The 56,503-nt window shown below is 64.4% G+C and carries 55 protein-coding genes (1 of these 55 cut by a window edge); 26 read left to right on the forward strand and 29 right to left on the reverse strand.

What is annotated here, in order from left to right; translation table 11 throughout:
- Positions 1-87 precede the first annotated feature (87 nt).
- From B597_RS26870 to B597_RS26880, 3 genes are all read right to left on the reverse strand, one after another.
- Positions 88-1,101 carry an alpha/beta fold hydrolase gene (locus B597_RS26870; RefSeq protein WP_003295783.1) on the reverse strand — a complete coding sequence of 338 codons (1,014 nt, stop codon included), beginning with the start codon at positions 1,099-1,101 and terminating at the stop codon, positions 88-90.
- Positions 1,102-1,226: 125 nt separating this feature from the next.
- Positions 1,227-2,846, reverse strand: coding sequence for a methyl-accepting chemotaxis protein (locus tag B597_RS26875; RefSeq protein WP_024161664.1), 1,620 nt, complete (start codon positions 2,844-2,846; stop codon positions 1,227-1,229).
- Positions 2,847-3,101: 255 nt separating this feature from the next.
- Positions 3,102-3,527, reverse strand: coding sequence for a hypothetical protein (locus B597_RS26880; RefSeq protein ID WP_003295785.1), 426 nt, complete (start codon positions 3,525-3,527; stop codon positions 3,102-3,104).
- Between the two features lie 112 nt (positions 3,528-3,639).
- Between B597_RS26880 and B597_RS26885 the strand changes: the two genes are divergently transcribed.
- Complete coding sequence (locus tag B597_RS26885) at positions 3,640-4,491, forward strand: AraC family transcriptional regulator (protein ID WP_003295787.1); 852 nt, start codon at positions 3,640-3,642, stop codon at positions 4,489-4,491.
- Here B597_RS26885 and B597_RS26890 read toward each other — a convergent pair.
- From B597_RS26890 to B597_RS26900, 3 genes are all read right to left on the reverse strand, one after another.
- The gene (locus tag B597_RS26890; protein ID WP_003295788.1) at positions 4,477-5,064 is read right to left on the reverse strand and encodes a LysE family translocator; all 588 of its coding nucleotides are present in this window, start codon (positions 5,062-5,064) and stop codon (positions 4,477-4,479) included. The genes B597_RS26885 and B597_RS26890 overlap by 15 nt on opposite strands.
- Positions 5,065-5,147: 83 nt before the next feature.
- Complete coding sequence (locus tag B597_RS26895; protein ID WP_003295790.1) at positions 5,148-5,357, reverse strand: hypothetical protein; 210 nt, start codon at positions 5,355-5,357, stop codon at positions 5,148-5,150.
- Positions 5,358-5,394: 37 nt separating this feature from the next.
- Entirely contained in the window at positions 5,395-5,583 is a 189-nt protein-coding gene (locus B597_RS26900; RefSeq protein WP_003295792.1) for a hypothetical protein, read from the reverse strand.
- A 236-nt stretch (positions 5,584-5,819) separates the two neighbouring features.
- On the opposite strand from B597_RS26900, the gene B597_RS26905 reads away from it, so the two are divergent.
- Together B597_RS26905 and B597_RS26910 are read left to right on the forward strand one after the other, a co-directional pair.
- Complete coding sequence (locus B597_RS26905) at positions 5,820-6,218, forward strand: hypothetical protein (protein ID WP_003295793.1); 399 nt, start codon at positions 5,820-5,822, stop codon at positions 6,216-6,218.
- Positions 6,219-6,447: 229 nt separating this feature from the next.
- A complete protein-coding gene (locus tag B597_RS26910; RefSeq protein WP_003295795.1) occupies positions 6,448-7,713 on the forward strand; it encodes a DUF445 domain-containing protein in 1,266 nt (421 codons plus the stop codon).
- A 7-nt stretch (positions 7,714-7,720) separates the two neighbouring features.
- On the opposite strand, the gene B597_RS26915 is transcribed toward B597_RS26910, so the two are convergent.
- The 4 genes from B597_RS26915 to B597_RS26930 all read right to left on the reverse strand — a co-directional run bounded on the left by B597_RS26915 (position 7,721) and on the right by B597_RS26930 (position 10,667).
- Positions 7,721-8,374, reverse strand: coding sequence for an ABC transporter ATP-binding protein (locus B597_RS26915; RefSeq protein ID WP_003295797.1), 654 nt, complete (start codon positions 8,372-8,374; stop codon positions 7,721-7,723).
- Positions 8,367-9,128 (reverse strand): ABC transporter permease, encoded by a 762-nt coding sequence (locus B597_RS26920; RefSeq protein WP_003295798.1) that lies wholly within the window; start codon positions 9,126-9,128, stop codon positions 8,367-8,369. Before B597_RS26920 ends, B597_RS26915 begins: the two co-directional genes overlap by 8 nt.
- Complete coding sequence (locus B597_RS26925; RefSeq protein ID WP_024161665.1) at positions 9,125-10,114, reverse strand: ABC transporter substrate-binding protein; 990 nt, start codon at positions 10,112-10,114, stop codon at positions 9,125-9,127. The genes B597_RS26920 and B597_RS26925 overlap by 4 nt, the downstream gene beginning before the upstream one ends.
- Before the next feature lie 109 nt (positions 10,115-10,223).
- Positions 10,224-10,667 (reverse strand): HIT family protein, encoded by a 444-nt coding sequence (locus tag B597_RS26930; RefSeq protein WP_003295800.1) that lies wholly within the window; start codon positions 10,665-10,667, stop codon positions 10,224-10,226.
- Positions 10,668-10,911: 244 nt separating this feature from the next.
- Here B597_RS26930 and B597_RS26935 point away from each other — a divergent pair, with 244 nt between their 5' ends.
- From B597_RS26935 to B597_RS26945, 3 genes are all read left to right on the forward strand, one after another.
- On the forward strand, positions 10,912-11,466 hold the full coding sequence (locus tag B597_RS26935) for a COG3904 family protein (protein ID WP_003295801.1): 555 nt from the start codon (positions 10,912-10,914) through the stop codon (positions 11,464-11,466).
- Between the two features lie 299 nt (positions 11,467-11,765).
- Complete coding sequence (locus B597_RS26940; protein WP_003295802.1) at positions 11,766-12,188, forward strand: VOC family protein; 423 nt, start codon at positions 11,766-11,768, stop codon at positions 12,186-12,188.
- Positions 12,189-12,459: 271 nt separating this feature from the next.
- On the forward strand, positions 12,460-13,443 hold the full coding sequence (locus tag B597_RS26945) for a ribonuclease Z (RefSeq protein WP_003295804.1): 984 nt from the start codon (positions 12,460-12,462) through the stop codon (positions 13,441-13,443).
- A 127-nt stretch (positions 13,444-13,570) separates the two neighbouring features.
- Here the strand turns inward: B597_RS26945 and B597_RS26950 are convergent, their stop codons facing one another.
- Together B597_RS26950 and rlmE are read right to left on the reverse strand one after the other, a co-directional pair.
- Positions 13,571-14,215 carry an ion channel gene (locus B597_RS26950; RefSeq protein ID WP_003295805.1) on the reverse strand — a complete coding sequence of 215 codons (645 nt, stop codon included), beginning with the start codon at positions 14,213-14,215 and terminating at the stop codon, positions 13,571-13,573.
- A 123-nt stretch (positions 14,216-14,338) separates the two neighbouring features.
- Complete coding sequence (gene rlmE, locus B597_RS26955; protein ID WP_003295806.1) at positions 14,339-14,959, reverse strand: 23S rRNA (uridine(2552)-2'-O)-methyltransferase RlmE; 621 nt, start codon at positions 14,957-14,959, stop codon at positions 14,339-14,341.
- Positions 14,960-15,204: 245 nt separating this feature from the next.
- Between rlmE and B597_RS26960 the strand changes: the two genes are divergently transcribed.
- Positions 15,205-16,842: an NAD(P)/FAD-dependent oxidoreductase gene (locus tag B597_RS26960; protein ID WP_003295807.1), complete on the forward strand. Its 1,638-nt coding sequence runs from the start codon at positions 15,205-15,207 to the stop codon at positions 16,840-16,842.
- 11 nt (positions 16,843-16,853) lie between these two features.
- Positions 16,854-17,585, forward strand: a complete 732-nt coding sequence (locus B597_RS26965) for a TrmH family RNA methyltransferase (RefSeq protein WP_003295808.1) — start codon at positions 16,854-16,856, stop codon at positions 17,583-17,585.
- 147 nt (positions 17,586-17,732) lie between these two features.
- On the opposite strand, the gene rarD is transcribed toward B597_RS26965, so the two are convergent.
- The 5 genes from rarD to fadD2 form a co-directional block, all read right to left on the reverse strand.
- On the reverse strand, positions 17,733-18,626 hold the full coding sequence (gene rarD, locus B597_RS26970; protein WP_003295810.1) for an EamA family transporter RarD: 894 nt from the start codon (positions 18,624-18,626) through the stop codon (positions 17,733-17,735).
- Between the two features lie 59 nt (positions 18,627-18,685).
- On the reverse strand, positions 18,686-22,774 hold the full coding sequence (gene hrpA, locus B597_RS26975) for an ATP-dependent RNA helicase HrpA (protein WP_003295812.1): 4,089 nt from the start codon (positions 22,772-22,774) through the stop codon (positions 18,686-18,688).
- 180 nt (positions 22,775-22,954) lie between these two features.
- Complete coding sequence (locus B597_RS26980) at positions 22,955-24,640, reverse strand: methyl-accepting chemotaxis protein (protein ID WP_003295814.1); 1,686 nt, start codon at positions 24,638-24,640, stop codon at positions 22,955-22,957.
- Between the two features lie 436 nt (positions 24,641-25,076).
- Positions 25,077-26,768, reverse strand: a complete 1,692-nt coding sequence (gene fadD1 / locus B597_RS26985; protein WP_003295816.1) for a long-chain-fatty-acid--CoA ligase FadD1 — start codon at positions 26,766-26,768, stop codon at positions 25,077-25,079.
- 225 nt (positions 26,769-26,993) lie between these two features.
- Complete coding sequence (gene fadD2, locus B597_RS26990; protein WP_003295817.1) at positions 26,994-28,682, reverse strand: long-chain-fatty-acid--CoA ligase FadD2; 1,689 nt, start codon at positions 28,680-28,682, stop codon at positions 26,994-26,996.
- 276 nt (positions 28,683-28,958) lie between these two features.
- Here fadD2 and B597_RS26995 point away from each other — a divergent pair, with 276 nt between their 5' ends.
- Positions 28,959-29,429 (forward strand): MaoC family dehydratase, encoded by a 471-nt coding sequence (locus B597_RS26995; RefSeq protein ID WP_003295818.1) that lies wholly within the window; start codon positions 28,959-28,961, stop codon positions 29,427-29,429.
- Between the two features lie 111 nt (positions 29,430-29,540).
- Here B597_RS26995 and ccoM read toward each other — a convergent pair whose 3' ends face one another.
- From ccoM to B597_RS27010, 4 genes are all read right to left on the reverse strand, one after another.
- Positions 29,541-29,651 (reverse strand): cytochrome c oxidase subunit CcoM, encoded by a 111-nt coding sequence (gene ccoM / locus B597_RS47900; RefSeq protein ID WP_003295820.1) that lies wholly within the window; start codon positions 29,649-29,651, stop codon positions 29,541-29,543.
- A 249-nt stretch (positions 29,652-29,900) separates the two neighbouring features.
- Positions 29,901-30,062, reverse strand: a complete 162-nt coding sequence (locus tag B597_RS47265) for a hypothetical protein (RefSeq protein ID WP_003295822.1) — start codon at positions 30,060-30,062, stop codon at positions 29,901-29,903.
- Positions 30,059-30,691 carry an alpha-ketoglutarate-dependent dioxygenase AlkB family protein gene (locus B597_RS27005; protein WP_024161666.1) on the reverse strand — a complete coding sequence of 211 codons (633 nt, stop codon included), beginning with the start codon at positions 30,689-30,691 and terminating at the stop codon, positions 30,059-30,061. The genes B597_RS47265 and B597_RS27005 overlap by 4 nt, the downstream gene beginning before the upstream one ends.
- On the reverse strand, positions 30,678-30,974 hold the full coding sequence (locus B597_RS27010; protein ID WP_003295824.1) for a hypothetical protein: 297 nt from the start codon (positions 30,972-30,974) through the stop codon (positions 30,678-30,680). Before B597_RS27010 ends, B597_RS27005 begins: the two co-directional genes overlap by 14 nt.
- Before the next feature lie 142 nt (positions 30,975-31,116).
- Here B597_RS27010 and rapA point away from each other — a divergent pair, with 142 nt between their 5' ends.
- On the forward strand, positions 31,117-33,966 hold the full coding sequence (gene rapA / locus B597_RS27015; protein WP_024161667.1) for an RNA polymerase-associated protein RapA: 2,850 nt from the start codon (positions 31,117-31,119) through the stop codon (positions 33,964-33,966).
- A 615-nt stretch (positions 33,967-34,581) separates the two neighbouring features.
- On the opposite strand, the gene B597_RS27020 is transcribed toward rapA, so the two are convergent.
- From B597_RS27020 to B597_RS27040, 5 genes are all read right to left on the reverse strand, one after another.
- Positions 34,582-35,490 carry a CHAD domain-containing protein gene (locus B597_RS27020; RefSeq protein WP_003295829.1) on the reverse strand — a complete coding sequence of 303 codons (909 nt, stop codon included), beginning with the start codon at positions 35,488-35,490 and terminating at the stop codon, positions 34,582-34,584.
- Between the two features lie 118 nt (positions 35,491-35,608).
- Positions 35,609-36,874 (reverse strand): Hsp70 family protein, encoded by a 1,266-nt coding sequence (locus B597_RS27025; RefSeq protein WP_003295830.1) that lies wholly within the window; start codon positions 36,872-36,874, stop codon positions 35,609-35,611.
- A 140-nt stretch (positions 36,875-37,014) separates the two neighbouring features.
- A complete protein-coding gene (locus B597_RS27030) occupies positions 37,015-38,361 on the reverse strand; it encodes a spinster family MFS transporter (protein WP_024161668.1) in 1,347 nt (448 codons plus the stop codon).
- Between the two features lie 93 nt (positions 38,362-38,454).
- The gene (locus B597_RS27035) at positions 38,455-39,264 is read right to left on the reverse strand and encodes a hydroxypyruvate isomerase family protein (protein ID WP_003295833.1); all 810 of its coding nucleotides are present in this window, start codon (positions 39,262-39,264) and stop codon (positions 38,455-38,457) included.
- Complete coding sequence (locus B597_RS27040) at positions 39,261-40,148, reverse strand: NAD(P)-dependent oxidoreductase (RefSeq protein WP_024161669.1); 888 nt, start codon at positions 40,146-40,148, stop codon at positions 39,261-39,263. The genes B597_RS27035 and B597_RS27040 overlap by 4 nt, the downstream gene beginning before the upstream one ends.
- Positions 40,149-40,686: 538 nt before the next feature.
- Between B597_RS27040 and B597_RS27050 the strand changes: the two genes are divergently transcribed.
- From B597_RS27050 to B597_RS27080, 7 genes are all read left to right on the forward strand, one after another.
- Entirely contained in the window at positions 40,687-41,538 is an 852-nt protein-coding gene (locus B597_RS27050) for a putative selenate ABC transporter substrate-binding protein (RefSeq protein WP_003295836.1), read from the forward strand.
- A gap of 19 nt (positions 41,539-41,557) precedes the next feature.
- Positions 41,558-42,412, forward strand: coding sequence for a phosphonate ABC transporter ATP-binding protein (locus tag B597_RS27055; protein ID WP_024161671.1), 855 nt, complete (start codon positions 41,558-41,560; stop codon positions 42,410-42,412).
- Positions 42,406-43,239 (forward strand): PhnE/PtxC family ABC transporter permease, encoded by an 834-nt coding sequence (locus B597_RS27060; protein WP_003295837.1) that lies wholly within the window; start codon positions 42,406-42,408, stop codon positions 43,237-43,239. The genes B597_RS27055 and B597_RS27060 overlap by 7 nt, the downstream gene beginning before the upstream one ends.
- Positions 43,236-44,003: a phosphonate ABC transporter, permease protein PhnE gene (gene phnE, locus B597_RS27065; RefSeq protein ID WP_003295838.1), complete on the forward strand. Its 768-nt coding sequence runs from the start codon at positions 43,236-43,238 to the stop codon at positions 44,001-44,003. Before B597_RS27060 ends, phnE begins: the two co-directional genes overlap by 4 nt.
- Positions 44,004-44,087: 84 nt before the next feature.
- A complete protein-coding gene (locus B597_RS27070; protein WP_003295839.1) occupies positions 44,088-45,392 on the forward strand; it encodes a CHASE2 domain-containing protein in 1,305 nt (434 codons plus the stop codon).
- On the forward strand, positions 45,377-45,742 hold the full coding sequence (locus tag B597_RS27075) for a hypothetical protein (protein WP_003295841.1): 366 nt from the start codon (positions 45,377-45,379) through the stop codon (positions 45,740-45,742). The genes B597_RS27070 and B597_RS27075 overlap by 16 nt, the downstream gene beginning before the upstream one ends.
- A gap of 4 nt (positions 45,743-45,746) precedes the next feature.
- Positions 45,747-47,312 (forward strand): M48 family metallopeptidase, encoded by a 1,566-nt coding sequence (locus B597_RS27080; protein ID WP_003295842.1) that lies wholly within the window; start codon positions 45,747-45,749, stop codon positions 47,310-47,312.
- A gap of 64 nt (positions 47,313-47,376) precedes the next feature.
- Here the strand turns inward: B597_RS27080 and B597_RS27085 are convergent, their stop codons facing one another.
- The gene (locus tag B597_RS27085; protein ID WP_003295843.1) at positions 47,377-47,694 is read right to left on the reverse strand and encodes a DUF2288 domain-containing protein; all 318 of its coding nucleotides are present in this window, start codon (positions 47,692-47,694) and stop codon (positions 47,377-47,379) included.
- 200 nt (positions 47,695-47,894) lie between these two features.
- Here B597_RS27085 and B597_RS27090 point away from each other — a divergent pair, with 200 nt between their 5' ends.
- The 9 genes from B597_RS27090 (at position 47,895) to B597_RS27130 (ending at position 55,741) form a co-directional block, all read left to right on the forward strand.
- Positions 47,895-49,013: a branched-chain amino acid ABC transporter substrate-binding protein gene (locus B597_RS27090; RefSeq protein WP_003295845.1), complete on the forward strand. Its 1,119-nt coding sequence runs from the start codon at positions 47,895-47,897 to the stop codon at positions 49,011-49,013.
- Between the two features lie 253 nt (positions 49,014-49,266).
- Entirely contained in the window at positions 49,267-50,190 is a 924-nt protein-coding gene (livH, locus tag B597_RS27095; protein WP_003295846.1) for a high-affinity branched-chain amino acid ABC transporter permease LivH, read from the forward strand.
- Complete coding sequence (locus B597_RS27100; RefSeq protein WP_003295848.1) at positions 50,187-51,443, forward strand: high-affinity branched-chain amino acid ABC transporter permease LivM; 1,257 nt, start codon at positions 50,187-50,189, stop codon at positions 51,441-51,443. The genes livH and B597_RS27100 overlap by 4 nt, the downstream gene beginning before the upstream one ends.
- On the forward strand, positions 51,440-52,207 hold the full coding sequence (gene livG, locus B597_RS27105; protein ID WP_003295849.1) for a high-affinity branched-chain amino acid ABC transporter ATP-binding protein LivG: 768 nt from the start codon (positions 51,440-51,442) through the stop codon (positions 52,205-52,207). The genes B597_RS27100 and livG overlap by 4 nt, the downstream gene beginning before the upstream one ends.
- A gap of 2 nt (positions 52,208-52,209) precedes the next feature.
- Positions 52,210-52,911: an ABC transporter ATP-binding protein gene (locus B597_RS27110; RefSeq protein WP_003295851.1), complete on the forward strand. Its 702-nt coding sequence runs from the start codon at positions 52,210-52,212 to the stop codon at positions 52,909-52,911.
- 196 nt (positions 52,912-53,107) lie between these two features.
- Positions 53,108-53,914: a dienelactone hydrolase family protein gene (locus B597_RS27115; protein WP_003295853.1), complete on the forward strand. Its 807-nt coding sequence runs from the start codon at positions 53,108-53,110 to the stop codon at positions 53,912-53,914.
- A 98-nt stretch (positions 53,915-54,012) separates the two neighbouring features.
- Entirely contained in the window at positions 54,013-54,450 is a 438-nt protein-coding gene (locus tag B597_RS27120; protein WP_003295855.1) for a hypothetical protein, read from the forward strand.
- Positions 54,447-54,848: an META domain-containing protein gene (locus B597_RS27125; protein ID WP_003295856.1), complete on the forward strand. Its 402-nt coding sequence runs from the start codon at positions 54,447-54,449 to the stop codon at positions 54,846-54,848. The genes B597_RS27120 and B597_RS27125 overlap by 4 nt, the downstream gene beginning before the upstream one ends.
- Before the next feature lie 386 nt (positions 54,849-55,234).
- A complete protein-coding gene (locus tag B597_RS27130) occupies positions 55,235-55,741 on the forward strand; it encodes a MarR family winged helix-turn-helix transcriptional regulator (protein ID WP_226924944.1) in 507 nt (168 codons plus the stop codon).
- 3 nt (positions 55,742-55,744) lie between these two features.
- Here the strand turns inward: B597_RS27130 and B597_RS47515 are convergent, their stop codons facing one another.
- Positions 55,745-56,155, reverse strand: coding sequence for a hypothetical protein (locus B597_RS47515; protein ID WP_226924945.1), 411 nt, complete (start codon positions 56,153-56,155; stop codon positions 55,745-55,747).
- A gap of 298 nt (positions 56,156-56,453) precedes the next feature.
- Positions 56,454-56,503: the 3' end of a DUF6701 domain-containing protein gene (locus B597_RS27140; RefSeq protein WP_024161673.1), read on the reverse strand. It continues 3,217 nt past the right edge of the window; only the last 50 of its 3,267 coding nucleotides appear in the window; the start codon falls outside the window, past its right edge; the stop codon is at positions 56,454-56,456.

A 56,503-nucleotide genomic window follows, 5' to 3' on the forward strand; every position in this document is an offset into this window, starting at 1 on the left:
AATCCACTGCGGAGGAATTACCGGTGGGCTAAAGCCCACCCTACGTGACTGCCCTGAGCAGAAGAAGCCGAGCGCGGCTGACAGGCCTCAGCGCCGCGCCTTCAAGCCGTCGAGCAAGGCCCGGTGAAACTCATCCGGCGCCTCGACCTGGGGTGAATGCCCCAGATCGGGGAAGGCCACCAGCCTGGCGTCGGGAATCATTGCGGCAGCCCGGCGACCCAGCTCGGGGTAATTGCCCAGGCGCTTGGCGACATCCTCCGGCGCACGGTTGGCGCCCGGCGCGGTGCGATCCAGCCCGCCGATCAGCAGCAGAGTCGGCGCCTCGATTCGCGAAAACTCGTGAATGACCGGCTGCGTGAAGACCATTTCCGAGGTCTGCGCCTGGTTCCAGGCGACCTGCTCCTTGCCGTCTCCGGCGTACATCCCGGCGAGCATTTCCACCCAGCGGTCGTACTCCGGCTTCCAGTCGCCGTTGTAGTAGAACTTCTGCTGGTAGGCCTTGATGCTGTCGAAATCGGTCTTGAGCTCCGACTGGTAGAGCTGATCGATGGGAGCGTACGGTACGCCTTCAGCCTGCCAGTCCTCCAGCCCGATCGGGTTGACCAGCACCAGCCGCTCGACCCGCTGCGGGTAGTTCAGCGCCAGCCGCGCCGCCAGCATGCCGCCCATGGAATGGCCGATCAGGGTGACCCGCCCCATGTTCTTCTGCTCCAGCAGCGCTTGAGTGTTGTGCGCCAATTGGGCAAAGCTGAACTGATAACCCTCGGGCTTGCTCGAGCTGCAGAAGCCGACCTGATCGGGTGCGATGACGCGGTAACCGGCCTTGCTGAGCACCTCGATGGTGCGCTCCCAGGTCGCGCCACAGAAGTTCTTGCCATGCAGCAACAGCGCCGTGCGGCCGTTCGCCTTGCCCTGCGGCTCGACGTCCATGAAGGCCATTTGCAACGCCTTGCCCTGGGACTCGAAACGGTAGTGCTCAAGTGGATGCGGATAGCTGAAGCCTTCCAGCTGCGGGCCGTAGGCCGTTCGGCTTTCGGCCGGCAGCGGCAGGCTCAGGGTTAGACCGGCGGCAAGCGCCAGGGCGGACACGGCTGTTTTCACGCGCGATTCCTCTTGTCGGTACGGATCGGGGAAACCCGTACATAGGAATGCATCCGTCCAGCCAGGTTCGCGGCCGGATTGCGACATTGCATGTCCCGACCGCCTCAGCCTGCGGTCGCGCCGCCTCAGAGGCGAAAGCGTCCGACCAGTTGGTTGAGCTGAGTCGCCAGACGCGCCAGTTCGTCGCTGGCCGCCAAGGTCTGCTGCGCGCCGCTGGCGCTCTGCTCGGAAATATCGCGGATGGTCACCAGGTTGCGATCCACTTCCCGGGCGACCTGGGCCTGTTCTTCGGCGGCACTGGCGATGACCAGATTCATCTCGTTGATCTGTCCGACCCGCTCGGCAATCAGCCCCAGCGCCTGATCCGCCTCGTCCGCCATGCTCTGGCTGCGCGAGGCGAATTCGCTGCTCTGCTGCATGTCGCGCACCGACTGCTCGGTAGCACTCTGGATCGCCCCGATCATCCGCTCGATCTCCTGGGTCGAACTCTGGGTACGCTGCGCCAGGCCGCGTACCTCGTCGGCGACCACCGCAAAACCGCGTCCGGCCTCCCCGGCGCGGGCGGCCTCGATGGCGGCATTGAGCGCCAGCAGATTGGTCTGCTCGGCGATCGCCCGAATCACGTCGATCACCTTGCCGATGCCCGCAGCCTCCTCGGCCAGCCGGGTCACGGTGCCGGCGCTCTGCTGCAGCCGTTCGCTCAACTGGTCGATGGTCTGGCGCGTGGCGGTAACCTGCCGGCGGCCGTCGTCGGCAACCGTCTCGGCATCGCGCGACGCATCGGAGGTACGGTTGGCGTTGCCCGCCACCTCGTCCACGGCAGCCGACATTTCGGTGACCGCCGTGGCCGCCATCTGCACTTCTTCGTTCTGCTGATGGATGCCTTGGGCGGTGTGCTGGGTAACCGTGTGCAGCTCCTCGGCGGCCGACGCCAGGCGCGTGGCCGAGCCCTGGATGTCCTGCAGTGTATCGCGCAGGTTGCGCTGCATCTGCCGGATCGACTGCTGCACCTCGGTGATCTCGTCCCGTCCGCGGCATTCGATGATGCGGCTGAGGTCGCCAGCAGCCACCGATGCAGCCGCCTGTTTCAGCTCCTCCAGCGGCCGGCTGATGCTGCGCAGCATGACCATCGCGAACAGTCCGCCGCCCACCAGCAGCGCCGCCAGCAGGCCGAGATTCAGTATGCGATTGCGCTGGTAGAGCGCCTGCGCCTGGTCGTATTCGGCCTTGGCCTCGCCCAGCTGCAGCTCGATCAGCTGGCTGAAGCCAGCCGACAGCGGATCGATCAGCGGGTACAGGTCGTTGATGACGAAGGCAGCCAGGCGTTTCTCGCTATGACGATCCAGCGTACGCTCCAGGCCATCCAGCGGACCATCGGCCTTGGCCATCAACCCCTCGACATTCGCCGCGATCTGCCGCTCGCTGTCGGTCATGCTGGTGCCGGTGTAGGCGGCCCAGATGCGCCTAATCTCGGCCCGGGCTGCAATTACATCGTCACGCGCCTGGCCGTAGCTGAGCATGCCGCTACGCGCCTTGTGGGTGGCGTCGACGATGTTCACCGCGTACAGGTCGGCGATCAGCTTCAGATCGCGCAACGGCACTACGCGATCCAGGTACACCGTGTTCAGGCCCGCAACGCTGCGCTGCTGGGCATACAGGCTGGTCACGCCGATGGCCACGCAGGCCGCCAGCATCGCGCCGACCAGAAGCAGAAGCCGGGTTCGGATAGTCAGTTGCTGCATCATTCGTATGTTCCCTATGACAGGCCGGATTCGAAGGTCGGCAGAGGGGTGACTGAAAAGGCGAATCGCTCGACGGCTTCGTCCGGCCGCCCGTTGCGGGTCCGTATCCAGCCAATCGAGATGAGTGAAGGGGCGCCTTGTTCTTGAATCCCCAGGGAGGGAGAAGCGCTTGTACAGCCGCACCGGATGGCACTGGCAAGCGCTTTCCTATCGGCCGGCGAGCCTGATTCTTGAATACGCTGCGCGCCGCGCTGGCGGTCAGGGCACCGCCGGCACGATGTCGAAGCCGATGCGATTGTCGCTGATGACGCGAAACTTCAGCGTCTGCCCAGCCTGCACCTGCGCCAGTTTCTCGCGACGCAGGCTGAGCTTGCCGCACAGCGTGTCGTCCAGCGGGTCGGTGCCGATGCTGACGATACGCGCCCCGGCCGGGACCTGAAAACGCACCACCTCGCCGACATGGATGCGCGCCGCCAGCTCACGATCGATCAGCACCGCGATGTAGCAGCCGCCGCCACGCAAGCCGAAATCCCGCGTCACCACCACCTCGCCGGCATTCGCCAGCGGCTGCTGATAGGCCAGCACCCGCTCGGCCGGCACGGGTTCGATATCTTCCGCATCGGGTTGCCAGGAGGAACAGCCGGCCAGCGAAAGCAGTGCAGTGAAAGCGAGGGTCAGGCGCATGGAAACTCCTTGGCTGAGCATGAAATGGCGAACCGTGGCCGTCGAGCATGCCAGAGTGCCGAATGATTGCTAGAGTCTGACCACGTTTCATATCCATCACCGCAGGTAACACGTGAACGACCCGGACGACAGCCAGCCGCGCTTCTGGCGCGATGCCGCCCTGCCCTTTATCGAAGCGCGAGCCGTCGCCGATGGCCGCAAGGTCTGCTATGCGCCGCACTGCCACGAGACCTTTTCCATCGGCGCGATCACGGCAGGCGCCAGCACCTACATCAACGGTACGGCACGCCAGCGGATCGCCCAGGGTGCGGTGGTGATCATCAACCCGCAAACGGTGCATGCCTGCAACCCCATCGACGGCCAGCCCTGGTCGTACCTCATGTTCTATGTCGATACGCACTGGCTGGGCACGCTGCAGCATGAGCTGGGAGCCAACCGCGACGGCCGGTTCATCCCCTATGCGCCGATCCAGAGCGTCGAGCGGGGGTTGTTCAACGGCCTGGTCCGGCTGTACGCGACCTTGCTCGATCCGCAGACCGATACGCTGCAACGGCAAAGCGTGGCAGTCGAATACTTCACGCGGCTGCAGCAGACACTCGCCCCGACTGACGCCACCCTCGGCGCCGAGCCGATCGAGCAGCTGCAACGCGCGGCCGCCTACATCGCCGAACACTGCACCCAGGCGCTGCGTCTGGAGGACATCTGCCAAGCCGCCGGGCTTTCGCCGTCCTATCTGATCCGCACCTTCAAGCAGCACTACGGCATGACCCCGCACGCCTATCTGCTCAACCGGCGCATCCAGCGCAGCCAGCACTGGCTACGCCAGGGTCATGACCTCGCGGAGGTGGCGCTGGCCGCAGGGTTTGCCGACCAGGCGCACTTCCAGCGCACCTTCAAGCGCCAGTTGGCGGCGACGCCCGGGCAGTACCGGGATCGTGTCGCGACAGGCTCAGCCCGCCACTAGATAGAACGCGCTACCCGCCAACAGCAACGCCATCGTTCGATTCAGCCAACGCACCCGCGCTGGCTCCTGCAGATAGCGACTGAGAAAGACGCCCGCGACGACCCAGCAGGCGATCGCCCCATAACAGATGACGAAATACAGACCGGCAAACAGCCAGACGCGCAGGACATCGCCATTCGCCGCGAACAGCCCCATGCCCGCCACGGAGGCCAGCCAGGCCTTCGGATTGAGCCATTGCATCAGCGCGCCGTTGAGCAGCGATGGGCCATTGCCGGCCGCTGCAGGTCCCAGGCGGCCGTCATCGGTCGCCAGCCGCCAGGCCATGTAGAGCAGGAAGGCCACACCGCCCCACTGGATACCACGCAGCAGAACCGGCGCGCGCTCGATCAGTTGGTAAAGCCCAAGGCCGATCAGCAGCAGCAAGAGGGTGAAACCGACCGTTGCACCGGTGATGTGCCGGGCACTGGCGCGAAAGCCGAAACGGGCGCCACAGTTCAGCGCCACCAGGTTGACCGGGCCGGGGGTGATCGACGAGGCCAGGGCGAACGCGGACATCGAGAGGTAGGGATCCATGAGAACTCTGCTTGCCAGTGAAAGATGGCGAGCAGGCTACGGGTCTGCCAGGCTGCGTTATTGAAGGAAATTGCCCTCGCTCGCTACAGGTGATGGCTTCCCGGATAGGGACGCGCCTCCTCCAGTTCGCCATCACGGCCGAATACTTCCACCGAGGCGGCACGGCCGTCCATGTAGGCATCCAGCGCGCTATACATCTCGTCCTTGGTGAGCGTGCGCAACACGGTTTTCTGGGTCTGCTGGTCTTCCAGTTCCCAACCCACGGCGGTGGGCCTGACTTGGTAGATGTTCATGCTGATTCCTCTGGGGCAGCGATTGCTGGGTGGCGGGTCAGCTCGGCTCGTCGGAGCCGTCTTCCCCTTGGATATCCGGATCGTCCGGCAGCGTTTCAGGCTCGTCAGGATCGTCCTGCGGCGAGGGCGGGTCGTCGTAATCCGGATCTTCGCCGGCATTCTTTTCGCCGCCATCGGTCATCGTCACGTCAGGCTCGTCGCCTGCCTGCTGGTCATCTGCTTTCATGCTTGCCTCGGCTGTCGCGGGTGAGTGACTGATACCGATTGGAGGGGACAAACCACGCCGCGTTCGAAGCGCGGGGCACCGGTGGTCCGAAGATTGCCCCGGCGCCCTGGCCGCGCCGACGGAATGCACCATTGGCCGCCTCGCTCGTTTCGGCCGGCGCGGCTACGCAACCGATTGCACTGCCCGGGCGGCTCCACCACACTGGCCCCTCACACCCAACCGCAGTCGGAGATTCCATGCAGACACTCACCCCACAATCCCGCGCGGCCATTCTCGAAAACCCGGACGCTCTGGAATGCACCCTGTACCGCCCCGACGAATACGACGCGGAAGCGGAAGAGCAGGATCTTGGAGACGCGCGCATCGTCATTGTCGGCCCCTTCGAGGCCCCGGCCGAATGGGATGCCAAGGACCGTGACGACTACTTCGACGGCACCGCACCGGAAGCCTTCGTCACCGCCCGCATCGCCTGCCAGGCGGCGCCGGATTCCGGCGTCTACTTCACGGCCGTGCCGGGCGACTACGCCGCCGTCACGGAAGGTCCGGGCAAGGTGTCGATGTTCTATGTCTGGGACTGCCTGAACGATGCCGAAGGCCAGTACGTGCTGATCCGCGAGGAAGAGGACGAAGTCTGATCCACCGCCGGCGATTCACCGGGCGAGCCGGTGGATGCAAAGCGGCTTCCACCCTACGGCTTCATGACTGGCCGTAGGGTGGGCCTCGGCCCACCAAGGGTCACAACGCCAACGGTGGGCTGAAGCCCACCCTGCAGCGCTTTGATGCAAGCGCTGACCTCATGGCCTTGCTTCGCTGTCTATCCCCGTAGAACACTCCATTCGCTCTCCATCGACGACGAGGACCTGCATGCGATCCTTGATCAGCGCCTGGCAGTCACCGGTTTCGCGAATGAAGCTGGTCGCCGGCCTCCTGTTGCTACTGGCCGCCCTGCTCTACATCGTGGCGACGCGCTACGAAGCCAGCCATCCGGCGTGGGGCTATGTCGCCTCCTTCGCCGAAGCCGCCATGGTCGGCGCGATCGCCGACTGGTTCGCCGTCACCGCCCTGTTCCGCCACCCGCTCGGATTGCCGATTCCGCATACGGCGATCATCCCGCGCAGCAAGGCGCGTATTGGCCGGAACCTGTCGAGCTTCATCACCACCCATTTCCTCGCCACGCCGCTGGTGCTGGCCAGGCTGCAGGAGCTGGACATCGCCTCGCGCCTGGCCGGCTGGCTGCGCCATCCGAGCAATGCCGAAGCGGTCGGTCGCCAGCTCACCGGCGTCGCCCGCTTCGGCATCGCCGCGCTGCATGACCCGCGAGTGCGCGCCTTCGCCGAGGCCAGGGTGATCGACCGCTTGCGCAAGTTCGACCTCGCCCCGCCGCTGGCTCAGGCGCTGCGCGTGCTGACCGACCAGGGCCGGCATCAGGCGATGCTCGACGAACTGCTGCTGCGGCTCGACTCGATCATGCAGGACGAGCAGACCCGCGTGCTGGTCGCCGATGCCATCAGCCGGGAAATCCGCACCCTGCGCTACCTGGGACTGAGCCGGCCGGTCAGTGGCTGGTCGGCGAGCAAGTTCGTCGACGGCCTGTCCGCACTGATCGCCGAGATCGCCGCCGACCCCGAGCATCTGATCCGCCAGCGCTTCGACGAGCACGTCAGTGAATACATCGAGCGCCTGGAGCAGGACCCGCATTACGCCCTGGAGGTCGGGCGCATCCTCGCGCAGCTGCTGGAGCACCCGGCCACCAGCGCCTATTTCGGCAATCTCTGGCAGGAACTGACGGCCTGGCTGGAGAACGATCTGGCCAGCGACGACTCACGCATCGGCCGGCGCATCGTCAGCCTCTGCCGCGGCCTCGGCGATGGCCTGGCCGCGGACGTGTCGATGCGCAACTGGATCAACGAGCAGTTACTGGCCGCCGTTCCCGGCCTGCTGGAGCGTTACCGCGGGCAGATCGGCGCCTATATCGCGCAGCGAGTGGAAAACTGGGAAAGCCGCGAGCTGGTCGAGCAACTGGAGCAGAGCGTCGGCAAGGACCTGCAATATATCCGCATCAACGGCACCCTGGTCGGTGGGCTGGTCGGCCTCGCGCTGCATGCACTGACGCAACTGGCGGCGGGCTGAGAACGCCTCAGGCGCCGCGCAATCGCGCGCTGATCCGGCTGGCGTTGGCCGGCCCGGCGAGCGGCTCGTCGCCACGCAGCGTGGCCGGCCTGCCGCCCAGGTACCACAGGCGGTTGGCCAGATCGTCGGCATCGCGCGGGTCGTGGGTCACGCAGATCATCGCCATCCTGGGGTGGCGATCGAGCAGGCGCGCGATCAGTCCGCGCAGCTCGCCGGCGCGCTCGGCATCCAGCGACGCGAAGGGTTCGTCCAGCAGCAGCAGTTCGGGCTCGATCGCCAGGCTGCGGGCCAGCGCCGCGCGGCGGGCCATGCCCAGCGAGAGTTGATCCGGCAGGCAGTCGCCCGCATCGCCCAGGCCGACCTCGGCCAACAGCCGCTCGCTGTCCGCTGCACTGGCACCGACCAGCGCCAGGTTCTGTCGCAACGTACGCCAGGGCAGCAGCCGATGCTCCTGAAACAGATAGCCGACCCGCAGCCCGGCACGTCGCTGCAGCATGGGGCTCAGGCGCGGATCGAGCCCGGCAATGGCATTGAGCAGCGTGGTCTTGCCGACGCCGGAAGGGCCCAGCAGGCAGATGCGATCACCCGCGCGCACCTGCGCCTCGATCACCCCCAGCACCGGATGGCCGGCGGTGGGTCCGTTCAGTTGCAGTTCAAGCATGGCGCACACCTGCTTCGCGCCAGTAGGACGCACGTCGCTCCAATGGCTGCAGCAGCGCCAGTTCGATCAGCTGGACCACGGCGATGAAGGCCAGGCTGTAGGCGAGGATGCTTGCCACGTCGAACACCTGGAAGGCCATGTGCAGCTGGAAGCCGATGCCATCCGAGCGCCCGAGCAGTTCGACCACCAGCACGATCTTCCAGATCAGCGCCAGCCCGCCACGGGTTGCCGCCATCAGGTAGGGAAACAGCTGTGGCAACCAGACATCGGCAACCCGCTGCCAGCGAGTGAAGCCATAGACCCGGGCCATTTGCTCCAGCTTGGGATCGAGGCTGCGCGCGCCCTCGCGCACGGTGACCGCCACGTTGGGCACCTTGTTGATGACCACCGCCAGCACCGCCGCGGCCTCGACCAGGCCGAACCAGACGTAGAGCAGGATAATGGTGACCAGCGCCGGCAGGTTGAGAAACAGTACCAGCAAGGGGTCGAGCAGCGCGTTGGCCAGCCGTGAACGGCCCATCCATGTGCCAAGCAGCGTGCCCAGCGTCATGGCCAGGAGGAAAGCGATCAGCACGCGGCGCAGCGTCACCAGCAGGTGTTCGGGCAGCACGCCGCTCTGCACGGCCTGCCAGAAGGTCGCCAGCACCGTGGCCGGGCTCGGTAGCAGCGGTGTCTGCAGCGCCAGCGCGATCACCGCCCAGAGCGCCAGCAACAGCGGCAGGGCGATCCAGCAGGCCCAGCGCGAGCCGTTCATGGGGCGCTCTGGAACAGCGCGACCGGCATCAGCTTCGCCGGATCGGCGCCAGTCAGCCCGAGCAGCCGCTGCAGATCGACGATGCGTGCCTCATCCATGGGCCGCGGAATACCCTCGACGAAGCTGTCGCGCAACGCGGCGAACACCGCATCATCATCGGCACGCATCAACGGGCGGATCGCCTGCCAGTGCGCAGGGTCACTGGCGAGTTCGGCCTTGGTCTGGCTCAGCGCCGTGGCGAAGCGCTGCAGCAGTTCTTCGTTCGCCCGGGCCCAGTCCTCGGGGAACAGGTAACCGAGCACTGGCAGTTGCGGATCGAGCGCGAGAGAGTCCATCAGATCGGCCAGACCGAAGGCCGCCCGTACACCACCCTCGCCGCGCAGACGCGCGGAGAAATGCCAGAAGGTCAGCAGCGCATCCAGCTGGCCCCGGCGCAGCGCCTGGCCGAGCAGCGGTGGCGCGGCATATTGCACGCTCGCCTGCTTCGCCAGCTCGATACCTTGCCTGGCGGCGGCGCGTTGCAGCAGCAGCCAGCCGAGCCCGTCCGGGCCGCCAGCCACGCCGATACGCTTGCCGCGCAGGTCGCCCAATGTGTGGATGTCGCTGCCGACGGGCACCAGCACTTCGCCGATCTGCGAAGAAAATGGCAGGTAGCGATAGGCGACCCCGGCCTGGTAACGCGCCTGTGCCCAGAGCAGGTCGCTCACCGCACCGTCGACGCTGGCGCTGGACAGCGCGAGCCGTGATGCCGGCACGTCGGCGGCCAGCCGCACCTTCAGTTCGAAGCCGTTGGCATGATCGAGCCGCTGGCGCTTGAGATGGTCGAGTTCCCAGTGCGGCGTGCCGAACTGCAGGACGCTCAGGGTCAGTACCGGCAGCTCCTGCGCCTGTGCGCACAAAGGCAGCAGCAACAGCGCACAGGTACGCCAGCAGGCCAGGCGAATGCGCTGGAAGGCGCGGGAGAGGAAAGGCATCGAAGGCATCATGCCTGCAGGGTACGAAGCCCCCTGCCGGGCACGAATTGTACTTTGGTACCTGTTCGCTGCTGCGTTGGTCGCGGCGAGCCGGACCCGGCTGCAGCGCCTGACAGACGACTCAGGCCTGCTCGGCGAGGCGTTGCAGCAACCGCGCCTGGAGCTTTTCCAGCTCGGCCGGTTCGGCCTTGCCTGCGGCATGGATACCCAGCCCTTCGCCGGCGTAGCGCGGAACGATGTGCATATGGATATGGAACACCGTTTGTCCGGCCGCCGCGCCATTGAACTGGGCGACCTGCACACCGTCAGGCTGCAGTTCGGCGACGATCGCCCGGGCGAGCAGTTGCACCACGCGCATGACACTGGCCAGCGCATCGCTGTCCACGTCGAGGATATTGCAGGCCGCCGAACGCTTGGGAATCACCAGCGTGTGGCCGAAGGACTGCGGGAACAGGTCGAGGAACGCGAGCACGTCGTCATCCTCGTAGAGCTTGTAGCAGGGTGCATCGCCACGAATGATCTGGGCGAAGATGTTCTGCGGATCGTAGGGCGTGGTCAGGGACACCTGGGATTCTCCGGCGAGTGGAAAAGGCAGACATTAGCATTCTCCGAGCGCCTGCGACTGCGGCCGATCGCGCGCTCGTCGGGGCTTCCGCTCACCGCCCTGCCCGGCGGCGGCGATCCAGGCGCGGCCCGCCGCCGGCATGGCAGGAAACGCCCGCAGCGCCGCAGCGGAGAAGGTTGCAGTAGGCGAAAGCCGGCGCTGCAGGTATCTTCGCCCACCGCCCCAGCACAGGACCACCCGCTCGATGCATCGCCTCGTCACGCTCTGCGCACTGGCGCTATTCAGCTGCACCGCTCACGCCAGGGTCGAGGTGTTGCCCCTGCAGCACGAAGGCCAGGGCCCGGTGCTGGTCGCGCGGGTAACCGAGCAGATCGCACCCGGCGATTACGAAGCCTTGCTCAAGGGCCTCATGGCGCACCCGGGCCGGCACGCCCGTAAACTGCTGATCCTCGACAACATCGGTGGCAGCGCGGCAGAAGCCATGCGCATGGGCTATCTGCTGCGCGAAACGGGCTTCGACGCCCTGGTACCCGCCGCCGCGGTCTGCCAGGGCAGTTGCATCTACCTGCTCGCAGCCGGCCGCCAGCGCACGGTGCGCGGTCATGTCGGCCTGCACCGGCCGTACCGCGCCGATGGCGACTCGGTGCTGTCCAGCGGGCAGCGGCCGCGGCATGCGCCGCAGGCCTACTTGCGCGACATGGGTGTAAATCCACGGTTGGCCGACGACATGCAACTGATCGACCCGTGGCGCATGCGCGTGCTGACGCCACCGGAACTGGCCCGCTACCGCCTGCAGTAGCGCAGGGTGGAAAACGGCGAAGCCTTTTCCACGCCTCTGTTCCAGACCGCCCCGGTCTTTCCAGCCCCCCTCGCAAACACTTCCAGTGCCACCTCGGCGGCTATTTCAGGCCACCTCGTTCCCATAAGAAACGAGCAACAGCCGCACCCCACTTCCAGCGGAAAACCTCCCTGCCGATTCACCATCCGTCCGTTAGACCAATGATCGGCATCTACGAAAATTCCTTGCGCCGCGTCTAGGCTGATTGCCTGCGAGCGTGCGAGCGGATCACCCGACAACCGCCAACTACGGAGACTTCCATGAAAATTTCCACCTACCTCACCTTCGACGGCACCGCCCGTGATGCCTTCAGCTTCTATCAGCAGGTCCTGGGCGGCACGCTGGAGATGATGACCTTCGCCCAGGCGCCGGATGCCGAGCAGTTTCCAGCCGAGTATCACGAGCGGATCATGCACGCCTGTCTCAATCTGGGCGAGGGTGTGCTGATGGCATCCGATACGCTGCCCGGCGATACCTGCGGCGGCGAGCCCTACGCGGGTATCAAGGGCTGCTCGATTTCCCTCAACCCGGCCAGCGTGGCCGAAGGTGAGCGGCTGTTCGCTGAATTGGCGGCAGGCGGCACGGTGATCATGCCGCTGGAAAAGACCTTCTGGGCCGAGCGCTTCGGCATGCTCACCGACCGCTTCGGCGTGTCCTGGATGGTCAACTGCGAACAGGGCTGAAGCCTGCGCCATGTCGGCGCCCTGCCGTCTGCACGGGCAAGTCCGAAGACGACGGCACCGATTGCCAGTAGCTGCCTGCCAGACCGGAAGTCCCGGCTAGCGCTTCGAAAGCCTGGCGGACGCAGCCTAGCTGCGGGACCGAGCCCGGCGATCCCTTCTGCTGCATGGAAACCTCTGATAGCGCCGCTCGCGGCTGACTGCCGCGGGCGCTCGAGCGCTCGTCAGGACGCCAATGCCTGCATACTAGTGCTCCGACCTGGAGAGCCTTCCCGTGGATCTGCTATTTCTCGGTACCTCATCCGGTACGCCCACCCGCGCTCGCAATGTCAGCGCCCTGGCCTTGCTGGAGGACACCGGCAAGGGCTGGTACCTGATCGACTGTGGCGAAGGCACCCAGCACCGGCTGCTGCGCACGCCGCTGTCGCTGCATGACCTGCGCGCCATCTGCATCACCCATGTGCATGGCGACCACTGCTACGGATTGCCCGGCCTGCTTGCCAGCGCCGGGATGATGGGGCGCAAGGCCGCGCTGACGATCATCGCGCCGCAGGGCATCGAAACCTGGGTGCGCGCCACGCTGGAGATGAGCCAGAGCTGGCTGGGCTACGCCCTCGAATTCCACGCGGCCGAATCGCTGGGCGAGTGGCGCAACCTGAACATGCGCATCGAGGCCACCGCCCTGTCCCACCGGGTGCCCTGCTATGGCTACAGCCTCACCGAGGCCCGCCCCGATCCACGCCTGGACATCGGCCGACTCGAGCGCGACGGTGTCCCCCGCGGGCCGCTCTGGGGCCAGCTGGCACGCGGCTTCGACATCGAGCATGAAGGTCGCATGCTGCGTAGCGACGACTACCTGAGCTTCACCCGCGCCCCGCGGCGTATCGTCATCGGTGGTGACAACGACCGCCCCGAACTGCTCGCCAATGCTTGCCAGGGCGCTCAGGTGCTGGTGCACGAAGCGACCTATACCGAGGCGGTAGCCAACGATGCGCGCAACGACTTCGGCCACAGCACGGCGGCGTCGGTGGCGCGCTTCGCGCAAACGGTCGGACTGTCGAATCTGGTGCTGACCCACTTCAGCGCGCGCTATCAGAAGAACGCCGGGCGTGGTCACTCGATCGACGACCTGCGCGCCGAAGCCAACGCACTCTACTCTGGCCACCTGCTGCTCGCCGAAGACTTCATGCGCCTGCACTTGGGCAAGGATGGCCAGCTGACGCCCGTCGAGCCACCTCGCCCGCGCCCGTCGCGCTGAGCGCGGTAAAGATCGCCACACACGTCGGCGGCCATGTCGACAGGCGCTGCTGCCCGACGTCGGCCACGTGTCGCATCGCGAGCAGCCGGATCTAGTGCTGGAGCGGGTTGGACGGTTTTTGGGGTCATTAACGGCGGATGGTCAGCCCGATAACCCGCGAGACGACCAGGGCGATGTACATCAGCCCTGCAATTTCCTCGAGCATGACCAGCGCCCGCGCTACAGGCCGCAGCGGAAGGATGTCACCGAGGCCAACACCGGAGAGTACGGTGACGCTGAGGAACAGCAGCTCCATCCACGAGCGAGGCTCATCCGGCTGCAGGTTGGCGACGAAACTGCCCGGGGCAACGAGCTGGCAGGCCGCATAGGCGTAGGCGAACGCCCACGCCAGCAACGTGAAGGTGGCACCGACGGCAAACAGTTCGTCCGTCGTCGTGCGCTGGTCTTCCATCATGTAGCCGATCAGGCCTGCCGCCGCGTAGAAGTAGAACATCGACTCGGTCACGACCAACGCCAGGCGCAGGCCGGGCACGGCTGTCAGTTCGACGGCAAGCGTCAACCCGAGGATTGCAGCGGCCATCAGGAACGCCAGCGAATGCAGCGTCGGGCTCCGGTTGACGATGCGCAACGCCAGGACCAGCACCACAACGCCGAATGCACCAAAGGCAGCGCGGCCGAGCTGGGTGTTTTCCATGAAGGGGTACAGCAGGATACCGAGCAGCTGGACGAACAGCAGCGCCGCCGAGGGATAACGCACGAGGTAGGTCAGCATTGATTGCCCATCGATGTATCAGCCAGCTCGGGTGTAGCGGGAGCGGAACGTGCGGCAGGGCACTGATAGTGCCCTAGGCTCTGTACGAAAAGTGCCTGCGCTCGGTGATGCTTCGTACAGAACCTAGCCCTTGAAGCCCTTGGCCACCAGATAGACCTCGCGCGAACGCGGGCGCGATGCTTCCGGCTTGCGGATCGACACCTTCTCGAACGAGCTGCGTACGTCCTTGAGGAACTCGTCCGAGCCTTCGCCCTGGAAGACCTTGACCACGTAGTTGCCACCGGGCTTGAGCACCTGGCGAACCATGTCGAGGGTGAGTTCGACCAGGTACATCGAAGCGGCCTGGTCGGCGGCCGCGACGCCACTGATGTTCGGCGCGATGTCGGAGACGATCAGATCGGGCTGCCGGCCGTCGAGCATGCCGAGGATCTGCTGGAAGACGGCATCTTCGGTGAAGTCGCCCTGCACGAAATCGACGTTGTCCAGCCCGCCCATCGGCAGGATGTCGGTGGCCAGCACCCTGCCCTTCTCGCCGACGATGCCGCCGGCCACCTGCGACCAGCCGCCAGGTGCGGAGCCGAGGTCCATGACCAGCATGCCGGGGCGTATCAGCTTGTCCTTCTCGTTCAGCTCGATCAGCTTGTAGCTGGAGCGCGAGCGCAAGCCGTCCTTCTGGGCGCGTTTGACGAAGGGATCGTTGACGTGTTCATCCAGCCAACGACGGCTGCTTTTGGATCGTTTCATGATAGAGCCAACCACGGAGAATCAAGGTGAGGCGCGGACCAACAGGCGGGGCAAGGCGCAACCGCTGGACGCAAAGTGGCGCGATTATAAGCCGATAATGCTGATCCGCGGGCGCTGGTCGCAGCATGCAGGCCCTGGAAGACCCTCGGCGCAGCCTGACAGATGCGCGTGGCGACGGGTACAATCCGCGCCCCAACCCGCCCCTTCTTCTTCCTCTGCCGGAGTCACCGGCCAGGATTACCGCCATGATTCGCATCAACGAACTGTCCCTGCCCCTCGATCATTCCGCCGATGAGTTGCGCCAGGCCATCGTCAAACGCCTGAACATCAGCGACGCCGATCTGCTGAATTTCACCGTGTTCAAGCGCAGCTACGATGCGCGCAAGAAGAACAGCGTCATCCTGTTCATCTACATCGTCGACGTTGAGGTCTGTGACGAGGCGGCAGTCCTGACGCGTTTCGCCGACGACAACCACGTGCGTCCGGCGCCGGATACCCGCTACTACCCAGTCGGCCAGGCACCGGCCAATCTGACCGAGCGGCCAGTGGTGGTGGGCTTCGGCCCCTGCGGACTGTTCGCCGCGCTGCTGCTGGCGCAGATGGGCTTCAAGCCCATCGTGCTGGAGCGCGGCAAGGATGTGCGCCGCCGGACCAAGGACACCTGGGCGCTGTGGCGCAAGAAGACCCTGACGCCGGAGTCCAACGTGCAGTTCGGCGAGGGCGGGGCCGGGCTGTTCTCCGACGGCAAGCTCTACAGCCAGATCAAGGACCCGAAGTTCTACGCGCGCAAGGTGATGCACGAGTTCGTCCGCGCCGGTGCGCCGGAAGAGATCATGTACGTCAGCAAGCCGCACATCGGCACCTTCCGCCTCACCGGCGTGGTTGCGGCGATGCGCGAGGAAATCATCGCCCTCGGCGGCGAAGTGCGCTTCGAGAGCAAGGTGACCGATCTCGTGATCGACGATGGCCAGCTCGAAGGCGTGGTGCTGGCCAGTGGCGAGACGCTGCGCAGTCGCCACGTGGTGCTGGCGCTGGGCCACAGCTCGCGCGATACCTTCCGCATGCTGCATCGCCAGGGCGTGTTCATCGAGGCCAAGCCGTTTGCCATCGGTTTCCGCATCGAGCACCCGCAGGGCATGATCGATCAGGCTCGTCTGGGCAAGTACGCCGGCCACCCGGAGCTGGGTGCTGCGGACTACAAGCTGGTGTATCACGCCAGGAACGGCCGCGCCGTCTACAGCTTCTGCATGTGCCCGGGCGGCACCGTGGTGGCCGCCACCTCCGAGCCGGGGCGTGTGGTGACCAACGGCATGAGCCAGTATTCGCGCAACGAGCGCAATGCCAATGCCGGCATCGTCGTCGGCATCAACCCCGAGCAGGATTTCCCCGGCGACGCGCTGGCCGGTGTGGAGCTGCAGGAGCGACTGGAGTCGCGCGCCTACGAGCTGGGTGGCAGCGACTACTGCGCGCCCGGGCAACTGGTGGGCGACTTCATTCGCGGCGTGCCGTCGACCGAGTTCGGCGAGGTCGAGCCGTCCTACAAGCCGGGCGTGCGCCTGGGCGACCTGGCGCCGTCGCTGCCCGATTATGCAATCGAGGCGATCCGCGAAGCACTGCCGGCGTTCGGCAAGCAGATCCGCGGCTTCGATCGCGCTGACGCCGTGCTCACCGGTATCGAAACCCGTACCTCGTCGCCGGTGCGCATCACCCGTGACAATGAGACGTTGCAAAGCCTCAACCTGCGCGGTCTGTATCCGGCCGGTGAAGGCGCCGGTTACGCCGGCGGCATCCTCTCGGCGGGCGTGGACGGCATCAAGGTCGCCGAGGCCCTGGCCAAGTCGATGCTGGCTGACCTGGGCCTGTCCGACGTGCAGAGCAGCTGAGCACCACCCTGATGAAACTCGACGACATCAAGAAGCTGCACCAGAAGAAATACCGTGGCGAGTTCGGACACTTCCTGGTGGAGGGCGAACATCTGGTGCTGGAGCTGCAGAAAGCGGCCGTGCGCAACCCGCAGCTGGAGCGCAGCGAGCTTTATGTGACCAGTGCCTACGAGCACTGGCAAAGCCCGTTCAGGACGCACCTGATCAGCGACCGCCAGATGGCGCAGATCGCCGACACCAAGACCCCGCAAGGCATCGTTGCACTGGTGCCGATGCCGGCGACAGGCGCGACGGTTGCTGCACCCGTCGCGGGCGAACGCGCGATCTACCTGCATGAAATCCAGGACCCGGGCAACCTCGGAACCATCCTGCGCACGCTGGCCTGGTTCGGCAATTTTCGCTGCCTGCTGAGCCCCGGCAGCGTCGACCCGTACAACCCCAAGGTCGTGCGTTCGAGCATGGGCGCCATCTTTCATGCACCGATGGAACTGGATGTGGCGCTGGATTCGTTGCACAGCCGCTTCGAGCACATCGCCTGCCTGGATATGAGCGGCGAGCCGGTGCAATCGGCGAATTTCCGAACCTTCGATTGCTACCTGTTCGGCAACGAGGCCCGCGGCGTGCCCCGTGAGCAACTGAGTGCCATGAAGGCCGAGCCCTTCACGATTCCCGGTTGCGGCGCCATCGAATCGCTGAACCTGGCCGCGACGGTCAACATGTGCGCCTACGAACTGAGCCGGTAGCCGTCGTTTGAAGTGACTGCGCTACGCGGCCTGCTCAGCGGTTGCCAAAGTCCGTGCACCGCGTCCGGTACCGCCGTGCGGTTGCCACCCTGCCAGCTGACGCTTGCCCGGCTGCTTCCCGGCACCCGCTCAAGCGCTTGCGAAGCGCTACCCCCGCCCCCGTCGCAACGTCCGCAGCCCTTCAAGGACAAGCACCGCGATCGCTCCCCAGATCGCGCCATAGGTCAGCCATTGATCCGGTGCGATGCTTTCGCCGAGCACGAGCGCCACCACGACCAGCAACACCGGCTCGACATAGCTCAGCAGGCCGAACAGGGTCAGGCTGAGGTGTTTGCTGGCATTGATCATCAGGCCCAGCGCGAGCGCACTGAGCGCGCCCAGGCCGGCGATCAGGAGCAGCAGCCTGGGGCTGACGGCGAGCATCTGCAGGGTGTCGCTGTCGGAAAAGGCAAACAGCGCGGCGATGGGCAGGCTGATGACGAGGTCGAGCCAGAGGCCACCGAGGTTGGCCGTGCCGAGCCAGCGGCGCAGGACGAAGTAGCCGGGATAGCCAAGGGCCACGGCCAGCACCGGCCAGGACAGCGACGAAGCCAGCAGCAGCTGGTTGCCGACGCCGACGGCGGCGAGCAGGCAGGCCAGGCGCTGCAGGCGGCTGATCGCCTCACCGAAGACCAGGCGACCGGTTAGCACCAGCGTCAGTGGCAGCAGAAAGTAGCCGAGCGAGACGTCCAGCCCATGGCCGTTGATCGGCGCCCACATGAACAGCCAGAGTTGCATCCCGACCAGTGCCGAGGACAGCGGCAGCGCGAGCCACAGCCGCGGCTCGGCAGGTACGCGTGCCAGAATCTGCCGGACCTCACCCCAGCGGCCAATGGCCATCAGCAGCAACGCCAGGCACGGCGCGGTGAGCAGGATGCGCCAGCCATAGATCTGCTGGCCGTCCAATGGAGCGAGCAGCGAGGTGTAGTAGTACAGCGTGGCGAAGAGCGTCGAGGCTCCGAGCGAGCCTGCCACGCCTGTCAGACGGTTCCGGCTGTCCATAGGCTTCCCGCAAATCAGACCGTAATGACCGTACGGATACCGAGACCGCGCCCCCGCTATCAGGGCTCGACCTGGCTCCACTGTTTGTTCAGGCGTTTGTCCGATACCGCCATCTTCGTTCCCAACTGCTGGGCCCACAGCGAGACGCGATACTCCTCGAGCATCCAGCGATAAAGCGCCAGCTCGGAATCGCGCTTGCCTTCCTGCAGATGCTTCTTCAGACGCGCCTGGTATTGCTCCCAGTAGCCAGCCAGCTCTCCGGACCAGACCCGATCACGCTGCAGCTGCGCGCCGATCTTCTCGAAACGCTGCTCGACCGTTTTCAGGTAACGGGGGTATTCCTTCAGCCACTCGGCGGGCGTCTCGCGGACGAAGCCGGGATAGATCAGGTTGGCGAGCTGCGCCTTGATGTCGTTGAGCGCAACGGCCTGGGCCAGGTCGATCCTGCCCTTGAAGCGCTTCTGCAGGCCATGCCAGTGCTTGAGGATTTCCAGCGTCAGGCGCGCCAGGCGTTCGGCATGCGCGGTCCAGTCGCCGCGCTTGCGCTCGGCCAGCGAGGCCAGGGCGGCGCCGTCGCGCGGCAGCTGGGCTTCGCCGTCGAGGATGCAGCTGTCCAGGCTGGCCAGCAGGATGTCCTCGACCAGCGCATCGACCTTGCCCATGTCGCGATAGAGCAGGCCCAGTTCGGTGAGACCCGGCAACTTGTTGCGCAGGTACTTGGCCGGCTCCGCCAGCTGTTGCAGCAAGAGGCGCTGCAGGGCGCGGCGATGCTGCCACTCGGCCTCGGCCTGGGTCGGGAAGCGCCCTTCCTTGACCACGCCAGCCTCTTCCACCAGTGCCGGATAGACGGTCATCGACAGCCCGGCCATCTTCGCCTGGGCCTTTTCTGCGACCTGGGCAAAACCCTTGGCTTCGACCGGCTTCTGTTCGGCCTTCTGCTGCGGCGGCGCCAGGGCGGCCTGGCTGGCCTCGGCGAAGCGCGCGGTGAGTTCAGCCAGATCACGCCCTTCACCGAGGAACTTGCCACGGGCATCGACCACTTCGATGTTCATCTTCAGGTGGTTTTCCAGACCGGCAGCCGCCTCGGCCCAGGCCTCCTCCGGCACCCGCGCGCCAGTCATGCGCAACAGTTCGCGACCCAGCGCCTCCGGCAGCGCGCCTTCAGCGAAAGCGATCTTGGCCAGCGCGGCGCCGACGAAATCCGGCACCGGCACGAAGTTCTTGCGCAGCGCCTTGGGCAGGTTGCGCACCAGCGCCACGGCCTTGGTTTCCAACAGCCCGGGCACCAGCCAGTCGAGCCGCTCGCTGCGCAATTGCGGTAACAGCGGCGCTGGTACGCGCAAGGTCACGCCGTCGCGCGGATGGTTGGGCTCGAAATGATATTCCAGCGGCAACTGCAGCTCGCCAATGCGCAGGTAATCCGGGTACTGCGCGGCGGTGACCTCGCTGGCCTCGCGGGCGAGCACGTCTTCCTCGCGCATGATCAAGAGCTGCGGGTTCTTCGCACTTTCGCGCTTGTACCAGTTCTCGAAGCTGGCGGTCTGGTAGATGTCCGCCGGCAGACGCGCGTCGTAGTAATCGAACAGGGTTTCCTCGTCGGCGAGAATGTCGCGGCGCCGCGCCTTGGCTTCCAGTTCGTCGAGGCGTTCGAGCAGCTCGCGATTGGCGCTGAGCGCGCGGGCGCGGCTGTGCATCTCGCCGCGCACCAGCCCTTCGCGGATGAACAGTTCACGCGCCGCTGGCGGGTCGATGGGCCCGTAATGCACCGGCCGGCGGCCGACGACGATCATGCCGTAAAGCGTTACCTGCTCGTAGGCCACCACCTGGCCGCGCTTCTTCTCCCAGTGCGGCTCGAAGTGATTCTTCTTGATCAGATGCCCGGCCAGCGGCTCGATCCAGTCGGGCTCGATCCTGGCGACCATGCGCGCGAACAGCTTGGTGGTTTCCACGAGTTCCGCGGCCATCAGCCAGTTGGGCTTCTTGCGGCCGATCACGCTCGACGGATGCACCCAGAAGCGCCGCTGGCGCGCACCGAGGAAGTCGCCTTCCTCGGTCTTGTTGCCGATCTGGCTGAGCAGGCCGGCGAGGATCGCCTTGTGCACTGCGGCATAGCTCTTGGCTTTCTGCGCGGCTTCGCTGGCCTCGGCCTGTTGCGCGAGCTTGGCGTTGAGTTTCTTGTCCGTGGTTGGCGCCAGGTTGGCGGCGGCGGGCTCTTCGTAGGAGCGAGCTTGCTCGCGAAGCTTTCCAGTGGAGACCTGTTCGCGAGCGAGCTCGCTCCTACTGGTGTTTCCGCCGTCTTTGCGGTCGGTGTTGAGCTTGAGCTCGCGCACGATCAGCGTCAGCTGGCGATGCGCATCCCTCCACTCGCGCAGACGCAGATAGTTGAGGAAGTTCTTCCGGCACCAGCTGCGCAATGGGTTGGAGCCCAGCTCTTGGCGCTTTTCCTCGAAGCCGCGCCAGAGGTTGATCAGTGCGGCGAAGTCCGAATCCGGGTCCTTCCACTGCGCATGGGCCTGGTCGGCGGCCTGCTGGCGGTCGGCCGGACGCTCGCGCACGTCCTGCACCGAGAGTGCGCTGGCGACGATCAGCACTTCGGCCAGGCTGCCCTGCTGCGCGGCCTCGAGCAGCATGCGGCCCAGCCGCGGATCGATCGGCAGTCGCGCCAGCTGGCGGCCGAGCGGGGTCAGCTGGTTCTCGCGATTGACCGCCGAGAGCTCCTGCAACAGGTTGAAGCCATCACTGATGGCCTTGCCATCCGGCGGCTCGATGAAGGGGAAGTCCTGAATGTCGCCCAGACGCAGGTGCAGCATCTGCAGGATCACCGCGGCGAGGTTGGTGCGCAGGATCTCCGGATCGGTGAATTCCGGCCGACCGAGGAAATCTTCCTCGCTGTACAGGCGGATGCAGATGCCCGGCTCGACCCGCCCGCAGCGGCCCTTGCGCTGGTTGGCGCTGGCCTGGGACACCGCCTCGATGGGCAGGCGCTGGACCTTGGAGCGGTAGCTGTAACGGCTGATGCGCGCGGTCCCGGAATCGATCACGTAACGGATGCCCGGCACGGTGAGCGAGGTTTCGGCGACGTTGGTGGCCAGCACGATCTTGCGCCCCGGCCGTGGCTGGAAGATCTTCTGCTGCTCGGCTGGCGTCAGCCGCGCATACAGCGGCAGCACCTCGGTGAACTTCAGGTTGGCCTTGCGCAGCACTTCGGCGGCATCGCGGATCTCGCGCTCGCCAGGCAGGAACACCAGCACGTCGCCGGGGCGCTGGCCGACGCTTTTTTCGTGGGCGGCGATCTCGTCCAGCGCGGCGAGAATGCCCTGGTCGACGGTCAGGTCGTCCTCGATGCGATTGCCATCCTCGTCGATCTCGGCCGCCAGCGGGCGATACCAGATTTCCACCGGGTAGGTACGACCGGACACTTCGACGATGGGCGCGCCGTCGAAATGCTCGCTGAAGCGCTCCAGATCGATGGTCGCCGAAGTGATGATAACCTTCAGGTCCGGCCGGCGTGGCAGCAGGGTCTTGAGGAAACCCAGCAGGAAGTCGATGTTAAGCGAACGCTCGTGGGCCTCGTCGACGATGATGGTGTCGTATTTTTCCAGGAAGCGATCATGCTGCGTCTCGGCCAGCAGGATGCCGTCGGTCATCAGCTTGATCAGCGAGCTTTCCTTGCTCTGATCCTCGAAACGCACCTGATAGCCCACCAGCTCGCCCAGCGGCGTGGCCAGCTCTTCGGCGACCCGCGTGGCGACACTGCGCGCGGCCAGGCGGCGCGGCTGGGTATGGCCGATCAGCCCGTGCACACCACGGCCGATTTCCAGGCAGATTTTCGGCAACTGGGTGGTCTTGCCCGAGCCGGTCTCACCGGCGATCACCAGAACCTGATGCTTTTCCAGCGCAGCCTTGATTTCGTCGCGCTTGGCGGCGATGGGCAGCGCGTCGTCGTAACGGATGGCCGGGACGCTCTGGCGGCGCGCCTCGACCTTGGCAGCCGATGCCTGGAAGCGTTCGAGCCACTGGGCGAGCCTGGCCTCGTCGGGTTTCTTCCTCAGCTCATGCAGCTGCCGGCGCAGGCGGTGGCGGTCAGCGAACAGGGCCTGGTCGAGATTCTTCAGCAGGGTATCGATAGCGGGCATTGCGTCGGTCATGGACAGCCGTGGGGCAATTCGTGAAGGGCGCGATTGTCGCAGATTTGCCCGGCCGCCGCGGCATCGGCCTTCGCAACAGCGCCATGCGCGTCCATCGGACTGCACCACAGGATGGGTTTCGATGCAGGCCGGCGCTGACCGCGGCGACAGGCGTTGTACCGGCCGCCGATGGTCGCCGCATCAGATGCGGAACTGGCCCACCAGCTTCTGCAGGCGCTCGGCCAGCCCGTTCAGCTCGCGCGAGGTTTGCGCGCCCTGTGCCGCATCGCTGGCCACGCCATCTACTGCATCGGCAATGTGGTGCACGCTGCGGTTGATCTCCTCGGCCACGGCCGTCTGCTCCTCGGCAGCCGCGGCGATCTGCGCGTTCATCGAGTTGATGGTGCCGATCAGGGTGGAAATGGCGTCCAGCGATTTGCCCGCCTGGTTGGCCTGCTCACGCGTGCTTTCGCCCTTCGCTCCTGCGCTCAGCATGCTGGCCACGGTGCTCGAGGTTGCGCTCTGCAGGCGATCGATCATGCTCTGGATCTCGCCGGTGCTTTGCTGGGTACGGCTGGCCAGTGCCCGCACCTCGTCGGCGACCACGGCGAAACCACGCCCGGCCTCACCGGCGCGCGCCGCCTCGATGGCCGCATTGAGTGCCAGCAGATTGGTCTGCTCGGCGATGGCGCGAATCACGTCGAGTACGCCAACGATCCCTTTGACGTCCTGCTGCAGGCCGTCCAGCGACTCGCCGCTGCCGCGCAGTTCGCCGACCAGCTCATGGATCTGGCGGATGCTCTGATCCACCACCTGCTTGGCTACCACGCCCTGCTGGTCAGTCTGCTGTGCCGCCTCGGCCGCACGTTGGGCGCTCATGGCCACTTCGTGAGCGGCAGCGGACATTTCGTTGATCGCGGTGGCAACCTGATCGGTCTCGCTGCGCTGGTCGCCCATGGCCTGTTCGGCACGTTGCGCCTGGCTGGCCACGGCGCCGACCAGTCCAGTGAGCTGGGTGGTGGTACCGGCCACCTGCTGCACCAGCGAGTGGATCTTCTCGACGAAACGGTTGAACGAACTGGCCAGCTCGCCCAGCTCGTCCCTGCTGGTGATCGGCAGGCGCTGGGTCAGATCACCTGCGCCCTGAGCCATGTCGTCCAGATTGTGCTTGATCAGCAGCAGCGGACGCAGCAAGGCGTTGCTCATCAGCCCCGCCGCCAGTGCAATCAGCACCAGCAGGGCCAGCGCCGACCCGAGCATGATCGCAATCAGGCTATCGATGCGTCCCTGGAATTCCTCGCGGATGGCCTGAACGTCACGCTCGACGCCATCCAGATTGAGTGACGTCCCGAACACCATCTTCCACTTGGGCAGGAACTCGGCATAGCCGACCTTGGCTACCAGCTCGCTGCTGTCACCGAGAACGAAGCTGTAATCGACGTAGTGACTGCCGTCCTGGCCGGCCCTGACCAGCTCGCGGATGGCATAGACACCGTTGGGATCACGGTAGTCATGGAAGCTCTGACCGATCTTGTCTCTGGTGCTGCCCTGCAGGATGCGCACGGATTGAGTGTCGTAGCCCCAGAAGTAGCCATCCTTGCCATAGGACATCCGCTCGAGAATGGCGACCGCCTCGTCCCGTGCCCTCAGATCGCCGTCGGCGGAACGCGCGTAGATCGGCGCGATGGCGTTGCCCGCCAGCTCGACGTAATGCTTGAGCTCGGCGCGGTGGGCCCGGATCAGGTTCTGTCGGGTCTGCGCTTCCTGCTCTTCGGCAAGACTTTGCAGGGTGTAAGCAGTTACCCCGCTCAACAGGATGGCCAGAAGCAGTATCGGCCCCAACGCAAGCATCAGGAGTTTGGATCGCAGACGCAGATCAGGAAACATGTGTTTGCACCAAGGGAAGGACAGACTGAAGGTGAACGAGCCCTGACGCCTTTACAGCGTCAATTTATCGTTACAGGTGTTTCGGCTTTCCTCTGGTTTTCTTTACTGCTGTTGGTCGATTGCTCGCAGCATCAACAGGTATCAAGGCGGCGCAGACACGGAGCGGCTGTGCCCGGCTGCTCACTTTCTCTATGGTGGACGGACGGAAATGGCCCCGACGGAACAAAGACATCCGGCCTCAAGCGAACAGATCAACCTACCGGGAGCACACCGCGCCCTCGAACTGCCGCCCTGCAAACCGCATGGCCGATGCCTCGCCACCGCCGGAACGCAAACGCCCCGGCGGTTGCCGGGGCGTTTGTTGTGGCTGCCGAGCAGGCAGGCCATTTGGCGCAGCGCCTGCAAGCAGGGCTTCTACATCGCAAATATGCGCGACCTATTGTTTGTGACCGAGCTTGCGCAGTTCCTCGTCGCGCAGCTCGCGGCGCAGGATCTTGCCGACGTTGGTGGTCGGCAGGCTGTCGCGGAACTCCACGGCTTTCGGCCGTTTGTAACCGGTCAGGTTGTCATGCATATGCTGCATCACCTGCTCTCTGGTCAGGCTCTCGCCCGGCTTGACCACCACGAACAGCTTGATCGCCTCGCCGGACTTCTCGTCAGGGATACCGATGGCAGCACATTGCAAGACGCCCGGCAGGCTGGCCAGCACGTCTTCCAGCTCGTTGGGATAGACGTTGAAGCCGGACACCAGAATCATGTCCTTCTTGCGGTCGACGATGCGGATGTAGCCATCCGCCTGGACCACGCCGATGTCGCCGGTCTTGAACCAGCCTTCGGCGTCGATCACCTCGGCAGTGGCCTCCGGCCGCTGCCAATAGCCCTTCATGACCTGTGGACCCTTGATGCACAGTTCGCCGATCTCGCCCTGCGCCAGATCCTGGCCGTCGTCGTTGATGACCTTGAACTGCGTCGACGGAACCGGGATGCCGATGGTACCGAGCTGGATGTGCTCGATCGGATTGACCGAAGCCACCGGGCTGGTTTCGGTCAATCCGTAGCCTTCGCAGATCGCGCAGCCGGTGACCTGCTTCCAGCGCTCCGCCGTGGCCAGTTGCAGCGCCATGCCGCCGGACAGGGTGACCTTGAGCGCCGAGAAATCCAGCTTGCGGAAGTCCTCGCTGTTGCACAGCGCGACGAACAGGGTGTTGAGCCCGACGAAGCCGCTGAAGCGATACCTGGACAGGTCCTTGATCATCGCCGGCAGGTCACGCGGATTGGAGATCAGGATGTTGTGGTTGCCACTGAGCATCATCGCCATGCAATGAAAGGTGAAGGCGTAGATGTGGTAGAGCGGCAAGGGCGCGATCAGCACCTCGCTGCCATCATTGAGGTTCGAGCCCATCAGCGCCTTGCACTGCAGCATGTTGGCGACGATGTTGCGGTGGGTCAGCATGGCGCCCTTGGCGACGCCGGTGGTACCGCCGGTGTACTGCAGCACGGCGACTTCATCGCTGCCGGGCGACGCCTCACGTACAGCCTTGCCACGGCCCAGCGCGAGGGCATCGTTGAGCTTGACCGCTTTCGGCAGGTTGTACGCCGGCACCATCTTCTTCACATGCTTGACCACGGCATTGACCAGCATCCGCTTGAGCGGCGGCAGCATGTCGGCGACTTCGGTGATGATCACGTGCCTGATGCCGGTCCTGGGCAGCACTTCCTCGGCCAGGTGCGCCATGTTGGCCAGGCAGACCAGCGCCTTGGCGCCAGCGTCGTTGAACTGGTGCTCCATCTCCCGCGCGGTATATAGCGGGTTGGTATTGACCACGATGAGCCCGGCGCGCATGGCACCGAACACCACGATGGGGTACTGAATCAGGTTGGGCAGTTGCACGGCGATGCGATCGCCGGGTTGAAGATCGGTGTTCTGCTGCAAGTAGGCGGCGAAGTCGCCGGACAGCTTGTACAGCTCACCGTAGGTCAGGGTCTTGCCGAGGCTGCTGAAGGCCGGCTTGTCCGCGAAGCGCTCGCAGGACTGCTTGAGCACAGCTTGAATGTTCTGGTACTCGTCGGGATCGATCTCGCTGGAAACCCCAACCGGATACTTATCCTTCCAGAAGTTATCGGTCATGAAACCCCACTCCTAAGCGACAGCTTTATCTCTGCGCGATGGCAGCTGTTTTGTTGTGATTTGTTAACTTTTGTACCGCTATTCGGGTAAAAAGCGTTCCCGAGGTTAGCAGCTTTGCTGCGGAGCGAATAGAGTCCAACACGTCGTAATACGACACAAAGTGACCGAAACCAATTCTTCGGTCACTGCTCGATATCCTTGCACCCGGCTACCCCGGGCGCCGCCTCAAGCCATGTCGCGCAGCTCGCGACGCAGGATCTTGCCCACCGGGGTCATCGGCAGCGATTCCCGGAATACATAGTGTCTCGGCATCTTGTAGCCGGTGAAATTCTCCTTGCAATAGGCTTGCAGCTCGGCCTGGGTCAGCGTGGCGTCGCTCGGCACCACGAACAGCTTGACCGCCTCACCGGACTTCTCGTCCGCCACGCCGATCGCCGCGCAGCTGGCGACCTTGGGATGCGCCATCACCACGTCTTCGATTTCGTTCGGGTAGACGTTGAAGCCGGAAACGATGATCAGGTCCTTCTTGCGGTCGACGATACGAACGAACCCATCTTCGTCGATCACCGCGATGTCGCCTGTCTTCAACCAGCCCTCCTCGTCCAGCACCTCAGCCGTGGCCTCGGGCCGCTGCCAGTATCCCTTCATCACCTGCGGACCTTTTACGCACAGCTCGCCACGCTCGCCGAGCGGCAGCGCATTGCCCTCATCGTCGATGACCTTCACCACGGTACCGGGGACCGGAAGCCCTACGGTGCCGAGACGCGAATGCTCACCGTGGGGATTGGCGCAGACGACAGGCGACGTCTCGGTCAGGCCGTAGCCCTCGACGACCGTACAGCCGGTCATGCTCTTCCAACGCTCGGCAACCGCCGAAACCAGTGCGGTGCCTCCCGAATTGGTGCCCTTGAGACGGGAGAAATCGATCCTATTGAACTGCGGATGCGCCATCAGCGCCACGAACAGCGTGTTGAGGCCGAGGAAGCCGGAAAACTGCCAGCGCTGCAGCTCCTTCACGAAGCCGTCGATGTCGCGCGGATTGGTGATCAGCACGTTGTGATTGCCGGTGACCATCATGCACATGCAGTTAACCGTGAACGCGTAGATGTGATAGAGCGGCAACGGCGCAATCATCACTTCCTGCCCCTCGCGAATCACCGGGTGCCCGTGCTCGTCGAGCTGCTGCATGTTGGCCCGCACCTGCTGCATGTTCGCCACCAGGTTGCCGTGGGTCAGCATCGCGCCCTTGGCGACGCCGGTGGTGCCGCCGGTGTACTGCAACACGGCGACGTGATCGAGCTCCAGCGCCACAGGCTTGTGATTATGGCGAGTCCCGTCACGCAGCACTGACTTGAAGGAAACGGCATGGGGCAGGTTGTAATCGGGCACCATCTTCTTCAGGTGCTTGACCGCCGCATTGACCAGCGCACCCTTCAGCGACGGCAACATGTCACCGATCCGTACTTCGATCAGATGCTCGATTGTCGTATCGGGCAGCACCTCCTCGACGTGATTGCCGAACGTATTGAGGTAAACCAGCGCCCGCGCGCCGGAATCCTGGAACTGGTGGCGCATTTCCCGCGCGGTGTAGAGCGGGTTGGTATTGACCACGACGAGCCCGGCGCGCAATGCGCCGAAGACGGCAATGGGGTATTGCAGCAGGTTGGGCATCTGGATCGCAATGCGGTCACCCGGCTGCAGATCGGTGCGGGCCTGGAGCCAGCCGGCGAAGGCGGCCGAATAACGATCCAGGTCGGAATAGTTGAGCGTGACGCCCATGTTGCTGAACGCCGGTCGGTCCGCGTGGGTCTTGCAGGCGCGCTCGAACACCTCCACGACAGAGCGATAGGTGTCCAGATCGATATCATTCGGCACGCCCGCAGGGCGTTTGTCATTCCAGAATTCAGGCTGCATTGTTATTGGCCTCGTTACCTGAGAGTGTCTGGCCCACGCTAGGGGCTGTCGCGAACTTAGCAGTTCGGTATCACCGCGCAACAGCCCGGGCTGCATAAATCAACGACGTGAATCTTTCATCACGGCAATGACTGGCACGGGTCAGGACAAGTGCCGGGCATGGCTCTAGAATGCACCGCCAGCGCGCAAGCAAGCCACCTTGGCGGATCGCGCCCAACCTGATTCGATCGGTCGGTCGCAAAATGCAGCGCGCCGCCCCAGCCCTGAGGACAGTCCATGAGCACCATCAGCAATACGCCCTACGCGGAACTGGAAGTCGGCCAGCAAGCGAGCTTCGAAAAACATGTCGAGGAAAGAGACATCCAGCTGTTCGCCGCCATGTCCGGCGATCGGAACCCGGTCCATCTGGATGCCGAATTCGCTGCTGGCACCCTGTTCAAGGAGCGTATCGCCCACGGCATGTTCAGCGGCGCCCTGATCAGCGCTGCCGTGGCTTGCACCATGCCCGGCCCAGGCACCATCTACCTCGGGCAGACGATGAAATTCACCCGCCCGGTGAAGATCAACGACAGGCTCACGGTGCGCCTGGAAATTCTCGAGAAGCTGCCGAAGAATCGCGTACGCATCGCTACCCGCGTATTCAACCAGAACGACGAACTGGTGGTTGACGGCGAAGCGGAAGTGCTCGCACCACGCAAGCAGGAAACCGTCGAACTGAAGGAACTGCCGCCGATCAGCATCGGCTGACCGTCATAACCCGCGTCGCCAGACGCGGGTTTTCCAGGCATGAAAAAAGAGCAAAAAAAAGGCGACCAGGGGTCGCCTAAATGCCTTGCGTGCTCTTTGAACCTGACGAACTCAGCGCTTCTTGTGCGAGTCCCGCCAGATGAAATATCCGAAGCCTCCGAGGAAGGCGACCATCAGGCCGACCGTGACCACCCCTGCGAGCACCACATCATCGACAAACATGAGACCTACCTCCGAAACCTGATTCGCTGTTCGATGGGTGCAAGGTAAACCTGGAACTGCGGGAAAAAATTGACCCGAGTCAATGGCCGCAAGATGCAGACGGCAGGCGCGCAAAACGACTGATCCAGATCAAGAAAACAGGGGTAACGGAGGGTAATTCGGCCCGAAGCGGCGCGCAGGAATGCGAACGCTGCAGCAGGCGCAGTCGTTCAATAGCGAATGGATATGAAGGGAGGCCGCAGGAGTCGACTAACGCTTCTTCGAGGGGCGCTTGCTCTTCTTCTTCGGTTTGCCAAGCGGCAGGACATGTTCGAAGGTCTTGCGCATATCCTCGAGTCGCTTGTCGTTGAGATCATGGATGCGCCGGGCACGCTCGGCGCTGAAGTCGATCAGTTTCTCGTCACTGCTCATGAGGTCGTTCTCGGCCGGATCAGGCGAAAGGTCAGGTTGAGGCGCGGCCGCAGTACCTTGCTGGTACGCGCGATCTGATGCTGCCAATGATGCTGTGTTGCGCCGCCCATGACCAGCAGCGAGCCATGTGCCAACACCAGCGAGTGGCCGATCCGGCTGCTGCCCTTGCGGTGCAGATCGAAACGTCGCTCGGCGCCCAGGCTGAGCGACGCGACGATAGGGTCAACGCCCAGTTCGGCTTCGTCGTCGCTATGCCAGCCCATGGCATCACGCCCATCGCGGTACAGGTTGAGCAACACGCCGTTGAAGCGGTACCCGGTGTCGTTCTCCAGGCGTTGGCGAATCTGGCGCAGCAGCGGCGTCCAGGCCAGTGGTTCGTGCCGCAGGCCGGAATAACGATAATCCGCTTCCGGCTCTCCGTACCAGGCCAGCAACCGCGGCACCGCGACCTGGCGTCCGTAGATGCGTATTTCGGGTTGCGACCAGGGCGTGGCGTCGGTCAGCTCCTGCAGCCAGGCGTCGGCGGTGTCGCGATCGATCCAGCACGCCCGGTAGTCCAGCTGCGCATCCGGCAGATCGATCACAGGCTCGAGACCCAGGGCCGCGGCAAACGTATCAGACCTCGACATCGACCCACAGCCCCTGGCGGGGCAGCTCTTCAAGGTCCGCCTGATCCTGCTCGTCGGTCTCGCCTGCCGCCAGTTCTTCCGGGGTGTAACCGCGACGCTGTCGGCGCCGCTGCTGGTCACGCAGCATCTCGGCGCTCTCTTGCGGATGCCGCCGATCAAGGGTCACCGAGCTTTCGCCCGAGCTGGGCTGCACGGGTGCCACCGGCGCGATTTCCGGGCGCGGCTTGACCACGTCCTGCTGGGCATTGACCTGGATAACGCCTGTTGGAATAGGTGGCAGCATGCTCGTTCCCCTGATGAACGCTTGATCGGCCGGGCACCGATCACTTTAGCAGGCCGCTACACTTCGATCGGGCCGGCATCGGTCATCGCTCTCGCCGCGACGTTCCGTTACCATAGCCGGCTTTTTCACAGCGGGAGGCAGCATGGCGCAGCAGTATCTACCGGGGCAACGCTGGATCAGCGACAGCGAGGCGGAACTCGGCCTCGGAACCATCCTGACCCAGGATGGGCGAATGCTCACCGTGCTCTACCCTGCCACCGGCGAAACCCGCCAGTATGCCGCGCGCAGTGCGCCGCTGACCCGCGTGCGCTTCGTTCCAGGCGATGAAATCACTCACTTCGAAGGCTGGAAGATGACCGTGCGCGAAGTCGATGACGTCGACGGCCTGCTGGTCTATCACGGCCTCACCGCGCAGAACGAAGCCCGCACCCTGCCGGAAACCCAGCTGTCGAACTTTATCCAGTTCCGCCTGGCCAGCGATCGCCTGTTCGCCGGGCAGATCGATCCACTGGCCTGGTTCAGCCTGCGCTACCACACCCTGCAGCACCAGAGCGCCCAGTTGCAGTCCTCGCTGTGGGGCTTGGGCGGTGCGCGCGCGCAGCCGATCGCCCATCAGTTGCACATCGCCAAGGAAGTCGCTGACCGCATCGCCCCCCGCGTGCTGCTGGCCGACGAAGTGGGCCTGGGCAAGACCATCGAGGCCGGCCTGGTCATCCATCGCCAACTGCTTTCCGGTCGTGCCAGCCGGGTCCTGATCCTGGTACCGGAAAACCTTCAGCACCAGTGGCTGGTGGAAATGCGCCGCCGCTTCAACCTGGAAGTCGCGCTGTTCGATGCCGAACGCTTCATCGAGAGCGATGCCAGCAACCCGTTCGAAGACACGCAGCTGGCACTGGTGTCGCTGGAGTGGCTCAAGGCGGACGAACGAGCCCAGGACGCCGCCTTCGCCGCAGGCTGGGACCTGCTGGTGGTGGACGAGGCGCATCACCTGGTCTGGCACCCGGAGGGCGCGAGCACCGAATACAAGCTGGTCGAGCAGTTGGCCGAAGTGATTCCCGGCGTATTGCTGCTTACCGCGACCCCGGAACAGCTCGGCCTGGACAGCCACTTCGCCCGTCTGCGCCTGCTCGATCCCAATCGCTTCCACGACCTCGACGCCTTCCGCGCAGAAAGCTCCAGCTACCAGCCGGTAGCCGAAGCCGTGCAGGAACTGCTCGACGAGGGCCGCCTGTCGCAACAGGCGCACCAGACCATTCACGCGTTCCTCGGCGCTGAAGGCGAGGCGCTGCTCAGCGCTGCCACCGATGGCGACATCGAAGCCAGCAGCCGCCTGATTCGTGAGCTGCTGGACCGTCACGGCACCGGCCGCCTGCTGTTCCGCAATACCCGCGCGGCCGTGCAGGGCTTTCCCGAGCGCCAGTTGCATCCCTATCCGCTGCCTTGCCCGGCCGAATACCTGGAATTGCCGCTGGGCGAACACGCCGAGCTGTATCCGGAGGTGGCCTTCCAGAGCCAGCAGGACGACGGCGAAGCGAGCAATCGCTGGTGGCAGTTCGACCCGCGTGTCGAGTGGCTGATCGACACCCTGAAGATGCTGAAGAAATACAAGGTGCTGGTGATTTGCGCCCACGCCGAGACCGCGCTGGATCTGGAAGACGCCCTGCGCGTGCGTTCCGGCATCCCGGCCACGGTGTTCCACGAAGGCATGAGCATCCTCGAGCGCGACCGTGCCGCCGCCTACTTCGCTGACGAGGAGTTCGGCGCGCAGGTGCTGATCTGTTCGGAAATCGGCAGTGAAGGCCGCAACTTCCAGTTCAGCCACCATCTGGTGCTGTTCGACCTGCCGGCGCATCCGGACCTGCTGGAACAGCGCATCGGCCGCCTCGACCGGATCGGCCAGCAGCACACCATCCAGCTGCACGTGCCCTACCTGGAAACCAGCCCGCAGGAACGCCTGTTCAAGTGGTACCACCAGGCGCTGAACGCTTTCCTCAATACCTGCCCGACCGGCAACGCGCTGCAGCATCGTTTCGGCCCGCGCCTGCTGGCGCAGCTGGAAGAAGGCGACGACGAGGCCTATCAGTTGCTGATCGACGAGGCCCGTGCCGAGCGTGAACGCCTGGAGGCCGAACTGCACAGCGGCCGCGATCGCCTGCTGGAGCTCAACTCCGGTGGTGGCGAACAGGGCAAGGCACTGGTAGAAGCCATCGAGGAACAGGACGACCAGTTCGCCCTGCCGATCTACATGGAACAGTTGTTCGACGCCTTCGGCATCGACAGCGAAGACCACTCCGAAAACGCCCTGGTGCTGCGCCCCAGCGAAAAGATGCTGGATGCCAGCTTCCCTCTGGGCGACGACGAGGCGGTGACCATCACCTACGACCGCGAGCAGGCGCTGGCCCGCGAGGACATGCAGTTCCTCACTTGGGAACACCCCATGGTGCAGGGCGGCATGGATCTGGTGCTGTCCGGTTCGATGGGCAACACCGCGGTGGCGCTGATCAAGAACAAGGCGCTCAAGCCGGGCACCGTGCTGCTCGAACTGCTGTTCGTCAGCGAAGTGGTGGCACCGCGCGCGCTGCAGCTGAGCCGCTTCCTGCCGCCGCTGGCGCTACGCTGCCTGCTCGACGGCAACGGCAACGACCTGGCCTCGAAGGTGGCCTTCGATACGCTCAATGATCAGCTGGAAAGCGTGCCACGGGCCAGCGCCAACAAGTTCGTCCAGGCCCAGCGCGACATACTGGCCACGCAGATCGCCGCCGCCGAGGCCAAGATCGCGCCACGCCATGCCACGCGCGTCGCCGAAGCCCAGCGCAAGCTCAAGGCGGGGCTGGACGAGGAGCTTGCCCGCCTGGTGGCCTTGCAGGCCGTCAACCCCAGCGTGCGCGACAGCGAGATCGTAGCCCTGCGCGAGCAGCGTGAAGAGGGTCTGGCAGCGCTGGAAAAAGCGGCCTTGCGCCTGGAAGCGATACGAGTGCTGGTCGCCGGCTGACGTGCAGGTTGGTTGGGGCCGCCGGGGTTGAACGCCTCACCCCAACCAACTCCCGCTGATACCTGAGACCATCGCCCCGAGGGCGGGCCTCCCACGAAACAGCCAGTGCACACCACACCGGTGAGAGACCAAACCAGTGGCAGGCGCGCCCTCGCGGCGATGCAGGCCGCACGCCCGCCCGATGTCCCGGAATCATCGTCCCGGACTGCTGCAGAACTCGCCAGGCGCTTGCGCGCCCCAGCCCAACCAACTCCGCTGATACCTGAGACCATCGCCCCGAGGGCGGGCCTCCCACAAAACAGCCGGTGCACACCAAACCAGTGGCAGGCGCGCCCCCGCGGCGATGCAGGCCGCAGGCCCGCCCGATGTCCCGGAATCATCGTCCCGGACTGCTGCAGAACTCGCCAGGCGCTTGCGCGCCCCAGCCCAACCAACTCCCGCTGATACCTGAGACCATCGCCCCGTGGGCGGGCCTCCCACGAAACAGCCGGTGCACACTAAACCAGTGAGAGACCAAACCAGTGGCAGGCGCGACCCCGCGGCGATGCAGGCCGCAGGCCTGCCAGAAGTTAGAAAACATCGCGCCACACACCGCGTCCAAACAGCGGGTGCCGTTCAGCCTCGCTCGGCGCGAGCGATGCGCCAGTAGGCCTCGATACGCGCCACCAGCGCTTTCGGCGACTCGGCATACAGCCGACGACCGTGGCGCAATGCACGCTGCTGCAATTGCCCGCGGCGCTGCTCGATACAGCGCTGCAGCCCTTCACGGATTTGTAGCGCACCGAACATATCCGGCTCGCGCTGCATCAGTTGCAGCATCATCGCCAGGTCGTGGTCGTCGCCCAGGGCATCGGCAACCTGCTTGAGTTGCTCCGCTCGGCTTTCCAGGGCGTCCGGCCAGCAGGGGGACAGCAACAGGCAGTGATACCAGTGATCCTTAACCCGTTTGCGCCACTCGTGCAGCAACTCGTCCGAGCCATCCTCTTGCGCACGTGCCAGATCCCGCACACCATCGGTGTAGGTACGCCGCAGCCCACCGGCCAGCAGCCCAAAGCCCTTGCCTGGCAGTTTCCACTGCTGCAGGTCCTGGGTCAGCGTGCGCAGCTCGTCCAGCACCTGCACAATTTCAGCCTCGAAGCCGGCATGCACCTCGCCGTCCGGCGCCGCACGTTGCTGCAACCGCCCACGGACCTGCTGCAACGACTCGCTGCCGAACAGCGCCTGGTCAGTCCGCGCCAACGCGTCCCAGCTTTCCAGCATGGCCGCAGCATCGCGTGACTCGGCCAGACGCCTGCCCATGTCGCGCAGCCGGCGGTTGTCGAGCGTGAAACGCGTCCCCAAAGGCTCACGCAGCAGGCGCAGCAAGGCGCGCAACTCCTTGAAGCGCTTGCGCGCCTCATGGACGCCCTGCGCCCGTTCGGCCGGCTCGACCCCGAGCGACTGGATCGCCTTGTCGATGCGTTGCAGAGCGGCCTTGCGCACCTCCTTGGAGGCATTGCGTGCAGGACGTATTCGGTAAGCCATGATGGGTCTCCTCCCTAAGGATGGTCCGCTGAAGCAGCTGTACTGGGACCCGCATGCCGAGCCAGCGTTGGCCCAAAAAGGCAAAATTATGTGTCAGCGAGTGACGGCGAGGCCCCGTTCAACCGTAGCGCTTGCGCGCTTCGATCGCCAATCCGCTGCCAATGCTGCCGAAACGGTTGCCCTCTACATGTCGCGCGCGTGGCAGCAGGCCAGCGACACTCTCGCGCAACGCCGGAATCGCACTCGAGCCGCCAGTAAAGAACACCGTGTCGACCTCATCGGGTCGCACCCCGGCATCCACCAGCAATTGACCGATGCTGCCACCGATGCGCTCGAGCAACGAGGCAATGGCGTCCTCGAAGCCCTGCCGGGTCAGCTCGACACGCAGGTCCGGCTCGATGCGCTGGAAATCGATGGCGAAGCGTTGCTGCTCGGTCAGCTCGATCTTGCCCTGCTCCACCTGCATCGCCAGCCAGTGCCCGGCGCGCTGTTCGATCAGGCGGAACAGGCGGTCGATGCCGGTTGGGTCGACGATGTCATAGCGCATGCTCTGCAGCGCCCGCTGCGAGGCCGGCGCGTAGACCGCATTGATGGTGTGCCAGGTGGCCAGGTTGAGATGGGTGCTAGTGGGCATCGGCGCCTCACTCTTCATCCGGCTGCCATAGCCGAACAGCGGCATCACGCCCTGCAGACTGAGCTGCTTGTCGAAATCGGTACCGCCGATATGCACGCCGCCGGTGGCGAGGATGTCGGCCTGGCGGTCCTCGACGGCTCGCCGTTCGGGCGACAGGCGCACCAGCGAGAAGTCTGACGTACCGCCGCCGATATCGACGATCAGCACCCGCTCTTCCTGTTGGATGCGCGACTCGTAGTCAAATGCCGCGGCGATCGGCTCGTACTGGAACGACACCTCCCTGAAGCCGATCTTGCGCGCGGCAGCGGCGAGGGTATCGGCCGCCTCGCGATCGGCCTGGCAATCGTCATCGACGAAGAATACCGGCCGGCCCAGGACGACCTCCTCGAACGGCCGTCCGGCAGCCGTCTCGGCGCGCTGCTTGAGGGTGCCAAGGAACAGCCCGAGGATCTCCTTGAACGGCATGGCGCTGCCGAGCACGGTGGTTTCGCTTTTCAGCAGCTTGGAACCCAGCAGGCTCTTGAGCGAACGCATCAGGCGCCCCTCGTAGCCCTCCAGGTATTCGCCGAGGGCCTGGCGGCCGTAAACCGGTCGACGCTCTTCGAGATTGAAGAACACCACCGAGGGCAATGTCGGCTGCGCGCCTTCCAGCGCGATCAGCGGATCGATGCCGGGCCGCCACCAGCCAACCGTGGAGTTGGAGGTGCCGAAGTCGATGCCGCAGGCGCGGGCGGGAGAAGCATTTTGCATGGTGCGTACCGGGCTGCCGAAAAAACGGCCGCGCAGTGTAAAGGAGGCCGGCTGCGGATGCAGGTCGATGAGCCTCCGCCCATCAAAAAAATGCCCGGCCATCCACAGGGCCGGGCAAAAACCCCTGACGCAGCGCCGAATCAGGCAGGCACGGCTTCCGCCCCGGACGCATCGGTCGCCATTCCCGCGGTCATTCGTTGTGAATCCCGACAGAAGGTGCGCGATGCCTGGAACAGGAACAGCATGGTCAGCAGCAGCGATGCCGGTATCAGGTACATCGCCCCGTGCAGGCCCTCGGCACGGAAGGCCTCGGCCATTTCGCTGGCACCTGCGGCAAGCATCGCGGCTTCGGCGAAATGGTCCGAAAGCAGCCCCACCACCACCGTGCCCATGCCCCCCCCGAGCAGATAAAGCCCGGCGAAGAACAGTGCCATGGCGGTGGCCCGCAGGCGCGGTTCGACTACGTCCTGAATGGCCGTATAGACACAGGTATAGAAGTTGTAGGAGAACAGCCAACCGATGCTGAATATCGCGACGAACACACCGATCTCGATGCGCCCGGCCAGCAATGCATAGCCGGTCGCGAGGGTGGCGACCAGCATGCTCACCGCCGCGAAGAGCAATCGGCCCCGGGCGAAGCGCTGGTGAATACGGTCAGCGACCCAGCCGCCCAGCGTCAGGCCGATCAGCCCTGTCAGACCGACGATAACGCCGGTCGCGACCGACGCGCTCACCAGGGAAACTCCGTGATAGCGCATCAAGAGCGGCACCATGAAGGCATTGCAGGCATAGGTCGCGAAGTTGAAGGCCAGCCCGGCTAGCACCAGCCACCAGAAGGTGCGTATCGCCAATACCTTGCGGATCGGCTTCTGCACCGGCTCCTGCGATACCTTGACGGTTTCCGCGGCTCCGCGCCGGGGCTCCTTGATCAGGAAGATGAACAGCGCCAGCACCAGCCCCGGCACTGCCGCGATGAAGAATGGCGCACGCCAGCTACCGAACGCCTCGACCATGGCACCGATGGTAAAGAACGCCAGCAGCAGGCCCAGGGGCAGCCCCAGCATGAAGATGCCCATCGCCCGCGCCCGCTTGTGTGCCGGGAACAGGTCGCCGATCAACGAGTTGGCAGCCGGCGCGTAGCTGGCCTCGCCGATGCCGATGCCCATGCGCACCAGCAGGAAGCTCCAGAAGTTCCAGGCCAGCCCGTTGACTGCCGTCAGGCCGCTCCAGACCGTCAGCCCCCAGCCCATTATCTTGCGCCGTGAGCCGAGGTCCGCCATGCGCCCCAGCGGCACGCCGGCGATGGCATAGACGATGGTGAACGCGGTGCCGATCAGGCCGAGCTGGAAGTCGTTGAGATTCCACTCCAGGCGGATCGGCTCGCCGATGATCGCCGGGATGGTACGGTCGAAGAAATTGAACAGGTTCGCCAGGAACAGCAGAAACAGCACGCGCCAGGCGTTGGATGCTTGGGTGGAAGGCTGCATGACGTCGGTCTCGATTGTTCTTATATTCCGGCCGCAGACCAGCCGGGACTCGACGATGACTCTAGAGTCTGTACCCGCTCCTGTCTCCGAACATCAACCCGGCTTATGCCGCACGATGGCTAAGCCGGCGCGCCACTCGGCCAGCCAGCCCAGGCTGGCCTGAGTACCCGCTTCGCCCGGGCGGTACTCGGCACCGAGCCAGCCCTGGTAGCCGCTCGCCTGCAATGCCCGCAGCGCCGCTGCGAAGTCCAGCTCACCGCTGCCTGGCGCACCTCTTCCAGGGCAGTCGGCAAACTGAACATGGCCGATACGGCCGGCCAGCTGCGCGATGCAGCTCGGCACGTCCAGCTCCTGTCGCGCCACGTGGTAGAAGTCCAGCTGCGCCTGGCAGTTGGGATGGTCGACCCGTTCCAGCAGTGCCTTGAGCTCCGCCGCGCTGTTGATCAGGAAGCCCGGCATATCGTGCGGGTTGATGGCTTCGCAGAGCACCCGAATGCCGAGCATGTCGAAGGCATCGGCGGTCTTCCACAGATTGTGCTCGAGCGTCTCAAGTGCCAGCTCACGCTCGACGCCCTCGGCGAGGCGCCCTGGCAGCACGTTCACGCAGGCTGGGCGGACCATAAGCGCATAGGTCAGCGCCTCCTGCAGAGCCGCGTCGAAAGCTTCCTGCCGATCCGGCACCGCCGCCAGACCCGGCCCGCCCTGCATGAGGTCGCCGGCCGGCAGGTTGATCAGCACGAGCGGCAGGCCGGCACGCGCGAGCTGTTCCCTCAGGCGAATGGCCGGCAGCTCATAGGGGAACTGGATCTCCACGCCATCGAAGCCGGCCGTACGGGCGGCCAGGACGCGCTCGGCAAGCGGAAGCTCGGTGAACAGCAGCGACAGGTTGGCGGCGATTTTCACAGATCGTCCTCCCGATACATCTGCACCAGGGTGGCCGGATCGCGCTCGAGGTTGCCCTGGCTGCCATGCAGGCGCATCAACTGCGCGGCCAACCCGCTGAGCGGAGTCGCCGAGCCCTGCTCGCGGGACAGCTTCACCGCGGTATCCAGATCCTTGAGCAGGGTGCGCACGTGCCATTTCACCGGTTCGAACTCGCTCGCCGCCATCTGCGGCGCGAGAATCTGCAGCGGCCGGGAGTCGGCGAATCCGCCAGCCAGGGCGGGTGCCAGCAGGCTGGCGTCGACCCCGGCACGCTCGGCCAGTGCCACCACTTCGGCGATCACCAGCGCATTGCAGGCCACGATCATCTGATTGCAGACCTTGGTCACCTGCCCCGCGCCAACATCCCCCATGTGCGTGAGGCGCTGACCGAGGTTCATCAGGATCGGCCGAACCCGTTCGACATCCTCGCCGCGGCCGCCGGCCATGATCACCAGGCTGCCAGCCTCCGCGCCAGCGGTGCCGCCGGATACCGGTGCATCAACCCAGCGCATGCCACTGCGAAACTCCAGTTCCGCGGCCATGTCGCGCGTCGCGGTCGGCTCGAGGCTGGAATGATCGACCAGCAACTTGCCGGCCTTGCCGCCCTCTGCGATTCCGGCCTCGCCGAATAACACGTCGCGGACCGCCGTGGTGTCGGCCAGGCACAGCAGCACGATATCCGCCTCGGCACAGAGCCCGGCGGGGGTCGCCACCACTTTGGCGCCGAGTTCGGCCAGCGGCTGGCACTTCTCCGGTGAACGATTCCACACGGCCAGCCGGTAGCCTGCGGCCAGCAGGCGTCGGCACATTGGCAAACCCATCAGGCCGATACCGGCGAAGGCGAGAGATGGCAGATCGGACATGGGCGGCTCCTTGATGAACGAGGCGCTGATTCTAGCGCCGCACCGCGGTCGACGGCCATGCGAGGTACCAACTGATGCGGTGGGACTGGACGCGCTGCTGCCGGCGCCGAGGCTGCCTGTCTACCGGCCTCTAGTTCTGGGGAAGGTCGATGAGCAATGGTCCCAGGAGAACCACGGCCAGGCGAGCCTCGACGAATACCTTCTCGCTGAAAGGCACTGCGCGAGGGCGCGTGGAATCCGTTGCACCGGCCTCGATCCGTGCCACCTCCCTGAATGAATGACCATCTGCCCAGACCATAGTCGTTCGACGCCGCTTATCGCACTTCACATTCGTATCCTTGGCACGCCGGTGGCACTTTGGTGATATTCGGCCACTACAGATCCTTAGGTCTGGGTGCCGGAAAAAGTTCGTCGCGCCGGCCGGTATTTCTTGCCCCGCGAGCAACCGAGCCGCGGACCGAGCTTTCGCTTGGCGTGGCACGCCCCACAGGCTCTATAATCCGCACGCTTTTTTCCGCTATTGAACCGGAGAACCTCAATGCTGAAGCGCACCCTGGCAGCCGTTGCCGGCCTTGCCCTGTCCCTGTCTATTGCCACCGTCCATGCCGCCGAAATCCTGCGGGTTTCTGCCATCCCCGATGAAGCCCCCACCGAGCTGATCCGCAAGTTCAAGCCTCTCGGCGAATATCTGGAGCAGCAACTGGGCATGCCGGTGAAGTTCACCCCGGTTTCGGACTATGCCGCCGTCGTCGAATCGCTGGCCGCGGATCGCCTCGACCTTGCCTGGCTGGGCGGTTTCACCTTCGTCCAGACCCGTCTGAAGACCGGCAATGCGATTCCGCTGGTGCAGCGTGAGCAGGACGAACAGTTCACCAGCAAGTTCATTACGGCCGACCCCGACGTGCAGTCCCTGGCGGACCTGAAGGGCAAGACCTTCGCTTTCGGCTCCGTATCCTCGACCTCCGGCAGCCTGATGCCGCGCTACTTCATGCTCGAGGACGGCATCGAGCCGGAAAAATTCTTCAAACGCATTGCCTACTCCGGCGCCCACGACGCCACCGCCGCCTGGGTCGAGGCAGGCAAGGCCGATGCCGGCGTGCTCAACGCCTCGGTCTGGGACAAGCTGGTCGCGGCCGGCAAGGTCGATACTGCCAAGGTCCGCGTGATTTCCACCACTCCGCCGTACTACGACTACAACTGGACGGTGCGCGGCAACCTCGATCCGGCGCTGGTCGAGAAGATCAAGGCGGCGTTCCTGGCCCTCGACCCGGCCAATCCCGAGCACAAGGCCATTCTCGATCTGCAGGCCGCCAGCCGCTTCATCGAAACCAAGCCGGAAAACTATACCAGCATCGAGGAAGCGGCACGTGCAGCCGGACTGCTCAAGTGATGGCTTGCCCGCCCCGCTCATGAGCACGCAGACGTTGCAGGCACCGAGGAACGGCGCGGCCGGCTGCAGCGCCGCACTGCAACTGGTCGGCGTGGGGCACACCCATGCGGGCGGGCAGGCTGCATTGCGCGGCATCGATCTGCAGATCGCACAAGGCGAACGGGTCGCCATCATCGGGCCGTCCGGGGCGGGCAAGACCACGCTGCTGCGCCTGCTGGCCACCGCGCTCAGACCCGACCAGGGCAAACTCGACATTCTCGGCCAACAGCCCTGGGCGCTCTCGGCCGCGGCCCGCCAGCGCCTGCGCAGCCGCATCGGGCTGATCCATCAAGCGCCCCCGCTGCCGCCACGGCAACGGGTCATCAGCGCGGTGCTGGCCGGCCGCCTGGGCCGATGGTCACTGTCCAGGAGCCTGCTCAGCCTGCTCTATCCGCTGGATCGTGGGGGCGCCGCCGATGCGCTCGGGCGGCTGGATCTGGCCGACAAGCTGTACATGCGCTGCGACCAGCTATCCGGTGGCCAGCTGCAGCGCATCGGCATCGCGCGGGTGCTTTATCAGCAACCGGAGCTGATCCTCGCCGACGAGCCCGTCTCGGCCATGGACCCGGTCCTGGCCAGCCATACCCTCGGCGTGCTCAGCCGCGAAGCCCGGCACCGCAACGCCACGCTGCTGGCCAGCCTGCATGCGGTGGAGCTCGCGCTGGAGCATTTTCCCCGCATCGTTGGCGTGCGTGATGGCCGCATCCTGTTCGACAAGCCCGCCGCCGCGGTCAGCCCCGCCGAACTGGACGCCCTGTACAGCAACGAACAGCTCGATCGCTCGCCCGCGCCACCGCCAAGGCACACCGCCCAGCTGAACATCCCGCGATGCTGAACTCCAGCATGCCGCTGCGCGACCCCGCCGCCACTTCCCGCTTGCTGCTGACGCTGTTGGCCGTGGCGCTGCTCTGGCCCGGACTGAAGCTGAGCGAGCTGGATCTCGGCGTGCTGTTCGACGGTAGCAACGCCGATACCATGGGTACCTTCGTCGCGGCCTTCTGGCCACCGGAGCACAGCGGCGAGTTTCTCCGCCTGCTCTGGCAGGCGACGCTGGAAACGCTCGCCATTGCCACCGCCGGCATGGCGCTGGCGCTGGCCGTCGCGATCCCCTGCGCCCTGCTCGCCACCCGCGCATTGTCGCTCTCGGCGCTCGGCCGCAGTGGCCGCCCGGCCTGGTGGGCGCAGGCGCTGCGCTGGCCGGTTCGTGGCCTGCTGATCGTGTTGCGCAGCATCCCGGAAATCGTCTGGGCGCTGCTGTTCGTGCGTGCCGTGGGCCTGGGCCCGACCGCCGGCGTACTGGCCATCGCCATCACCTATGCCGGCATGCTCGGCAAGGTCTATGCGGAGATCTTCGAGTCGGTGGATCCACTGCCTGCCCGCGCGCTACTCGGCGCCGGTGCATCACGGATTCAGGCATTCCTCTATGGGGTGCTGCCGCAGGCCACCGGCGAAATGCTGTCCTATTCCGTCTATCGCTGGGAGTGCGCGGTTCGTGCATCGGTAGTGATGGGTTTCGTCGGTGCCGGCGGCCTGGGCCAGCAGATGGACCTGTCGATGCGCATGTTCGCCGGTGGCGAAGTCGCCAGCATGCTGCTGACGTTCCTCGCGCTGGTGCTGCTGGCCGACCTGCTGAGTCGGCTGCTGCGCTGGAGGTTCGCATGAAACTGCTGTCGCGCCTGCTGATTCCCCTCGGACTGGTCGCTGCGACAGTGGCAGCCTTTGCCTTCCTGCAACTGGAAAGTGCCGCGCTGTTCAGTCGCCAAGGCGTCGGGCAGATGGCCGCTTATGCCTCTGGCTTTCTCGCGCCCGACCTTTCGCCTGCACACCTGCGGGCCATCGGCCAGGGCACGCTGGAAACCCTGGCCATGTCGGCCGTCGGCACCCTGCTCGCCGCGCTCTGCGGCTTGCTGCTGGCGCTACCGGCTGCCGGGCGCTGCGGGCTGCTGCCACAGGCGGCCTCCCGACTGCTTCTCAATGCCCTGCGAGCGATACCGGAACTGGTTTGGGCGGCACTGATGGTGCTGGCCGCCGGACTGGGGCCGAACGCCGGCACGCTGGCGCTGGCCCTGCATACCGCCGGAGTGCTTGGCCGGCTGTTCGCCGAAGCGCTGGAGAACACGCCGGCACCACCTGGTGAAGCGCTGCGCCTGGCCGGCAGCGGACGCATCGCCGCGTTCTGCTACGGCACCCTGCCGACCCTCTGGCCGCAACTGGTGGCCTACACGCTGTATCGCTGGGAAAACAACATCCGCATGGCCAGCGTGCTAGGTTTCGTCGGGGCCGGTGGTCTGGGCCAGATGCTCTACATGAGTCTCAGCCTGTTTCAGGAGGCCCAGGCCTCGACCGTGATTCTTGCCATGCTGCTGATGGTACTGGCGGTCGACAGCCTCAGCGCCTGGGCTCGACAGCGCTGGGTGCGGGGCTGACCGGCGCAACCGGTAACGTTGACATTTGTAAGGTAGTTCACTGACTATCCGTGATGACACTTTGAGATCATCAGGGAAGATTGGGTGCCGGCTTTACTACAAAAGATAGCTACGCTGCGAACCCCACTCGCGCTACTTGCGATCCTGCTCGATCCCTTCGGCCTGACCACAGCCACCGATGTCGCCTCTTCCCGCCTGCTCAATCAATTGCAGGCAAACAGCTATGCCGACAGCGCCAGACGGCAAATTGCCGTAGTGATCATCGACGATGCGTTCTTGCGCGAGCGGCAAAGCCACTGGCCGCTGCCCTATAGCGAACAGAGCAAGCTTTTCCGCCAGTTGCTGGCCTATCGCCCGGCCGCAGTCATGGTGGACCTGATGTACAGCTACGACCACTCCCGTGGCCGCAGCAACGACAGCAGTCAGCTACTGGCCAATGTGTTCGAGCGCTATCGGGCCGCCGACGTCCCCTTGTATCTCGCCAACTCCGGTGCCACCGAATCAAATGTCCTGCCAGCCTTCGCCAACGTAAGCCAGCCTGCATTGGTGAGCTGGAGCGGCTATGGCGATCAATACCCGCTGGCAGCCGAAACCGCTTACGGATGGATGGACAGCGCGGCCTTCGCGCTGTACCGCAGCTATTGCGCGCAACACGGCTGCGCGCCGCTTCCAAACACGCCGCAAAAAGCCGCAGAGCATCCGCCGATGGCTCTGCAATGGGGTCGAGACCCCGCGTCAGAACAGAGACGGGTGAGCGATGTAAGCCAATGCGCCACAGCGCCCGGTTTCTGGCAAGAGGTTCTCGCACGGCTCGCTCAGGCGGTGTTCTGGCGGATCAACGCGCCTGCCGAAGCACTCTGCCCGTACCACCTGACCATCACAGCCAGTGCCCTGGCCACCACAGTGCCGCAGGAGCGGGCGTTGTTGCGCGAGCTGCTTGGCGACCGCCTGGTACTGGTCGGAGCCTCCATCAACTCGGCCGAGGATCTCGTCAGCTCGCCCGTTCACGGCAAGCTGCCGGGCGTATATGCCCATGCCATGGCGCTGGATAACCTGATCCAGTACGGCCAGGACTACATCGCTGCACCAGCGCAGCTCTTCGGCACCGACATCGACGTACTCGACCTGCTCGAAGTCGCCTTCATTCTCGCTCTCCTCTGGTTCGAGTCCACCCGCGCAGGCCTGTCCCCGAGATGTCGCCTGACGGTTGCGCTCGGCGCGGCGATCGGACTGCTCATGCTCAGCGGGCTGCTTTACCAACTGCGCGTCACGCCGGTGAACATCCTCGGCCTGCTGTTACTGATCGGCCTGCTGATGCCGAAAAAACCGGAATGCACGCCTCACAACCCTGCCTGCACACGAAAGGAGTCATCATGCGCAAACCCCTAGTCCTGCTCTTCGCCCTGCTGTTCGGTGGCATCAGCCACGCCACCGAACTGACCGTGGAGGAGTACACCAGCGACCCAATCGCACTGCTCGATGAACAAGGCCGTCTGCAGAAGAAGGTGTCGCAAGCCGAATTGCCGGCCACGCCTCTGCTCGCACGGCAATGGAACGATGACCTCGAACTGGTGCAAGTCGAGGTCGCCGGCCAACTGGTCTGGCTGGACGGCGTCGACGTTCGCCTGAGCCAGGGCAAGACCGTCCCCATGCCCTGTGCAGCGCTGCCCAGGGCCCGCGCAGAAAGCGCGACCAATCTGTCCACCATTGGCTACGGAGCCGGCTGTGCGAAGAACTGACATATTGCGCAAGCCAGCCGCGCTGACGCTCGCGGTACTGCTGACCGGCCTAGGTGGCTGCGCCACGCTCAAAGGGGCGCCTGATGCGCTGGTCAACCTTGCAGGCAAGAGCACGCAAAGTGGCTTCCAGGGCAAATATCTGGAACAGCAGGAAGTTCGCGCCTACTTCAGGCTCGATCCGCAGCGCAACCAAAGCCTGCGTCTGAGCTACGACGGCCGTAGCCTGCCAGCCAACGAAATCCGCCAGCAGAACGTGGTGCTGATTCCCGCCCTGCAGAGCTACCTGCAAGGCATTGTCGGGCGCCTGAGCAAAGGCTGGCCGGGCGAATCGCCAACGTTGCAGGTGAAAATCATCGACAGCTACGCCTTCGGACCATCGGCCGATCCCTACGGAAACCTGTATGTCCCCTTGGGCATGCTGGAAAGCGTGGAAAGCGAGGATGAAATCGCCTCGATGCTGGCCCATGAGATGAGCCACGTCCTGTTGCGCCATCACGACCGCCGGCAAGCCTTCAACGAGCAGCGCGAGCTGCTGAGCAACATCGCCAGTACCGCGGTAGTCGCAACGATGGTCGCCGACTCTCGCCTGGACCGGAGCACCTCGCAACTGAAGGTCGTCAGCCGCGACCCACAGGCTACGCAGAAGGTCATCGGCGACACGATGCTCTACACCGCGCTCGCCAATACCTTTTCCGATAACGTTTGGAATACGGCGTGGGGCCGAGCGCAGGAAGACCAGGCCGACCTGCTCGGAACCGACTTACTGATCAAGGCCGGCTACGCGCCCCGCGGCGCCAGCCACAGCTTGCAGCGCCTGAGCGACTTCCAGGGCAAGCAGGAACCCGTTCTCGCGGGTTTCATCCAGGCCCGCCGGAGCGCCATGCAGGCTTCGCTGCAGCGCCTCGACCTGAACGGCCTCTCCCAGGAGATCAATACCTTCGTCAATCAGGGGCTGATGACGACCGTGAGTGCCGTCGGTCAGCATTTCACCCGCTCGCACATGTCGGCCCAGCGCCGCGACGACGACCTGCGCCAGTACCTGCAGCGCGAGTATGATTCACAGCGCTACAACCGGGTGAACAAGCGGACTTGGCGCAGCATCCGAAACAACCCGAGCGTGAAGTCCTCGCTGGAGGCCTACAAGAACGCCTACGGTGCAAATGAGGCCTTGAGTCAGAAGAAGCTGAAGGATGCACGAACCCTGGCCGAACGAGCGCTCAAGTCGCCGGTGGCGAACCAGCCGGGCATTCGCAGGAGCCTCTTCAATGTGCACATGGCAACCGGTGACAGCCGCCGGGCCCTGGCGCAGCTGAACGCCATCAACGACTGGTCGCTGGCGGGCCCGGAGGTCTACGAACAGCTGGTTCACTATCACCTGAACAATGGCAATGCAGATTCGGCGCTTGCAGCCATCGATCAGGCCGAACGTCATCTGGGCTCGCAGGAGCAGTTCATAGTCGAGAAAATGCTCGCCAACAAGCTCAAACAGAACGACAGCGAGCTGCAGACTCTTGGCGAAAAGTGCAAGCAGATGCCAAACCGTAAGGATATCTGCAAGAAGATCGGTTGACCCAAGGCTCGGCAGCGCCGGATGCGGGGCTGACCGAGAGCCCGCCGCAGCCAGACGCCCCGTTTCAGTGCAATGCAGGCTTGCCGCTGCGCTCCTGCACCAGCACCCAGGGTGCGACCACCACGGCCCATAGGTCCGGGTCGCGCTCCAGCCAGTCCTCTGCCTGGGTGGCGGGCATCTTCGACAGCTGCCCGCCGGTCAACCAGGCTGCGACCTTGGGCTGGTCGTCCTGGGCGACGGCAAGCGCGACCTCGACGAGGTCGGCCTCAGGACAGACGTGCAGCAAGGCACCGCGGGCAAAGAACGGCTGCAATTCCTGCCAGGTGATCGCTGCTGTCTCGCCCAGCAGCTTGGCATAAAGAGTGCTTGCGTCGTCGGCCATGGGACTCACCAGGTACTAAAAGGGTGCAATGATACGCGCGCCCTGATTCCCATCAAACGGTTGAATCTGCCGGCTGTGCAAACGGTGAAGACACTTCTACACTGTGCCGGTACAGTTGCCGGAGCGTTTCGGGGGCGTTCGCCTCTTAATGGCACTCCGGCCCGCAGGATTCAAACAATAACGATGCAAGTGGAGCACTTATGAAGACCAAGCAGCGTCTTTCGAAAATTTTCCTGGCAATGGCACTGACCGGCGCAGCCAGCTACAGCCTGGCCGCCGATACCATCCGCATCGGATTGGCAGGGCCGGTAACCGGGCCGGTGGCGCAGTACGGGGACATGCAGTTCATCGGGGCCGAGATGGCCATCGAGCAGATCAACAAGGCCGGCGGAGTGAACGGCCAGCAACTGGAGGGCGTACGCTACGACGACGCCTGCGATCCCAAGCAGGCCGTGGCGGTAGCCAACAAGATCGTCAACGACGAGGTCCAGTTCGTGGTTGGGCACCTCTGCTCCAGCTCCACGCAGCCGGCGTCCGACATCTATGAAGACGAAGGCATCCTGATGATCACCGCGGCTTCCACCAGCCCGGACATCACCTCGCGCGGCTATGAACTGGTGTTCCGCACCATCGGCCTGGACAGCCTGCAGGGCCCGACCGCCGGCAACTTCATTGCCGACCACGTCAAGCCGAAGAATGTCGCGGTCATCCACGACAAGCAGCAGTACGGCGAAGGCATCGCCACCGCTGTCAAGCAGACTCTGGAAAGCAAGAACATCAAGGTCGGCCTGTTCGAAGGCATCAATGCCGGCGACAAGGACTTCTCCTCGTTGATTGCCAAGCTCAAGCGCGAAGGCGTGGACTTCATCTACTACGGTGGCTACCACCCGGAGCTGGGCCTGCTGCTGCGTCAATCCAAGGAAAAGGGCCTGAACGTACGCTTCATGGGTCCGGAAGGCGTCGGCAACTCGGAAATCTCCGCCATCGCCGGCCCGGCTTCCGAAGGCATGTACGTGACGCTGCCCAAGTCGTTCGACCAGGATCCGCGCAACAAGGAACTGGTTGATGCGTTCAAGGCCAAGAAGCAGGACCCGAGCGGCCCGTTCGTGTTCCCGGCCTACGCCGCTGTTCAGGTCATCGCCGAAGGCATCGAGAAAGCCGGCAGCACCGACACCGACAAGGTCGCCGAAGCGCTGCGCAGCAACAGCTTCGATACCCCGACCGGCATGCTTGAGTTCGACGAAAAGGGCGACCTGAAGAACTTCAACTTCGTCGTCTACGAATGGCACCAGGACGGCACCAAGACCGAAGCCAAGTAATTTTTCATCAGCCTCGCAAAGCCCACACTCGCTTGTGGGCTTTGTTTTAGCGGGGCGGCCCCGCCACAAGCATCGGGTCGCCTTGCAATACCTGTAATCCGACGAGCAGCCTGAACAGCGGGCCTGCCTCGAACCGGCGCCGTGCGTGATCCGCAGGGCACGTACCGCAGTGGCACCGCGCCAGGGCGTGCGGTGAGTTCGAAGTGGGCAAGCGCAGCCGGAGCGGAATTGCAGGGACTTCGGGAGAGCAGTAATGCCTGAGCTTTACCACTACCTACAACAGCTGGTCAACGGACTCACCGTTGGCAGCACCTACGCGTTGATCGCCATCGGCTACACGATGGTGTACGGCATCATCGGCATGATCAACTTCGCCCACGGCGAGGTGTACATGATCGGTTCGTATGTCACCTTCATCGCGATCGTCGGCCTGTCGATGATGGGCCTGGACGCACTCCCAATCCTGATGATCGGCGCCTTCGCCGCCGCCATGATCGTCACCAGTGCCTATGGCTACAGCATCGAACGGGTCGCCTACCGTCCTCTTCGCGGGAGCAACCGTCTGATCCCGCTGATTTCGGCCATTGGCATGTCGATTTTCCTGCAGAACGTCGTGCTGCTGGCGCAGGACTCCAAGGACAAGGCCATTCCCAACCTGATGCCGGGCAACCTGGTCATCGGTGAGAGCACCATGAACGGCGTGGTGATCTCCTACATGCAGATCCTGATCTTCGTGGTGACCTTCATCGCCATGTATGGCCTGACCCTGTTCATTTCCCGGTCGCGCCTGGGCCGCGCCTGCCGTGCCTGCGCCGAAGACCTGAAGATGGCCAACCTGCTGGGCATCAACACCAACGGGATCATCGCCCTGACCTTCGTCATCGGTGCAGCCCTGGCCGCCATCGCGGCGGTGCTGATCAGCATGCAGTACGGCGTGATCAATCCGCACATCGGCTTCCTCGCCGGCATCAAGGCATTCACCGCGGCGGTACTCGGCGGGATCGGCAGCATTCCGGGCGCCATGCTCGGCGGCCTGGTCCTGGGTGTTGCCGAAGCCTTCGGCGCCGACATCTTCGGCGACCAGTACAAGGATGTGGTGGCGTTCAGCCTGCTGGTCCTGGTGCTGCTGTTCCGCCCCACCGGCATCCTCGGCCGCCCGGAGGTGGAAAAGGTATGACCGGCACTCTCCGTACAGCTTTCTTCAGCGCGCTGCTGGTCATCGCCGTGGCGGTGCCGGTATTCGGCCTGAAGCTCACCACCGTGGGCATCCGTGTCGAGGTACATGGCGCCGAAGCCGGCACGTTCTGGATCATCGCGGCATGCGCGGTGGCCATGTTCGTCTGGCAGCTGCTCCGCACGCATCTGGCCGCTGGCTGGGCGGCAAGCCCCAGCCTGCCAAGCGTGCCCGCAGGTGCCGGCAGCTTCCTCACCCTGCCCTCGACCCAGCGCTGGATCATCCTGGCACTGGTGCTGCTGGCCCTGGCGTGGCCGTTCTACGGTTCGCGCGGCGCAGTGGATATCGCCACGCTGATCCTGATCTACGTGATGCTCGGCCTCGGTCTGAACATCGTGGTGGGCCTGGCCGGCCTGCTGGATCTGGGCTATGTCGGCTTCTACGCCGTCGGTGCCTATACCTATGCGCTGCTGTCGCATTACTACGGCATCGGTTTCTGGACCGCATTGCCCATCGCTGGCGCGATGGCCGCACTGTTCGGCTTCCTGCTGGGCTTCCCGGTGCTGCGCTTGCGCGGTGACTACCTGGCCATCGTGACCCTCGGCTTCGGCGAGATCATCCGCATCCTGCTGCGCAACATGACCGAAATCACCGGCGGCCCGAACGGTATCAGCGGGATCGACAAACCGACGCTGTTCGGCCTGTCCTTCGACCGCCGCGCCGCCGAGGGCATGCAGACCTTCCACGAATACTTCGGTGTGGCCTACAACTCGGTGAACAAGGTGATCTTCCTCTACCTGATCGCCCTGCTGCTGGTGCTGCTGACCCTGTTCGTGATCAACCGCCTGCTGCGCATGCCGATCGGGCGCGCCTGGGAAGCCCTGCGTGAAGACGAGATCGCCTGCCGCGCACTGGGCATGAACCCTACGGTGATCAAGCTCTCGGCCTTCACCCTCGGCGCGACCTTCGCCGGTTTCGCTGGCAGCTTCTTCGCCGCACGCCAGGGGCTGGTGTCGCCGGAGTCGTTCACCTTCATCGAATCAGCGATCATCCTGGCGATCGTGGTGCTGGGCGGCATGGGCTCACAGCTCGGGGTGATCCTGGCGGCGATCGTGATGATCCTGCTGCCCGAACTGATGCGCGAATTCAGCGAGTACCGCATGTTGATGTTCGGCGCCCTGATGGTGCTGATGATGATCTGGCGTCCGCAGGGCCTGCTGCCCATGCAGCGCCCACACCTGGAGCTGAAGCAATGAGCCGCCCGATTCTAGAAGTACGCGGCCTGATGATGCGTTTCGGCGGCCTGCTGGCCGTCAACGAGGTGGGGCTGACCGTACACGACAAGCAAGTGGTATCGATGATCGGCCCCAACGGCGCCGGCAAGACCACGGTATTCAACTGCCTGACCGGCTTCTATCAGCCAACTGCCGGGGAAATCCTCCTCGACGGCACGCCGATCCACGGCCTGCCCGGGCACAAGATCGCCCGCCAGAGCGTGGTGCGCACCTTCCAGAACGTCCGCCTGTTCAAGGACATGACGGCGGTGGAAAACCTGCTGGTGGCGCAGCACAGGCACCTGAACACCAACTTCCTCGCCGGCCTGCTGAAGACCCCGGCGTTCCGCCAGAGCGAGCGCGAGGCCATGGACTTCGCCGCGCACTGGCTGGAACAGGTGAACCTGACCGACATCGCCAATCGTCCGGCCGGTACCCTCGCCTACGGCCAGCAGCGCCGGCTGGAAATCGCCCGCTGCATGATGACGCGCCCGCGCATCCTCATGCTCGACGAACCGGCCGCCGGCCTCAACCCGAAGGAAACCGAGGATCTCAAGGCGCTGATCGCCATGCTACGTGATGAGCACGGCGTCACCGTGCTGCTGATCGAGCACGACATGAAGCTGGTCATGAGCATTTCCGACCACATCTACGTGATCAACCAGGGCACCCCGCTGGCCGATGGTTCACCCGAGGAAGTCCGTAACAATCCGGACGTGATCAAAGCCTATCTGGGGGAGGCGTGAGCATGCTGACTTTCGAAAACGTCTCGACCTTCTACGGCAAGATCCAGGCCCTGCACGACATCAACGTGCAGGTGGAACAGGGCGAGATCGTCACCCTGATCGGCGCCAACGGTGCCGGCAAGTCGACGCTGCTGATGACCCTGTGCGGCACACCGCAGGCAGCCAGCGGCAGCATCCGCTTCCAGGGTGAAGAGCTGGTCGGCCAGCAGACCTGCGACATCATGCGCAAGGCAATCGCCGTGGTACCGGAAGGGCGCCGGATCTTCTCGCGCCTGACGGTGGAGGAGAACCTCTCCATGGGCGGATTCTTCACCGGCAAGACGGACTTCCAGGAGCAGCTGGACAAGGTGCTCGGCCTGTTCCCGCGGCTAAAGGAACGCTACCAGCAGCGTGGCGGCACCATGTCCGGCGGTGAGCAGCAGATGCTCGCCATCGCTCGTGCGCTGATGAGCAAGCCCAAGCTGCTGCTGCTCGACGAGCCGTCGCTGGGCCTGGCGCCGATCATCATCCAGCAGATCTTCGAAATCATCGAACAGCTGCGCGAGGATGGCGTGACGGTGTTCCTGGTCGAGCAGAATGCCAACCAAGCGCTCAAGCTGGCCGACCGTGGCTATGTACTGGAGAACGGTCACATCGTCATGCAGGGCAGTGGCGAGGACCTGCTGACCGATCCGAAGGTGCGCGACGCCTACCTCGGCGGCTGAAGCAGGCGCATCGACAACCGGACAAGCCCCGCCCCTGGCGGGGCTTTGTTTATCCGTAGCACGGGCAGCCTTTCGCTTCGTATCGAGCAGCCCGCGAAGCCGACGCGGACACTGCCCTGCCCCGGCAGGCGAAGAACCCGCTATGCTTTCCCCCTCCGCTTACTCAACCTCGTATTGCCCATCAAGGAGACTCACGATGCGCCACTGCCTGTTCGGCCTGCTCATGGCTGCCAGCGTCACCGCGAATGCCGAGATCCAGACGCAGGAAATCCCCTACACCGCTGCCGACGGCACCGACATGATCGGCTATTACGCCTATGACGACAGTATCGAGGGCAAGCGCCCCGGCATCGTCGTGGTGCACGAATGGTGGGGCCTGAACGACTACGCCAAGCAGCGCGCCCGCGACCTCGCCGAGCTGGGCTACAGCGCCCTGGCCATCGATATGTACGGCGAAGGCAGGAATACCGAGCACCCCAAGGACGCCATGGGCTTCATGCAGGCAGCACTGAAGGATGCCGATGCGGCCAAGGGCCGCTTCAACGCCGGACTTGAACTGCTCAAGGAACAGGACCGGACCGACAGCGACAAGCTGGGCGCCGTGGGCTACTGCTTCGGTGGCAAGGTCGTGCTCGACATGGCACGCCAGGGCGTTCCGCTGGATGGCGTGGTCAGCTTCCACGGCGCGCTGGCCACCGAAACCCGCGCTGCCCCCGGCAGCGTCAAGGCGCGCGTCCTGGTCGAGCATGGCAGCGAGGACAGCATGATCAGCGCCGACGACGTCGCCGCACTCAACGTCGAGATGGTCAAGGCCGGCGCCGACTACCAGTTCGTCAGCCTGCCCGGTGCCAAGCACGGCTTCACCAATCCCGGCGCCGACGCCCATCAGAAGAACGGCCTCGACGTCGCCTACCAGAAAGCCGCGGACGAGCGTTCCTGGCGCGACATGCAGCGTTTCCTCGAAGAAACCTTCGGCGCACCTGCAACTGCCCAGAAGCAGTGAAGCAAGCGCATTCTCGTCCGTGATTCGCCCCCGGCGGCACGCCTGCCGCCGGGGCGCGTGCTAGCATTGCGCGCACAACTCACCGTCGATCACGAGTCATGGCCGAACACGATTTCCGCTACACCCTGCTCAACCCCGCCCACACCCTCACCGAATGCCGCGCATTGGCGCCGGGCCGCTACCAGGTCACCGGCAATGGCGGCTCGATTCGCAGCGGCGACATACTGATCGTCACCCTCAAGGGCAGCCGCGACCTGTCCCAGCGCCTGACGGTTGAGAAGGTCCGCCACCTGATCAACCCGCCCGGACAGTGGATGGCCGTAGCCAGCGGGCCGGTATTCCGCGAACTGGCAATCCTCAACTGGCAGGTCGACTGCGACGGCTGCGGCACGCGACTGGATTTCGAATTCGCGGTAGACGCCAAGCTGGGCGAATCCGCCCGAGCCCCGGCCGCGGAGACACGTATTGTCGAACTCGGCTGGTCCGGCCAGAACGGTCGCCATCTCTGCCCGAGCTGCCAGGAGAACGCCGCATGAGCTTTCGCCTCCTGCCCGCGGTCATGGTCCTCGGCCTCGCCGGCTGTGCGACCGAGCCCATGCTTCTGCAGCACGACGTCACCTACATCGCCGAGTGGATCGGCAACGAACCGGTGATCGGCCGCAATCCGGTTTCCCTGACGCTCAGCGCAGACCGCGTCTACGGCAACGCCGGTTGCAACCACTGGTTCGGCAGCTACGAACGCGACGGCCAGCAGATCCGCTTCAGCAACCTCGGCAGCACGCGCAAGCTGTGCGCCGAGGAAATCATGCAGCAGGAGCAGCACTTCCTCGATCTGCTCGATCGCGTCGAGCGCTGGGACATCTCCAATATCGACCAGCTGCGCCTGTGGCCCGCCGAAGGCGCACCGCTGCGGCTCTGGCCGGAGCAGGAATAACCCGCGCCAAATGTGCGCATGCCTGGAAGCGCGCGCACTGCGATCAGGCATCGCGCACATCGCCGGACCCAGCATGTACGTGCCCAGCACAGGCCTGGACTGGCAACGACCAGCAGAAATGCCGTGTTTTTCAGGGACCATGCCACACCACGGCGGCTTTTCTTCCCGTGATGGCCCGCCATGACGAAACTGGCACATGCAGTGCATAGACTCCCGCATGTCCAGTTTCGGGGACCTTGGTACAGGCAGGCCGGGGCTCCCCTCTTTTATTCGTGACGAAAAAAGGGCCGCTCGGTGAGCGGCCCTTTTTCTTGTTCCGCAATTAGCGGCAGATGCTGTTCTTTGGCGATCACGCATGCTCGGGTGCTGTATTGACGCGTGTTTCCATGGAAACTATCATGGATGGTTTCCAGGGAAACCATATGAAAGCAAACACCGACATCACGTCACCTTCGCCACTGGAAGCGCATCTGGGTTTTTGGCTGCGCTTCGTATCTAACCACGTCTCCATTCGTTTTCAGCAACTGCTGGAAGCCAAAGGGGTCACCGTCACGGAATGGGTGGCTCTGCGCACCTTGTGGGACAGGGATGCCACCAGCCACGCCGAGCTGATTCAAGCTCTTGGCATGACCAAAGGGGCTGCATCCAAAGTGATCTCCCGGCTCGAAGCCAAGGGGCTGGCAGAGCGACAGTCAACTGCTGGCAATACACGGGATCAAGCCATCGTCCTGACCGCACCTGGTAAGGACTTGGTGCCCCAATTGGCCACACTGGCGGATACCAATGATGACCATTTCTTTGGTCATCTCGGTTCAGAAGAGCGCCAACAGTTGATGAAGGCAATGCAAGCGATAGTGCGGCACCACCAGATCAAAGACATACCCACCGCCTGACAATCACGCACTGCATATATCAACAGGGGAACAACTATGATGTGCGAAAACGCCAACTCCATAATCCAGGCCACCTTTGAAGCCTCCAATAAGGGCCAGATTCACTTCGGTGAAGTGATCAGACAACTGATGGGAGCGCACGTCGAGTCGTACCACGTTGATTACCGATCCGGCCGCACGACCTGCTAGCTGCCTAACGACGCTACTGTCGTTCTTGACTTCGAACAGCCAGATGAGGCCATTGCAGGTACCTTCGATGGAGACGCAGTGCGCGAAGCAATCCTGGGCGCACAGCAGGGGCAGGTGTTGTATCCCGAATTCAAACGGCTTTCTCAGCGTGCTGGCTGCATTGGGTACACGGTTTGGATTGCCGGGCGCCATGTCACCTATTTTGGCCGCAAAGGCGAGACTCACGTCGAGAAATTCCCGAACTGAACCTGTGAATCTCGTCACCTCTCCAAAGGGCAAGGCGCATAGCTAATTCCACTGGCTTGCGCTCTGCCCTGAAGCAGGCCGTTAATCATGACGCTGGCTCCGGCCTGGGAAGGCAAAGGGCTTACTCTCCGGGTGGCGACAGCATAAACCAGCTCGGCGCATCCACCTCTGGCCGCTCCACACCTGTCGCGAATGTCCTCTTTATTCGCTTCACTGACACCTGGTCGACGGACACTGCATCCCGGCAATCACCGACACACAGTAGCGGCATCCATAGTCATCGATAAACCTCGCGACGGAAGATCAGTGGCTGAGGGCCTTTGTAGA

This window comes from Stutzerimonas stutzeri KOS6 (genome assembly GCF_000307775.2).
GTDB classification, from domain to species: domain Bacteria; phylum Pseudomonadota; class Gammaproteobacteria; order Pseudomonadales; family Pseudomonadaceae; genus Stutzerimonas; species Stutzerimonas stutzeri_B.

Bases quoted from the DNA above. Each gene is read 5' to 3' on its own strand.
- B597_RS26875 (WP_024161664.1), bottom strand. From the start codon at position 2,846: ATGATGCAGCAACTGACTATCCGAACCCGGCTTCTGCTTCTGGTCGGC.
- B597_RS26880 (WP_003295785.1), bottom strand. From the start codon at position 3,527: ATGCGCCTGACCCTCGCTTTCACTGCACTGCTTTCGCTGGCCGGCTGT.
- B597_RS26890 (WP_003295788.1), bottom strand. From the start codon at position 5,064: ATGGATCCCTACCTCTCGATGTCCGCGTTCGCCCTGGCCTCGTCGATC.
- B597_RS26895 (WP_003295790.1), bottom strand. From the start codon at position 5,357: ATGAACATCTACCAAGTCAGGCCCACCGCCGTGGGTTGGGAACTGGAA.
- B597_RS26900 (WP_003295792.1), bottom strand. From the start codon at position 5,583: ATGAAAGCAGATGACCAGCAGGCAGGCGACGAGCCTGACGTGACGATG.
- B597_RS26905 (WP_003295793.1), top strand. From the start codon at position 5,820: ATGCAGACACTCACCCCACAATCCCGCGCGGCCATTCTCGAAAACCCG.
- B597_RS26910 (WP_003295795.1), top strand. From the start codon at position 6,448: ATGCGATCCTTGATCAGCGCCTGGCAGTCACCGGTTTCGCGAATGAAG.
- B597_RS26915 (WP_003295797.1), bottom strand. From the start codon at position 8,374: ATGCTTGAACTGCAACTGAACGGACCCACCGCCGGCCATCCGGTGCTG.
- B597_RS26920 (WP_003295798.1), bottom strand. From the start codon at position 9,128: ATGAACGGCTCGCGCTGGGCCTGCTGGATCGCCCTGCCGCTGTTGCTG.
- B597_RS26925 (WP_024161665.1), bottom strand. From the start codon at position 10,114: ATGATGCCTTCGATGCCTTTCCTCTCCCGCGCCTTCCAGCGCATTCGC.
- B597_RS26935 (WP_003295801.1), top strand. From the start codon at position 10,912: ATGCATCGCCTCGTCACGCTCTGCGCACTGGCGCTATTCAGCTGCACC.
- B597_RS26940 (WP_003295802.1), top strand. From the start codon at position 11,766: ATGAAAATTTCCACCTACCTCACCTTCGACGGCACCGCCCGTGATGCC.
- B597_RS26950 (WP_003295805.1), bottom strand. From the start codon at position 14,215: ATGCTGACCTACCTCGTGCGTTATCCCTCGGCGGCGCTGCTGTTCGTC.
- rlmE (WP_003295806.1), bottom strand. From the start codon at position 14,959: ATGAAACGATCCAAAAGCAGCCGTCGTTGGCTGGATGAACACGTCAAC.
- B597_RS26960 (WP_003295807.1), top strand. From the start codon at position 15,205: ATGATTCGCATCAACGAACTGTCCCTGCCCCTCGATCATTCCGCCGAT.
- B597_RS26965 (WP_003295808.1), top strand. From the start codon at position 16,854: ATGAAACTCGACGACATCAAGAAGCTGCACCAGAAGAAATACCGTGGC.
- rarD (WP_003295810.1), bottom strand. From the start codon at position 18,626: ATGGACAGCCGGAACCGTCTGACAGGCGTGGCAGGCTCGCTCGGAGCC.
- hrpA (WP_003295812.1), bottom strand. From the start codon at position 22,774: ATGACCGACGCAATGCCCGCTATCGATACCCTGCTGAAGAATCTCGAC.
- B597_RS26980 (WP_003295814.1), bottom strand. From the start codon at position 24,640: ATGTTTCCTGATCTGCGTCTGCGATCCAAACTCCTGATGCTTGCGTTG.
- fadD1 (WP_003295816.1), bottom strand. From the start codon at position 26,768: ATGACCGATAACTTCTGGAAGGATAAGTATCCGGTTGGGGTTTCCAGC.
- fadD2 (WP_003295817.1), bottom strand. From the start codon at position 28,682: ATGCAGCCTGAATTCTGGAATGACAAACGCCCTGCGGGCGTGCCGAAT.
- B597_RS26995 (WP_003295818.1), top strand. From the start codon at position 28,959: ATGAGCACCATCAGCAATACGCCCTACGCGGAACTGGAAGTCGGCCAG.
- ccoM (WP_003295820.1), bottom strand. From the start codon at position 29,651: ATGTTTGTCGATGATGTGGTGCTCGCAGGGGTGGTCACGGTCGGCCTG.
- B597_RS47265 (WP_003295822.1), bottom strand. From the start codon at position 30,062: ATGAGCAGTGACGAGAAACTGATCGACTTCAGCGCCGAGCGTGCCCGG.
- B597_RS27005 (WP_024161666.1), bottom strand. From the start codon at position 30,691: ATGTCGAGGTCTGATACGTTTGCCGCGGCCCTGGGTCTCGAGCCTGTG.
- B597_RS27010 (WP_003295824.1), bottom strand. From the start codon at position 30,974: ATGCTGCCACCTATTCCAACAGGCGTTATCCAGGTCAATGCCCAGCAG.
- rapA (WP_024161667.1), top strand. From the start codon at position 31,117: ATGGCGCAGCAGTATCTACCGGGGCAACGCTGGATCAGCGACAGCGAG.
- B597_RS27020 (WP_003295829.1), bottom strand. From the start codon at position 35,490: ATGGCTTACCGAATACGTCCTGCACGCAATGCCTCCAAGGAGGTGCGC.
- B597_RS27025 (WP_003295830.1), bottom strand. From the start codon at position 36,874: ATGCAAAATGCTTCTCCCGCCCGCGCCTGCGGCATCGACTTCGGCACC.
- B597_RS27030 (WP_024161668.1), bottom strand. From the start codon at position 38,361: ATGCAGCCTTCCACCCAAGCATCCAACGCCTGGCGCGTGCTGTTTCTG.
- B597_RS27040 (WP_024161669.1), bottom strand. From the start codon at position 40,148: ATGTCCGATCTGCCATCTCTCGCCTTCGCCGGTATCGGCCTGATGGGT.
- B597_RS27050 (WP_003295836.1), top strand. From the start codon at position 40,687: ATGCTGAAGCGCACCCTGGCAGCCGTTGCCGGCCTTGCCCTGTCCCTG.
- B597_RS27055 (WP_024161671.1), top strand. From the start codon at position 41,558: ATGAGCACGCAGACGTTGCAGGCACCGAGGAACGGCGCGGCCGGCTGC.
- B597_RS27060 (WP_003295837.1), top strand. From the start codon at position 42,406: ATGCTGAACTCCAGCATGCCGCTGCGCGACCCCGCCGCCACTTCCCGC.
- phnE (WP_003295838.1), top strand. From the start codon at position 43,236: ATGAAACTGCTGTCGCGCCTGCTGATTCCCCTCGGACTGGTCGCTGCG.
- B597_RS27075 (WP_003295841.1), top strand. From the start codon at position 45,377: ATGCGCAAACCCCTAGTCCTGCTCTTCGCCCTGCTGTTCGGTGGCATC.
- B597_RS27085 (WP_003295843.1), bottom strand. From the start codon at position 47,694: ATGGCCGACGACGCAAGCACTCTTTATGCCAAGCTGCTGGGCGAGACA.
- B597_RS27090 (WP_003295845.1), top strand. From the start codon at position 47,895: ATGAAGACCAAGCAGCGTCTTTCGAAAATTTTCCTGGCAATGGCACTG.
- livH (WP_003295846.1), top strand. From the start codon at position 49,267: ATGCCTGAGCTTTACCACTACCTACAACAGCTGGTCAACGGACTCACC.
- B597_RS27100 (WP_003295848.1), top strand. From the start codon at position 50,187: ATGACCGGCACTCTCCGTACAGCTTTCTTCAGCGCGCTGCTGGTCATC.
- livG (WP_003295849.1), top strand. From the start codon at position 51,440: ATGAGCCGCCCGATTCTAGAAGTACGCGGCCTGATGATGCGTTTCGGC.
- B597_RS27110 (WP_003295851.1), top strand. From the start codon at position 52,210: ATGCTGACTTTCGAAAACGTCTCGACCTTCTACGGCAAGATCCAGGCC.
- B597_RS27115 (WP_003295853.1), top strand. From the start codon at position 53,108: ATGCGCCACTGCCTGTTCGGCCTGCTCATGGCTGCCAGCGTCACCGCG.
- B597_RS27120 (WP_003295855.1), top strand. From the start codon at position 54,013: ATGGCCGAACACGATTTCCGCTACACCCTGCTCAACCCCGCCCACACC.
- B597_RS27125 (WP_003295856.1), top strand. From the start codon at position 54,447: ATGAGCTTTCGCCTCCTGCCCGCGGTCATGGTCCTCGGCCTCGCCGGC.
- B597_RS27130 (WP_226924944.1), top strand. From the start codon at position 55,235: ATGGAAACTATCATGGATGGTTTCCAGGGAAACCATATGAAAGCAAAC.